The organism is Variovorax sp. MPBD4-3, assembly GCF_058809745.1.
In genome coordinates, this window is the sequence record NZ_JBXASW010000026.1 from 1 (window position 1) to 55,879 (window position 55,879).

The following is a 55,879-nucleotide window of genomic DNA, read 5'->3' on the forward strand; positions in this document are numbered from 1 at the left end:
CTCCCGCCCTCCCGCTGGCGAGCCGCCGCAACCTGCTGGCGGCCGCCGGACTCGCCCTTGCACTGCCGAAGCTGGCGGGTGCACAGGCGCCCGCGCCCGCCGCGGCGCCTGCATCGAACACAGCCGCCGCCTGCCATCCGGCAACAGACTGGGCCGCCTTCGCTGCGCGCCACATCCAGCCCGACGGCCGGGTGATCGACTTCAACACCGCGCAGCAGCAGTCCACGTCCGAAGGGCAGTCTTACGCGCTGTTCTTCGCGCTCGTGCACAACGACCGCGACATCTTCGCCCGCGTGCTGGCCTGGACCGAGGCCAACCTCGCCGGCGGCAGCCTCGCCAAGCAGCTGCCGGCCTGGCAATGGGGCCGCAAGCCCGAAGGCGGCTGGGGCGTGCTCGACCCGAATGCGGCGTCGGACTCCGACCTCTGGATCGCCTATGCGCTGATGGAGGCCGGCCGCCTCTGGAACGACAACCGCTACCGCACGCTCGGGCGCAGCCTGCTCGCGCTGGCGGTGCGCGACGACGTGATCTCGCTGCCCGGGCTCGGCCGCATGCTGCTGCCCTGGCCCAAGTCGGTAGCGAGCGGGCCGCTCTGGCGGCTCAACCCGAGCTACATGCCGCTGCAGCTGCTGCGCTATTTCCAGCAGGCCGACCCGAGCGGCCCGTGGCACGAAGTCACCGACAACACGCTGCGCATGTTCGGCAGCGTCACGCCCAAGGGTTTCGCGCCCGACTGGTGCGCCTGGTCGCAGGATGCGCGCGCCTTCGTGGCCGACCCGCAGAAGGGCGTCATCGGCAGCTACGACGCCATTCGCGTCTACCTCTGGGCGGGCATGCTGTCCGACAAGGACCCGGCCCGCAAGATGCTGCTGGCGCAACTGCGCGGCCCGCGGCTGCTGCTGGCCGACAAGCAGCCGGTGCCCGAGTACGTCGACACCGTGACCGGTGCGGTGCGCGGCATGGCGCCGCTGGGCTTTGCCGGCGCGATGCTGCCCTACCTCAAGGCGCTGGACGAAACCGAGGCGCTGGCCACGCAGGTTGCCCGCGTACCGGGCGGCCGTGCCGCCTTGCCGGCCGCGGCGACCTCCGGCGCGGCCGCCGCGGCGCCCCTGCCCTACTACGAGCAGGTGCTGCTGCTGTTCGGCCAGGCCTGGCTCGACGGCCGCTATGAATTCGGCCGCAACGGCCAACTGCAAACATCATGGAGAACGCTATGCCGTCCCAATCGACCGGCGTGAAGCCGAAGCGTCCCCCCTCCTTCCGCACCCAGCAATGGCTGGCCTGCATCGGCATGCTCGCGGCGCTCGGCACCGGCGGCCAGGCCTTCGCGCAGGCCGACGCCAGCGCCGCCCTCATCGAGCAAGGCAACTACTGGCAGGCCCAGGGCCGCGCCGACCTGGCCGAAGAGAGCTGGAAGAAACTGCTGAGCGTCAACCCGCAATCCGCCGACGCGATGTACGGCATGGCGCAGGTCGAGCTGTCGCGCAACAACGCCGAGCAGGTGCGCACCTGGACCAACCGCCTGCGCGCCGCGCATCCCAACGATCCCCGCGTCGCGCGCCTGCAGCAGCAGGCCCAGCAGCCCGGCCAGCAGGGCGGCACCTTGCAGCGCGCCCGCGCCGCCGCGCGTGCCGGACGCTCCGCCGAGGCGGTGGAGCTGTACCGCAGCCTGTTCGACAACCGGCCGCCGCCGGAGGCCGTGGCCCTGGAGTACTACCAGGCGCTGGCCAGCACGCCGCAAGGCATCGAAGAAGGCCGCAAGGGCCTCGAGCAGCTGGTGAAGGACCACCCGGAAAACGCCAACTACCGGCTCGCGCTCGCGCAGCAGAAGACCTACAGCGAACCGACGCGCCGCGCGGGCATCCGCGAACTGGTCGAGCTGGCCAAGCAGCCCGCCGTGGCCACCGCCGCGCGCGCCGCTTGGCGGCAGGCGCTGATCTGGCTCGACGCGCGCGCGCCCGACATTCCGCTCTACCAGGACTACCTCAGCAACAACCAGGCCGATGCCGCCGTGTCCGCGCGGCTTGAAACGCTCACCACCGCCAGGACCGCCGCGGCGAATGCGCCCGACGTGCCGGTGGGCGAAGGCTTCAAGGCGCTGGAACGCGGCGACCCGGCCACGGCCGAACAGCGCTTCCAGCAGGCGCTTCGCACCAAGGCCGACGACACCGAGGCGCTCGGCGGCCTGGGCTTGGTGCGGATGCGCCAGGAGCGCTTTGCCGAAGCGCAGGAGCTGCTGGAGCGCGCCGTGCGCGGCGGCGCCACCAAGTGGAACTCGGCGCTGCAAAGCGCCAACTACTGGGTGCTGGTCGGGCAGGCGCGCGCCGCCCAGGGCAAGAACGACCTGCGCGGTGCGCAGTCGCTGTATGAACGCGCCGTGCGCATCGACCCGCGCGAACCCGTGGGCCAGAACGCATTGGCCGACCTGCGCGCCGCCGCCGGCGACTTCGCGCAGGCCGAGCAGGGCTACAAGCGCGTGCTCGAGAGCAGGCCGCAGAACACGCAGGCGCTGCGCGGGCTGATTTCGGTGTACGGGCAGACCGGCCGCCCCGACGAGGCGCTGGCGCTGTCGCGCCGCCTCACGCCCGAGCAGGCCACGCAGTTGGGCGGCCTGCGCGACATCCAGGTCGAGCAGGCGCGCAACCGCGCCCGCCAGCAGGCGGATGCCGGCGACGCGGCCGGCGCCCAGCGCACGCTTGAAGACGCGATGCTCGCGGCGCCCGACAGCCCCTGGGTGCGGCTCGACCTCGCGAACATCTACCGCAAGCAGGGTATGGTCTCCGAAGCCCGCGGCGTGATGGAAGGGCTGCTGATGTCGCAGCCCGACATGCCCGACGCGCTGTATGCCAGCGCCCTGCTCGCCTCCGAAACCGGCGATTCGGCCGCCGGCATCCAGTACCTCGAACGCATCCCCGCCGGCTCGCGCACCCGCGACATGGCGACGCTGCAACGCCGCCTGTGGGCGCAGTCGCAGGCCGCCCGTGCGCAGGCACTCGCGCGGCAAGGCCAGGTCGACGCCGCGCGCGGCGTGCTCGCCCAGGCCGAATCGGCGCTGAGCGCGGACATGCCGGCCGAACTGTGGGGCCAGCTCGCAGGCGCCTACGCCGAAATCGGCGACGCGCCGCGCGCACTGGCCATGAGCCGCCAGCTGCTCGCACGCTCGCCTACGCCGAGCATCGGCGACCGGCTGCTGTATGCGTCGGTGCTGCTCAAGACGAAGCAGGACATCGAACTGTCCGCCGTGCTGCGCCAGCTTGCCGGCGTCAACATGACGGCCAGCCAGCGCAACGACTTCGACAGCCTGCGCATCGCCTTTGCGCTGCGCCAGACCGACGCGCTGCGCGAAGCCGGCAACCTCGAGGCCGCCTACAACGCGATGGCCCCGGTGCTGGCCGAGCGCCCGAACGACCCGCAGGCGATGGCCGCGCTGGCCCGCCTGTATTCGGCGGCGCGCGACGAAGGCCAGGCGCTGGCGCTGTACCAGCGCATCCTGCAGCGCAACCCCACCGACCTCGACACGCTGCTGGCCGCCGCCGCCAGTGCCAGCGCGCAGCGCGAGCACGGCGAGGCCGAGAACTACGTGATGGCCGCGCTGAAGCAGGCACCCGACCAGTCGCGCGTGCTGGCCGCCGCCGGCCGCGTCTACCGCAACGCAGGCGAAAGCCGCAAGGCCGAGCAGTACCTGCGCGCCGCGGTCGAAGCCGAACGGCAGGTCGCCTCGACCGGCTTCGCGGGAGCGGGCGGAGCGCCTTCGCAGATGCCGCCCGCCAACCCGTTCGCAGGCATGACCGGCGGCGCGCCGAGCGCGGCCGCGCCGGCCGGCTATCCGGCCGCCGGCGGCAATCCCTTCGCGCAGGCACGCTCGCAACCCGTCTCCTACCCGGTCGCGGCGAATGCGGCTTACCCCGCCTACCCTGCGGCGGGCTACCCTGCCGGTGCCTATCCCGCCGCCTACCCGGCAGCCCCCATGGCGGCGGCGCCTGGCGCGCTGCCCTGGGGCGCCGCGCCAGCCGCCACCTCGAACACCAAGGGCCGCGCCGCCACCACGCGCACCGCGCGCAACAGCAAGGCTGCCAACAACACGCCGCAGGCTTCCGCCTACATGGCGCAGCCGGGCGGGCAGCAGGTCTACATTCCGCAGGCGCAGCCTGCCGGCTATCCGCAGCAGCAGGCCGGCTATCCCGCGCCGGGCTATCCGCCGGCCGCCTATCCGTCGGCCAACGCGGCCTATGCGCAAGCCAACACGCCGCTGCCACGCAGCGAGCCGAGCTGGAACGCGCCGCTGCGCGCGGCACCGGCGCCGGCCAACTCGCTGCAGTCGGAACTGCAGGACCTGGAAGCACAGCGCGCGGTGAGCCTCACCGCGGGCACGGTGTACCGCAGCCGCGCGGGCGAAGCGGGCCTGAGCCAGCTCTCCGACTTCCAGCTGCCGATCCAGGCACGCTTCCCGGTGGGCGAAGGCAAGATCGTCGTCGGCGTCACGCCGACGGTGGTCGACGCCGGCACGCCCTCTTCCGCCTACTCCACCGCCAGCCGCTTCGGCGGCGGCCCCACGGCCTTCTACAACTCGATCGCCAGCCAGACCACGCCGGGCCAGCAGAACGCCGCGGGCGTCGGCCTGAACGTGGGCTACGAGGGCAAGAACTTCGAGGGCGGCATCGGCACCACGCCGCTGGGCTTCCCGACCACCAACGTGGTCGGCAACGCGACCTTCAAGGGCAGCTTCGGCGACTCCTGGACCTACAAGGCCGACATCTCCCGCCGCGCGGTGACCGACAGCGTGCTGTCCTTCGCCGGCGCGAAGGACGGGCGCACCGGCGAACGCTGGGGCGGCGTTGTTGCCACCGGCGTGCGCGGCGACATCGGCTACGACGACGGCACCTACGGCATCTACAGCTACCTGGCGGCGCACAGCCTCACCGGCAAGAACGTGGCGAGCAACTCGCGCGTGGAAACCGGCGGCGGCGCCTACCTGCACCTGTTGGACAGCCCCAGCTCCAAGCTCACGCTGGGCATGAACATCGGGCTGATGGGCTACCAGAAGAACCTGAGCTACTACACCTTCGGGCAAGGCGGCTACTTCAGCCCACAGAGCTTCGTGAGCGTGGCCTTCCCGGTCGACTGGACCGGCCGCGCCAACCGGTTCTCGTGGCGCGTGAACGCCTCGCTGGGCGTGCAGTCGTTCACCCAGAAATCGTCGCCCTACTTCCCCACCGACCCCTCGCGCAACACCGATGCGCAGCGCGTGGCGGACGCGGCCCTGGCGCTGGGGCTGAGCAGCTCGGCATACAACGGCATTTATCCGAGCAGTTCGAAGACCGGCCTGGCCTACAACTTCGGCGCGGTGCTGGAGTACCAGCTGGCGCCGAAGATGTTCCTGGGCGGCGCGCTGGGCTTCAACAACGCGCAGAACTACCGCCAGTTCACCGGCAGCATGTACCTGCGCTATGTGTTCGGCGGCTCCAGCAACCTGGGCGTGCCGAGCCTCGGCGGCGGAACCTCGCTGAGCCCGATGGTCTCGCCCTACACGCCGCTGCTGTAAGAGGAAGAAAGCCCGCGGCTCAGGCCGTGGGCGGTTCCGCGAGCGGCGCGGGCACCGGTTCGTCGGGGGTCGTGTCGCGGCCCCACAGGGGCGCGCTCTCGTAGGCGGCGACCCATTTCACGATGTCCTTGGCGGCCATCGGCATGGCGATGCCGTAGCCCTGGGCCAGCGTGCAGCCCATGGCGAGCAGCGCTTCGCCCTGCTTCACGGTTTCCACGCCCTCGGCCACCGCCGTGAGCCCCAGCGCATGCAGCAGCGCCAGGATGCCCTGCACGATGGCCCGGTCCTGCGCGTTGTCGAGCATGCCGCGCACGAAGGACTGGTCGATCTTCACGGCCGACACCGGCAGCTGGCGCAGGTAGGTCAGCGACGAATAGCCGGTGCCGAAGTCGTCGATGGTCACGCCCACGCCCAGCGCCTTGCAGGCCTCCACGAACAGCGCCACGTTGGCGAACTGGCTGATCGCCGTGGTCTCGAGGATCTCCAGTTCGAGCATGCCCGCGCCCAGCTTGGGAAACTGCGAGAGATGGCGCGCGAGGCGGTCGACGAAGTCCCAGCGCATCATGTGGCGCGGCGCCACGTTCACGCTGACCGACACCTGCAGGCCCGCCAGGCGCCACTGGTGCGCCTGCCACAAGGCCGTGGCGATGGCCCAGTCGCCGACCTGCTCGACCAGCGCGTCGTCTTCGATGAGCGGCACGAACTGGATCGGCGGCAGCAGGCCGCGCTCGGGGTGCTGCCAGCGGATGAGCGCCTCGACGCCGACGACCTCGCCCCGGCGCATGTCGACCTTCGGCTGGTAGACCAGGAAGAACTCGCCCTGCAGCAGCCCCTCTTGAATGCGCTGGCGCTCGCGCACCACCTGCTCGTCGGCACGCGCCTGTGGGGCGTCGAAATAGTGCACCTTGCCGTCGGCCGCGCGCTTGGCGAAGAAGGCCGCGTGCTGCGCCTGGCGCAAGGCGATCTCGGGGGGTGGCCCGTTGCTGTCGAGCATCATCGCGCCGATGCTGGCGTCGATGCTCGCCGTCTGGTCGCGCCAGGTCCAGGGTTCGGCCAGCGCGTTCTGGATGCGTTCGAGCACCTGCGCGCATTGCGAGGTGCCCAGGCCGGCGAACACGGCGGCGAACTCGTCGCCGCCCACCCGGGCCATGACGCTCTCGCGCGGCAGCTGGGCCTTGATGCGGCGCGCGACCTCTTCGAGCGCCGCATTGCCGGCAATCATGCCGAGGCGGTCGTTGAGTTCCGCGAAGCGATCGACGTCGAGATAGCACACGGCCGCGAGACGCTTGCCCGCACGTGCCCAATCGTCCATCAGGGGACGCAGCACTTCATCTGGCGGAAGGCGTGCCGAGCCGTCGTAATGCGACGGCAGAGAGACGGGAGGTTGCTTGATCGACAAAAGACTGTGGCTCCGGAAAGTCGCGGGCTATTGTTCTCCCAATTCTGGCTATTCGGCGCGTTGGAGCGCGGATTTGTGACAGCCGCTGTGTGCGCACAACACATGTGCATGCAAAAAAGGGCTTTATCTTCGCGCCTAACCGCAATAAGCACCCGCCACGCGGCCGCCCGGCTCCACCTGGATGTTGAGCCGCGTGGCGTCCTGGGCCGGATCGGGGGATTCGGCGGGCGGCACGGTTCGGGCCATCCGGGCACCTGCACGCTGGCGCATTTCCTCGACCAGCAACGGCGACACGCGCAGTCCGAGGCCGAAGCGCGCGGCGGCGGCCTGGCAGGTCTCGGGCGGCGGCGCGAAGCCCGGCGGCTCGGGAACGTCGGAGGTCAGCGGCCTGTCGGCCGGCGGTGACTGGCATCCGGCGAGCGCGAACACAAGGGTGGCCAGGGCGAGGCACCTGCCGTTCGTCATATGCATTGATTGATTTCCTCCAGGAACTCCGGGAATCGGGGCGCGGGCTGTTCTGCGGCAGAGGTTAAGCCAGCGGGCAGCAAGGCATCAACTAATTCGCATGGCCGTCGCCGGGCCTTGGCCGCCAGGCGTATGCTGGATGCGACGCGCCAATCGACAGCCGCCGCCCGCACACCCCATGACACAGCCTCCGTCCACCGTTTTCCTGATCGACGTCGACAACACCCTGCTCGACAATGACCGCGTCATCGCCGACCTGCACGCCCACCTCGAGGAAAACTTCGGCGCCGAAAGCTCCGCGCGCTACTGGGACGCCCTCGAGGCCCTGCGCACCGAGCTCGGCTACGTCGACTACCTGGGCGCGCTGCAGCGCTATAGGGCCGAAGAAAGCCGACGCGGCATGAGCGACTCGCGGCTGCTGCTGATGTCTGGCTTCCTGATCGACTACCCGTTCGCCGACCGCCTCTACCCGGGCGCGCTCGACGCGCTGAAACACCTGCGCCGGCATGGCCCCACGGTGATACTGTCCGACGGCGACGTGGTGTTCCAGCCGCGCAAGGTACAGCGCTCGGGCCTGTGGGACGCCACCGACGGCCGCGTGCTGATCTACGTGCACAAGGAAGAAATGCTCGACGCCGTCGCGCAAAGCCACCCTGCCGGGCACTACGTGATGATCGACGACAAGCTGCGCATTCTCTCGGCCATGAAAGCCGTCTGGGGGAACCGTCTGACGACGGTCTTCGTGCGGCAGGGGCACTATGCGCTGGATGCGCAGGCCATCGCCGCCTACGCTCCTGCCGACATCACCATCGAACGCATCGGCGACCTGATCAACTTCGACTTTCCATCGACATGAGCCAAGCCACCAATCCCCTCGCGGGCCAGCCCGCACCGCTCGACCTGCTGGTCAATGTGCCGCGCCTGATCTCGGCCTACTACACCGGCCGGCCCGACCCGTCCGTGCCGGCCCAGCGCGTGGCCTTCGGCACCTCTGGCCATCGCGGTTCGTCGTTCGACAACGCGTTCAACGAATGGCACGTGCTGGCCATCAGCCAGGCGATATGCGACTACCGCAGGCAGAAAGGCATCGACGGCCCGCTGTTCCTGGGCATCGACACGCATGCGCTGTCGACGCCGGCTTTCAACAGCGCGGTGGAAGTGCTGGCGGCCAACGGCGTCGAGCTGATGATCTCCAAGGACGACGAGTACACGCCCACGCCGGCCGTATCGCACGCCATCCTGGTCTACAACCGCGGGCGCACCGCGGGGCTCGCCGACGGCATCGTCATCACGCCCTCGCACAACCCGCCGGAGAGCGGCGGCTTCAAGTACAACCCGCCCAACGGCGGCCCGGCCGGCACCGACATCACCTCGGCCGTCGAGGCCGCGGCCAACACGATGCTGGCGAACAACCTCGAAGGCGTGAAGCGCCTGCCGCTCGCGCAGGCCCTGCGCGCCGACACCACGCACCGGCACGACTACCTCAACACCTACGTCGAAGACCTGGCGCAGGTGCTCGACATGGATGCCATCCGCGGCGTGGACATCGACCTGGGCGTCGATCCGCTGGGCGGCGCGGGCGTGCACTACTGGCCGGCGATCGCCGAGCGCTACAAGTTGTCCCGCCTGAACGTGCTGAGCCAGGAGGTCGACCCCACCTTCCGCTTCATGTCGCTCGACTGGGACGGCCGCATCCGCATGGATCCGTCCTCGCCCGACGCGATGCACAAGCTGATCGCGCTGAAAGACCGCTTCGGCATCGCCTTTGCCTGCGACACCGACCATGACCGCCACGGCGTCGTCGCCGGCAGCACCGGGTTGATGCAGCCGAACAGCTACCTCGCGGTGATGATCGACTACCTCTACACGCACCGCCCGCAATGGCCCGCCCAGGCCGCCGTCGGCAAGACGGTGGTGAGCAGCCAGATGATCGACCGCGTCGCCGCGCGGCTGGGCCGCAAGCTGTACGAGGTGCCGGTGGGCTTCAAGTGGTTCGTCGACGGGCTGGTCGATGCGTCGCTGGCCTTCGGCGGCGAGGAAAGCGCGGGCGCGACCTTCCTGCGCAAGGACGGCTCGGTATGGACTACCGACAAGGACGGCATGGTGCCCGCCCTGCTCTCCGCCGAGATCGCCGCGCGCACCGGACGAGACCCCGGCGAACGCTATGCCGAACTGACGCAGGCGCTGGGCCAGCCGGTGTCCGACCGAGTGGATGCGGCGGCCACGGTCGAGCAGAAGAAGCGGCTGTCCAGCCTCTCGCCCGCGCAGATCAAGTCGACCGAACTGGCGGGCGACAAGATCGTCGACGTGCTCAGCCACGCTCCCGGCAACGGCGCAGCCATCGGCGGCGTGAAGGTGGTGACCGCGAACGGCTGGTTCGCGGCCCGGCCTTCGGGCACGGAGAACATCTACAAGATCTACGGCGAGAGCTTCAAGGGCACGGAGCACCTCGCGCGCATTCTCGAAGAAGCGCAGCAGGTGGTCGACGGAGCGCTGTCGGGGGGCTGAGGGCGTGCAGACGCTGGTGCTGCGGCTGAACCCCGGCGACGACCTGCGCGCGTCGCTCGATCTCGCGCTGAAGCAAGGCGGCGGCGAGGCGGCGTTTGTCGTCTCCGGCATCGGCAGCCTGAGCGGCGCGAGCATCCGCTTCGCGGGCGCGGCGAATGCCACCCGCATCGAGGGCGACCTGGAAATTCTCACGCTGGCGGGCAGCCTGTCGCCGGACGGCTCGCACCTGCACGTCAGCGTGTCGGACGCCGTGGGACGTGTCTTCGGCGGACATGCCGCGCCGGGCTGCACGGTGCGCACGACCGCCGAGATACTGGTCGCGTGGCTGCCGCAATGGCACTTCGCGCGCACGCACGATCCGGCCACGGGCTACGCCGAACTCGCGCCACGCCCCAAGGCCTGAACACCGGGTTCAACCGGCGAGTTCTTCCACCCGCAGCGTCGTCACCGCGCCCGCCACGGCCGCGTGCTCCTGCAGCGCGTGCACCGCGAGGTCCACGGTGCCCTGCGCCACCGGGCCGGTCAACACCAGCACCTGCGGGCCCTGGCCAGGCCGTTCGGCTGCCAGCGCCACCTGCCGCACCGGCACCTTCTGCTCGCCCAAGCAAGCCGTGACCGCCTGGATCTGGCTGGCCGCCCGCACCGGCACGCGCAGGTAGTGCAAGGTGTCGACGGCCGCGCGCGGCAGCACCTGCAGGGCATTCGTCGCATGCGCATGGAAGCCCAGGTGCGGCACGTGCTGCGCGGCAGCGACGCCGTCGAGCCGTGCCACGTCCACCAGGTCGGCGATCACGGCCGATGCGGTCTGCTCGGAGCCCGCGCCGGCGCCGTAGTACATCGTGAGGCCGGCCGCGTCGCTCTTGACCATGACAGCGTTCATCGAGCCCTTCACATGCGCCATCAGGTGGTCCGCGGGAACGAGCGCGGGCTGCACGCGCAGCTCGACGCCGGCCGCACGCCGGCGCGCGACACCCAGCAGCTTGATGCGAAAACCGAGCTGCTCGGCGCAGGCCACGTCGATGCCCTGCAGGCCACTGATGCCCTCGACCTGCGCATCGGCAAACCGCAGCGGCATGCCGAAGGCGTTGGCGGCGAGCAGCGCGAGCTTGTGGGCGGCGTCGATGCCCTCGATGTCGAAGGTCGGGTCGGCCTCCGCATAGCCCAGCGCCTGCGCCTGCGCGAGCGCGGCGGCAAAGTCCAGGCCCTCGTCGCGCATCTTGCTCAGGATGAAGTTGGTGGTGCCGTTGATGATGCCGGCCACCCACTCGATGCGATTGGCCGCCAACCCCTCGCGCAGCGCCTTGACGATCGGGATGCTCACGGCCACCGCGCCTTCGTAGGCCACCACCACGCCCTGCTCGCGCGCGGCCGCGAAGATGCGGGCGCCGTGCACCGCCAGCAGCGCCTTGTTGGCGGTGACCACGTGCTTGCCGTGTGCGATGGCGGCCAGCACCCATTCGAGCGCCGGACCGGTGCCGCCGGCCACTTCGACGACCACGTCGACTTCAGGATGCGTGGCGACCTGCATCGGGTCGGCCGTGAGGGGAACGCTCCCTCCCACGATGCCCGCGGCGCGATCGAGATTGCGCGCCGCGACGATCACCAGCTCGATCGCCCGGCCGGCGCGGGCCGCGATCTCCGCCTGGTTGCGGGCCAGCACCCGGAAGGTGCCCGAGCCCACGGTGCCGATGCCGATCATCCCCACGCGCAGGGTACGGGTGACGGCCGGGCGGCTGTCGTGCAGGGGCTCGAGGGATTCAACGGGATCGCGGTACATGGACATCTCCAGACGAAAAAACAAAACCCAGCTGCCAGAGCTGGGTTGATTCGTTCGGGGGAGAGAGAGCGATACACCAGGTGGCTGCCGGAACGGCCACCTGCGCGTGCTCAGGTGGCCGCGGTGGTAATGGTGGTAATCATTCGAGCAACAACCATCGCCTGCGCGGAGGCAGGCGGCATCATGCGAGCCATCAGGGCTGCGCTGGATGCGGGGATGAAGTTATGGCTCGGCATGAAGGGCCGGAGTGTACCGCAGCCCGACGGCGCCCGGCTCAGGAAGCGGCCGACAGGCGCTTTTCGAGCCACACGCTGTAGCGCGAGAGCCCGAAACACAGCACCCAATACACGGCCGCAATGAACAGGTAGCCCTCGAGGTAGAAAGGCCGCCAGGTCGGGTCGCCGCCCAGCGCCAGGCCCAGCGCGCCGGTCAGCTCGAACAGCCCGACCACGGTGACCAGCGAGGTGTCTTTCAATGTGCCGACCACGCTGTTGGTCAGCGCCGGCACCACCAGCCGCAGCGCCTGCGGCAGCACGATGTCGCGCTGCACCGGCCAGCGCCCGAAACCCAGCGCCATCGCGACTTCGGTCTGCCCGCGCGGCACCGCCTGCAGGCCGCCGCGGATGATCTCGGCCAGATACGCTGCGACGAACAGCGTGAGGCCCGCGAGCACGCGCACCAGCACGTCGGGCTGCCAGCCCGCCGGCCACAGCAGCGGCAGCAGGAACGACGCCATGAACAGCACCGAGATCAGCGGCACGCCGCGCACCAGTTCGATGTAGCTCGCGCTCAGCGTGCGCACCACCGGCCAGCCCGAACGGCGACCCAACGCCAGCAGCAGCGCGAGCGGAAATGCCAGCGCCAGCCCGACCACCGCCAGCCCGATGGTCAGCGGCAGCCCGCCCCAGCGGCTGGTCGGCACGCCGCTGAGCCCCAGCACGCCGCCCCGCATGAGCAGCACGAAGAGCAGCAGCGCGACCAGCCACAGCGGCGCCAGCCACCAGCGCCAGCTGCGCGGCCAGGCACTGAGCACGGTCACCGCCGACAGCACGACCACCGCGATCGCCGGGCGCCATTGCTCTTCATACGGAAAGCGCCCGAACAGCATCGGCCGCCACTTCTCGGCCACCACGCCCCAGCAGGCGCCGTGCTGCACCGCGCGGCAGGCTTCGGAGTCGGGCCGGAACACCGCATGCACGATGCCCCATTCGACGACATGGAAGCCGCCCCACGCCAGCAGCGCGAGCAGCAGCACCGTTGCCAGAGCGCGCAGCGGCGAACCCCAGAGTTCGCTGCGCCACGCGATGGGCCCCTGCGCGGCGTTCCTCATCGCCAGCCTCGCAATGCGACGCGCGCGTTGTAGCGGTTCATGCCGAAGGAAATCAGCAGCGACAGCAGCAGGTAGACCGCCATGATGATCGCGATGCACTCGAAGGCCCGGCCGTTCGAGCCGATGGTGGTGTTGGCCACCGACACCAGCTCCGGATAACCCACGGCCACCGCGAGCGACGAGTTCTTGGTCAGGCTCAGCAGCTGGTTGGTCAGCGAAGGCACGATCACCCGCAGCGCCTGCGGCAGGATCACGATGCGCAGTTGCTGCCCCGAAGACAGGCCCAGCGCCTGCCCCGCCAGCACCTGCCCCTGCGGAACCGAGAGGATGCCGGCACGCACGATTTCCGCCACGAAGGCCGCCGAATAGAAGGTCAGCCCGGCGACGATGGTCACGTATTCCGGGCTCAGCGCGGCACCGCCGCTCACGCCGAAGTCGCCGCGCTCCGGCCACTCGAAATGCGTCGGCCACCAGCCGCCTTCGGCCGCCACCGGCCAGGGCATGCTGAGGCCACCCTTGCTGAGCCACACGCCGGGCAGCAGATGCACGGGCTCGGTCGGGTCGGGCAGCAGGTTCGCCATCGCGAAGGCCAGCATCAGCAGCTGCACCAGCAGCGGAACGTTGCGCAGCAGTTCCACGTACGCGGTGCAGATGCCGCGCAGCAGCACATGCGGCGCAAGCCGGCCGATGCCGATCAGCGTGCCGAGCACCACCGAGAGAATGGCCGCCGGCACCGCCGCGCGCACCGTGTTGATCAGCCCCGCGAGAAAGGCGCGCCAGAACGGCTGGCTCGCGTCGAAGTCAAGCCAGCCCTCGCTGATGGAAAAGCCCGCGGGCTCGGTCAGGAAGTCGAAGCCCGAACGAACGCCGCGCGCGCGGAGCACCTCGAGCGCGTGGTGCACCACCCAGACGGCACCGGCCGCCACGGCCAGCACCAGCGCAGCCTGCACCGCCCAGGCCAGCCAGACGCCGCGGCGCGACGTCCCGCCCTTCATCGAACCGGAGGTGCGTAGATCAGGCCGCCCTTGCTCCAGAGGTTGTTGGAGCCGCGCGGCAGCTTCAGAACCGACTTCGGCCCGACGTTGCGCTCGAACATCTCGCCGTAGTTGCCCACGGCCTTGATGGCGCGGAACGACCAGTCCTTGTCCAGGCCCAGCAGCTTGCCGAGGTCTTCACCGGTGCCGACCAGGCGCTGCTGCGCCGGGTCCTTGCTGTTGGCCTTGAGCTCGTCGGCATTGGCCTGGGTGACGCCGGCCTCCTCGGCTTCGATGAGCGCGTTGGGCACCCACTTGGCGATGGCGAACCACTCGTCGTCGCCGCGGCGCACCAGCGGCGCCAGCGGTTCCTTGGAGATCAGCTCGGGCAGGATGATGTAGTCGTCGGGGTTGGGCGCTTCCTTGTTGCGCAGTCCGGCCAGCGCCGAGGCGTCGGTCGTGAAGGCCTGGCAGCGGCCGGAGAAGAAGGCCTTGAACGAGGCCTCGAAGCTCTCGAACACCACCGTCTTGACCGGGATGCCCTGCGCGCGGAAGTAGTCCGACACGTTCTTCTCGTTGGTGGTGCCCGACTGCGTGCAGATGGTTGCGTTCTTGAGCTGCTTGGCGCTCGTCACCTTGAGCTTCTTCGGCACCAGGAAGCCCTGGCCGTCGTAGTAGGTGATGGTGGTGAAGTTGAAGCCCAGCGAGGCGTCGCGCGTGAGCGTCCAGGTCGTGTTGCGCGCGAGGATGTCGATCTCGCCGGCCTGCAGGGCCGAGAAGCGCTGCTGCGAATTGAGCGGCACGAAGTCGACCTTCTTGCCGTCGCCGAGCACGGCCGCGGCGATGGCGCGGCAGGTGTCCACGTCCAGGCCCGACCAGTTGCCCTGCGTGTCCGGCGCCGAAAAGCCGGCCACCCCGTTGGTCACGCCGCACTTGACGGTGCCGCGCTGCTTGACCGCGTCGAGCGTCTTGCCTGCGAAGGCCGGCGCGGCGGCCGCGAAAGCGATGACGGAGGCGGCGGCAAGCAGCGCCGGGCGGAATCGATTGTTCATTGGTGTTCTCCTCAACAGTAAGCAAAAGGCAGTGTACGGGGCGTCGCCGGACTCTGCCAAAGAACTCCGGGTTGGATCCATATGTGTCCGGAAGCGACGCAGGTTCACTACCATACGGCCCTCGAATCACTTCATCTGGAACCTACTCAAATGGTCAAATCCGACGATACCGGCAAGTTCATCCTGCGCGTTTCGCTTGGCGTCCTGATCCTGCTGCACGGCATTGCCAAGCTGCAAGGCGGCGTCGGCTTCATCTCGGGCATGCTGGCCCAGCACGGGCTTCCCGGCGCGCTGGCCTACCTGGTCTACATCGGTGAAGTGGTTGCGCCGGTGCTGTTGATCATCGGCCTGTACACGCGCCCTGCCGCCTGGATCGTGGCCATCAACATGCTGGTGGCCTTTGCGCTGGTCCACATGAAGGATCTGACCTCGCTCGGCAAGCAAGGCGGCTGGGCGCTGGAACTGCAGGGCATGTTCCTGTTTGCGGCACTCGCCGTCGCCTTCATGGGCGGCGGCCGTTTCGCCCTGAGCAGCAAGTACAACTAGGCTTCAATCGTCGTCATTGGCATCGAGGCCTGGAAACAGGACCTCGGTGTAGCCGAAGCGCGAGAAATCGCGCACCCGCATCGGGTACAGCTTGCCCAGCAGGTGGTCGACTTCGTGCTGGACCACGCGCGCGTGGAAGCCGGTGGCAACGCGATCGATCGGGTCTCCATACGGATCGAACCCGGTGTAGCGGATATTGGCGAAGCGCGGCACCACGCCGCGCAGGCCCGGCACCGAGAGACAACCTTCCCAGCCTTCTTCTTCCTCGTCGTTCAGGGGCGTGATGACGGGGTTGAGCAGCACCGTGCGAGGCACCGGAGGCGCGTCGGGATAGCGCGGGTTGACCACATCGGTACCGAAGATCACGAGCTGCTGGTCGACGCCGATCTGCGGCGCCGCAAGACCCGCGCCGTTGACGGCATGCATGGTCTCGAACATGTCGCGCACAAGCATGTGCAGTTCGTCGGTATCGAAGGCGGCGACCGGCTGCGCGATGCGCAGCAGCCGGGGGTCGCCCATTTTCAGGATTTCGCGGATGGCCATGGCGGGATTATCGCGACAGCCCCGCGACCTTCGCGCGCCACGGGATCAATCAAGGAGGCGTGGTGCCCTTCTGGTCCGGTGAAGTCCAGAGACGCGCATTGGGGTTTCGCCCGGGAGCCGAGGGAGCCACTGCAGGCGGCGCCACGCCCGGACGCCCGCCACCCCAAACTGGCGGCGGCAGTCGCCCGCCTCCGGGATAACCCGGACGCACCGCAGGATAGGCAGGCCGGTTGTAGTACGGACGGTCGCGGTAATACGGCCGGCGGCTTTCGTAGTAGCCGCCACCGTTGATGTAGACAGGCGCCGGCGCCACGACCACAGGCGCGGGCTCGCTGTAGTAAGGCCCCGACGAATACCCCGACGAATAGCCGCCCCCGTAGTAGGGATCGCCCGGCACGCCCACACAGCCGGTCAGCAGCGCAACGCCGCCAAGCGCAATGCAGGCACCAAGAACACGATTTTTTTGCATGAGGGACTCCTTGTGGCCTTTCAGTTTTCTTTCAACGCCAGGTTGTAGCCCCTGTTGACTGCGCTCCGATGAAGTCGGGTAACGACCGGTAAGGAGAACCTGAAGCCGGGTCTCAATCCGCCGCGCCGCGGGCCAGGATTTCCAGCATGCGCGCCTCGTCGATCACCTCGACCCCGATCTCCCGTGCCTTGTCGAGCTTGCTGCCCGCTTCTTCGCCCGCAACCAGGTAGTGGGTCTTCTTGCTGACGGAGCCGGCCACCTTTGCACCGGCTGCTTCCAATTTATCCTTCGCGTCGTCCCGGCTCAGCGTAGGAAGGGTACCGGTGATGACGAAGGTCAGGCCCGCCAACGGCTTGGGCGCGCGGGCCGCGGGCTCGCCCTCTTCCCACGTCAGGCCGCAGGCTCGCAGTTGCTCGACCACCTCGCGGTTGTGCGGCTGGTCGAAGAAGGTGCGCAGGCTCTGGGCGACCACCGGGCCCACGTCGTTCACCTCGAGCAGTTGCTCCTCGGTCGCGTCCATGATGCCGTCGAGCTTGCCGAAGTGCTTGGCCAAGTCCTTGGCCGTGCTCTCGCCCACATGGCGGATGCCCAGCCCGAACAGGAAGCGCGGCAGCGTGGTCTTCTTCGATGCCTCCAGCGCATCGACCAGGTTCTTGGCCGACTTCTCGGCCATGCGGTCCAGCCCGGCCAGCGTGGTGAAGCCGAGCTTGTAGAGGTCGGGCAAGGTGCGGATCAGGTTCGCGTCGACCAGTTGCTCCACCAGCTTGTCGCCCAGCCCGTCGATGTCGACCGCGCGCCGCGCCGCGAAATGCAGGATGGCTTCCTTGCGCTGCGCCGCGCAGAACAGGCCGCCGGTGCAGCGGTAGTCGACCTCGCCTTCCTCGCGCACCGCCTCCGAACCGCACACCGGGCACTTGTGCGGCATCGTGAACAGCGGGCCGCGCTGATCGTCGGGCTTGGCAAGGCTCTCGGGCACCACGCCGACCACTTCGGGAATCACGTCGCCGGCGCGGCGCACGATGACGGTGTCGCCCACCCGCACGTCCTTGCGGCGGGCCTCGTCCTCGTTGTGCAGCGTGGCGTTGGTCACTGTCACGCCGCCGACGAACACCGGCGCCAGCTTGGCCACCGGCGTCAGCTTGCCGGTGCGCCCGACCTGGATCTCGATGCCGAGCACCTCGGTCAACTGCTCCTGCGCGGGGTACTTGTGGGCCACGGCCCAGCGCGGCTCGCGCGTGACGAAGCCCAACTGGCGCTGCAGCTCGATGCTATCGACCTTGTAGACCACGCCGTCGATGTCGTAGGGCAAGGCGTCACGCTGGCGGCCGATGTTCTCGTGGAAGGCGATCAGTTCGATGGCGCCCGTGGCCCGTGCCGTCTGCCGGGCGACCGGGAAGCCCCAGGCCCTGAACTGGGCCAGCCAGTCGAACTGGGTCGGGCAATCGGGTCCGCCTTCGCTCGCCGGCGTGACCTCGCCCAGCCCGTAGGCAAAGAAGCTCAGCGGCCGCGCCGCGGCAATGGCCGGGTCGAGCTGGCGCACCGCGCCGGCAGCCGCATTGCGCGGGTTGACGAAGACCTTCTCGTTTTTCTGCCCTGCCGCGATCTTCTCGCGCTGGCGCTCGTTGAGCGCGTCGAAATCGGCGCGCTTCATGTAGACCTCGCCGCGCACCTCGACCACCGGCGGCGCCTTGCCCTCGAGGCGCAGCGGAATCTCGCGCACCGTGCGGATGTTCTGCGTCACGTCTTCGCCGACCTCGCCGTCGCCGCGCGTGGCGGCCTGCACCAGCACGCCGTTCTCGTAGCGCAGGTTCATGGCCAGGCCGTCGAACTTCAGTTCGCACACGTACGCCACCTGGGGCCCGTCCTCGGCCAGGCCGAGTTCCTTGCGCACGCGCGCATCGAAGGCGCTGGCGCCCGCGGGGGTGATATCGGTCTCTGTGCGGATCGACAGCATCGGCACCTTGTGGCGAACCTTGGTGAAGCCGTCGAGCACCTTGCCGCCCACGCGCTGCGTGGGCGAGTCGGCCGTGCGCAGGTCGGGGTACTCGGCCTCGATGGCCTGCAGGCGCTGGAACAGCTTGTCGTACTCGGCGTCCGGCAGTTCGGGCGCGTCGAGCACGTAGTAGAGGTGGGCGTGCCGGTGGAGCTGTTCGCTCAGTGCGGCGGCTTCGCGTGCCGCTTCGTCGCGCGATGTCATGGGTGTCTCCGGAAAGTCCGAATTAGCTGAAGAGGCGGCGCGCCAGCGGCGATCCCGCCGCGAGGTCGCGCCCGTCGAGCGTGTCGTAGAGCTGCTCGAGGTCGTTGCCGATCACGTCCATCGTCTCGTCGCGCAGCAGCTGGCCGTCGCTGTCGGTCACCACGCCGTCCATCTCGCGCGCGAGCGTGGCGGCGGCTTCGCGCATGCGGCGGAACGGCTCTTCGGCGCGATCGACCTGCGGCACGTCCAGGCTCAGGCTCAGTTCGCGGATGGCCGACTGGGCCGGGTCGTCGGCCAGCGCGGCCTGCGTGTCGAAGGCCAGCCCGAGGATCGGCGGCAGCCCCACTTCACTCGTCGGCAGAACCATGCGCCCCGGAATGATGCCGGGCACGAAGCCCAGCCGCGCCGCGTTCTGCTGCACATAGCCGGGGCTCCAGGCGGCGTGCAGCGCGCGCAGCACGAAGCCCAGTTGCGCGTCGTGCGCGCTGGCGAACTGGTCGAGTTCGCGGGCGCGCGCCACTTCGTCGAGCATCTCGGGAAACTCGGGCGAACCGTTGACTGCGTCGGCAAAGGCCTGCGCCTTGACCACGAATTCGGAGTATTCGATCTCGTTGAGCGCGCCCGTTCGGTTGGCCAGTTGCACCCCGACCTGGAACGCGCTGTAGCGCTGCCCGGGCACCGGTGGCTCCCATTGGCCGCTGAGTTCGTTGAGCCCCTCGATGGCCACCGGCTTGCTGCCCGCGCGCCGCGTGGGCGGCATGGCGGCAATGGCGGCATCGCCGGAAGCCAGGCCGTCGAGCGAGATCGGCGCGATCACGTCGATCAGCGGGTCGAGCCCGCCGCGGCGCTCGCCGGTCGGCACGGGCACGCCGCTGGGCGCCGGAAGGTCGGGGTCGAACAGGGGTTCGTGGCGGTCGCTGCCCGGCACCTGGTTGGGGTCGACGTGCAGCGTCGGCTCCAGGCCGTCGGCCGAGCCGGACATCGCGCGCTCGGCGTCGGCCAGCGCGACGTCGACCGCGTCGGGCTGGCGCGGCGCGTTGCGGCGCGACATCAGCGTGTTGTAGGCAACGACGGCCGCGAGGACGAGGCCGCCGAGGATGGTCAGGGCGAGAGTGAGGCTGCTCATCGGTGTGCCGCCCGGCTCAGCCTGCCGCCACCATGGAGGCGGCGGCCTCCATGTCGACCGCCACGATGCGCGACACGCCCTGCTCTTGCATCGTCACGCCGATCAACTGCTCGGCCATTTCCATGGCGATCTTGTTGTGGCTGATGAACAGGAACTGGGTTTCACGGCTCATGGCGGAGACGAGTTTTGCATAGCGCTCGGTGTTGGCGTCGTCCAGCGGCGCGTCCACTTCGTCCAGCAGGCAGAAAGGCGCCGGGTTCAGCTGGAAGATGGCGAACACCAGCGCGATGGCCGTGAGCGCCTTCTCGCCGCCCGAGAGCAGGTGGATGGTCTGGTTCTTCTTGCCGGGAGGCTGCGCCATCACCTGCACGCCCGAGTCGAGGATCTCGTCGCCGGTCATCATGAGCTTGGCGTTGCCGCCGCCGAACAGCTCGGGGAACATGCGGCTGAAGTGCTCGTTGACGATCTTGAAAGTGCCGCCGAGCAGGTCGCGCGTTTCGGCGTCGATCTTGCGGATGGCGTCTTCGAGCGTGCCGATGGCCTCGTTCAGGTCGGTCGACTGGGCGTCGAGGAAGGTCTTGCGCTCGCTGGCGACAGCCAGTTCGTCGAGCGCGGCCAGGTTCACGGCGCCGAGCGCGACCACTTCGCGGTTGAGGCGGTCGATTTCGCTCTGCAGGCCGGTGAGCTTGACCTTGTCGGTCTCGATCGACTGCTCGATGGCTTCGAGGTCGGCACCGGCATCGTCCAGCAGCTGCTGGTATTGCTCGACGCCCAGGCGCGCGGCCTGTTCCTTGAGCTGGAACTCGGTGATGCGCTGGCGCAGCGGCTCGAGTTCGCGCTCGAGCTGCAGGCGGCGCTCGTCGCTGGCGCGCAGCTTGAGCGTGAGGTCGTCGTACTGGCTGCGCGCCGAGCCCAGGGCCGCTTCGCGTTCGAGCTTGAGCGACAGCGCGTCCTGCAGGCCGGCTTGCGCGGCGGCGTCGGACAGGCGGCTCAGTTCGGCGCGGGCGCGCTCGTCCTCGTCGGTCAACGCCACGACCTGCTGCGCCGCGGTTTCGATGGAACGGTTGAGTTCGGCCCGGCGTGCCTCGAGCGTGCGTTGCGAGAAGGTGGCCTCCTGCGCCTGTCGCTCGAGGCTGCGGTGCTGTTCGCGGCTGGCGTTCAGCGCACGGCCGGCCTCGATCACGCGTTCGTCCAGCTCGGCGTGGCGCTCCTGGCTGTCGGCCAGCTGCATGTCGAGCTCTTCGAAGCGCCCTTCGGCGGCGATGCGGCGTTCCTGCAGTTCCTCGAGCTGCGCATCGACTTCGCCGAGGTCGGCGGCCAGCTGCTGGCTGCGGGCGCGGGTCTGCTCGGCCAGCTGCGTCATGCGCAGTGTCTCGACCTGCAGTTCGTGCGCGCGCGACTGGGTCTCGGCGGCTTCGCGCCGCGCGGTCACGAGGCGCTGCGCGGCGTCGGCATAGGCCGCTTCGGCGCGGACCAGCGCGGTGCGCGCTTCTTCGTTGATGAGCGTCTGGGCGCGCAGCTGGCGCTCCAGGTTTTCCATTTCCTGCTGGCGGGCCAGCAGGCCGGCCTGTTCGGAATCAGGCGCGTAGAAATTGACGCTGTGCGAAGACACGGCGTGGCCGCTCTTCACGTAGATCACTTCGCCGGCCTGCAGCGTCGCGCGCTGGGCCAGCGCTTCCTCGAAGCTCTCGGCGGTGTAGCAGCCGTGCAGCCAGTCGGTCAGCAGGGCCTGCTGGCCGGCGTCGTTCAGGCGCAGCAGGCTCGAAAGGCGAGGCAGCGCGGCAGCGGCTTCCGGCACGCCCGCGGCCGGCGGGCTGTAGAAGGCGAGCTTGGCGGGCGGCGCGTCGTTGCCGAAGGCGCGCACCATGTCCAGGCGGCTGACTTCGAGCGCACCCAGGCGCTCGCGCAGCGCGGCTTCGAGCGCGCTTTCCCAGCCCTGTTCGATGTGGATGCGGCTCCACAGGCCTTGCAGCCCGTCGAGGCCGTGCCTGGCGAGCCAGGGGGCGAGCTTGCCGTCGGTCTTGACCTTCTCCTGCAGCGCGCGAAGCGCATCGAGGCGGGCCGAGAACTCGGCATGGCGGGCGCCCTCCGTGTTGACCGCCTGCTGCCTGGCACGGCGGTCGTCGTCGAGCTGCGGCACCGATTCCTGCAGTTCCTGCAGGCGCGCGTCGGCCTCGCTCGCGGCTTCCTGCGCGGCGGCATGCTGCTCCTGCATGTCGAGCAGCCGGGCCTCGTCGGGCGCGGCCAGCGCGTTCTGGTCGGCGCGAAGGCGTTCGCTGCGCTGTGTGAGCTGGCGGCTCTGCTCTTCAATGTTTCGCTGGTCGGCGGCCAGCACCTGGATCTGCTGCTGCACCTGAGAGACGGTCGTGCGCTGGGCGTTGGCCTGGTCTTGCGCGCGCTGCACGGCTTCTTCGAGCTCGGGCATGCGCGCGTCGTGTTCTTCCAGCTGGGCAGCGAGCAGGATGGCCTGCTCCTCCGCATCGACACCCGCGCCGGCCAGCGTTTCGATCTCGGCCTCGGCCTCTTCGCGGCGGCGGCCCCACTGGCCCATCTGCTCGCGCAGTTGCACCAGGCGCTGCTCGACGCGCTGGCGTCCTTCGACCACGAAGCGGATCTCGCCTTCGAGCCGGCCGACTTCGGCGCTGGCCTCGTAGAGCTTGCCCTGGGCCTGGTTGACCAGGTCGCCGGCGCCGTAGTGCGCCTGGCGCACGGTCTCCAGCTCGGACTCGATGCGGCGCAGGTCGGCGGTGCGCGACTCGAGGTCGTTGATCGCCTTCTCGGAATCGGCCTTGATCCTGGCCTGGTCGGCGTTGCTTTCGCTGCGCTTGAGGAACCACAGCTGGTGCTGCTTCTTCGTGGCGTCGCCCTGCAGCATGTTGTAGCGCGCGGCCACCTCGGCCTGCTTCTCGAGCTTCTCGAGGTTGGCGTTGAGTTCGCGCAGGATGTCTTCCACGCGCGTGAGGTTTTCGCGCGTGTCGCCCAGGCGGTTCTCGGTCTCGCGGCGGCGCTCCTTGTACTTGGAGACGCCGGCGGCCTCTTCGAGGAACAGGCGCAGTTCCTCGGGCTTGGATTCGATGATCCGGCTGATCGTGCCCTGGCCGATGATGGCGTAGGCGCGCGGGCCCAGGCCGGTGCCCAGGAACACGTCCTGCACGTCGCGGCGGCGCACCGGCTGGTTGTTGATGTAGTAGCTGCTGGTGCCGTCGCGCGTGAGCACGCGGCGCACCGCGATTTCGCCGAACTGGTTCCATTGGCCGCCGGCGCGGTGGTCGGCGTTGTCGAACACCAGCTCCACGCTCGAACGGCTGGCCTGCTTGCGGGTGGTCGTGCCGTTGAAGATCACGTCCTGCATCGACTCGCCGCGCAACTCCGACGCACGCGACTCGCCGAGCACCCAGCGCACCGCATCCATGATGTTCGACTTGCCGCACCCGTTGGGCCCGACCACGCCGACCAGTTGGCCCGGCAGCAGAAAGTTGGTGGGTTCGGCGAACGACTTGAAGCCCGAGAGCTTGATGGAATTAAGACGCACGACTTGTCGGCCTGCCTTGGTTATAGCGCCAAGGTATTGATTTGTAAGGAAAATTGCACGGGCCTGCAGCTTGCAGCAGGCCGCCGCCCCAGCCGTGGATGATAACGTCAGGGCATGAGCGATTCCCCGGTTTCAACCCTCGCGGCGCGCGGCGCCTGCCTGCTGGCGGGCGCGGCCGTCCTGTTCGGCGTGGCGGGCTGCGCGTCGGTCCGATCCACCGAGCGCGCCGAACCCTACGCCAGCCAGGAATGGATGCAGTCCGGCGCCAACCGCATTGCCAACCTGTCGCTGCGCGACAACCTCCAGTCGGTAAGGCGCGTGCAGTCCACCCTCTACAAGCGCAACCCGCGCGAATGGCGCAAGTCGGCGCCCAGCATGGAGGAAGCCACCCAGCGCGCCTGGGATGCCGTGCTCAAGGGCCCGCCCCTGCCCGAACTGAAGGGCGCCACCGGCATCGACGCGATCCGCATGGCCTTCGACACCGGGCCGCAGGGCTACCAGGGCGACCGCGTGGCGGCACTGGTGTTCGGCTGGGCAACCATGCTCAAGCAGGCCAACGGCGACACCTGGGACCAGACCATGATCGACGGCGTGAACGCCGAAAACAGCTTCCGGGCCGCGCGCAACTTCGAGATCTCGCTCTGGCTGATCTCCTCCAAGACCGGGCCCGACGGCCAGCCGCTGCTGCTGGCCACCGAGATCAGCGACCGCGGCCGCAACCTCGTGGCCGACCGCGAGCTGTCGAAGGTGGTGGCCCGGCTCGACCTGCTGGCCGCGCAGGCCGACGAGAAATACCGCCGGGCCGCGCTCGACTTCGGCCAGAACTGGATCATGGGCGTGGTCATGCCCTTCTTCACGCTCGTGCCCAAGTAGGCCGGCAGACGCGGAGCCGCAAGGCGGCGCCCCTAGAATGAAATCGCCCTTACCCCCTCAACCCTTCAGAGGCAGCAGCAGTACATGAGCTCCATCAATTTCATCGGCGGCGAAAAAGGCGGTGTCGGCAAGTCGGTCACGGCACGCGTGCTGGCCCAGTACTTCATCGACCACAGCCGCCCCTTCACCGGCTTCGACACCGACCGCTCGCACAGCTCGTTCACCCGCTTCTACGAAGGCTTCGCATCGCCGGTGGTGGTCGACAGCTTCGAGGGCCTGGACACCGTGGTGAACGGCTTCGAGACCAACCCGCAGCAAAGCGTGATCGTCGACCTCGCCGCGCAGACGCTGGCGCCGCTGTCGCGCTGGATCAAGGAGTCGGACCTGTTCGACGTGTTCGCCGAGATCGGCGTCACGGTCAACTTCTGGCACGTGCTGGACGACGGCAAGGATTCGACCGACCTGCTAGGCAGCCTGATCGACACTTTCGGCAACCGCCCCAACTACATCGTGGTGCAGAACTACGGGCGCGGCAGCGACTTCGGGATGCTGCTGGCCTCGCAGTCGCTCTCCAAGGCCACGGCCAACGGCGCGCGCGTGATCGCGCTGCCCCGCCTGCACGAGGCGAGCATGCGCAAGATCGATGCGCAGAACACCAGCTTCTGGAAGGCCGTGAACGACCGCGAAGGGCCGCATGCGCTGGGACTGCTGGAGCGGCAACGCGTGAAGTCGTGGCTGGCCACGGTCTACGCGGCTTTCGACACGCTGCCGCTCTGAGCCGGCGCGCTACGGCGCGACCGCCGCGCCCCCACCCAGGGCCTTGTAGAGCGTCATCGTCGCGTTGAACTGGTTCAGGCGGTTCAGCGCGAGCGATACCTCGGCGCTGCGGCGCCGGTCCTTGGCATCCAGAACCGGCTGCAGCGCGGTCGCTCCGGCCCTGTAACGCACCTCGGACAGTCTCTCCGCCCGCTGCGCCTCCTGCAGCGCCAGCGCCAGCTTGATGCTCTCCTCGCGCAGCTGCGTTCTCGACGACAGCGCGTTCTCGACCTCGGACAGCGCCGTGTAGAGCGACTGCCTGAACCCCACCACCGCTTCTTCATACTGCGTCTGCGACACGCCGACCGTCAGCCGCGCGGTGTTCCATTGCAGGAACGGCAGCGCCAGCCCGGCGCCCAGGGTGGCCACAGGGTTCCTCAGCAGATCGCCCAGCGCCGTGCTCGAAGTGCCGAGCGAGCCCGTCAGGCTCAGCGTGGGATAGAAGCCGGTGCGCGTGGCGTCGACATTCGCCAGCGCGCCGCGCAAGCGCAGCTCCGCCGCCTGCAGATCGGGCCGGCGGCCTAGCAGGCTGGCGGGCACGCCGGCATCGATGACGGGCAAGTCGGCATCCGGCAGCCGCGCGGGCTCGCCCGCCAGCGGCTCCGGCGGCAGGTCGAACAGGATCGCGAGCGCATTGCGCGCCTCCACGCGCTGCTGCAGCAGTTGCGTATGAGCCGCCTCCTGCGTCGCCAGGTTCTGCCCGGCCTGCGCCACGTCCAGCCCCGACACCGCGCCGGCCGCGTACTTGGTGCGCACCAGCGCCAGGATGCGCCGGCCGTCCTCGATGCCCGCTTCGCTCAGTGCAATGCGCTGGTTCAGGTAGCCGGTCTGCCAATAGAGGCCCGCCGTCGTCCCGACCAGCGCGAGCGCGGCGGCCCGGCGGTCGGCCACGGTGGCCTTCAACTCCCAGTCGGCGGCGCTGCGCAATGCCGCGAGGCGCCCCCACAGGTCGAGCTCGTAGCTCAGCGTGACCAGCGAACTGGAGGTCGAGCCCGCCCCGCCACCGCGCTGGAGGTCATGGCCGCGGCTCGTATTGAGCTGCCCCGCCACGCTCGGCGTGAGGTTGGTGTTGGCAAGGCCCGCCTGCATCTGCGCACGCTGCACGCGGATGCCCGCGGCGGCCAGGTCGTTGTTGGTGAGCAGTGCGTGGTCGATCAGCGCGTCCAGCTGCGGATCGCGGAAGGCCGTCCACCATCGCTCGGACGGCATCGCGGCGGCATTCGATGCATCGGCCGACGCCGCCTGCTGCCGCCACGCCGAAGGCACGCTCAACGGCTGCTGCTCGCGCGCCACCGGCTGGAACAGCGTGCATCCGCCCAGCGCCAATGCCGCGGCCGCAGCCACGGCGCACCGATGAAAAGAACGCGCGCTACTCACGAGCCAACGCCTCGATCGGGTCCAGCCGCGCGGCGTTGCGCGCCGGCAGGTAGCCGAACAGCACGCCGATCAGCGAAGCGCAAAGAAACGCCGACACCACGGCCCCCATCGAAAAGATCATTTGCCATTGCTTGACGAAGAGCGAAAACAGAAAGCTGATGCCGTACGACAGCGTCACGCCGATCAGCCCGCCCACCAGGCACACCAGCACCGCCTCGGTCAGGAACTGCTGCAGCACGTCGCTCTGGCGCGCGCCCACGGCCATGCGGATGCCGATCTCGCGGGTGCGCTCGGTCACCGACACCAGCATGATGTTCATCACGCCGATGCCGCCCACCACCAAAGAGATCACGGCAATGAGCGACAGCAGCAGCGTGAGCGACTGGCTCGTGCGCTCCGCTGTCTTCACGATGCTGTCCATGTTGAAGGTGAAGAAATCCTTGCTCCCGTGGCGCATGGTGAGCAGCTTGACCACGCTGTCCTCCGCCGCCTTGGTCGGCTGGTCGTCGCGGATGCGCACGGTGATGCTGTCGAAGTGCTGCTGCCCGAAGATCCGGCTCGCGCCCGTGCTGTAGGGCAACCAGATGTTGAGCGACTTGTTCTCGCCGAACATGTTCTTCTTCTCCTGCGACACGCCGATCACCGTGCACGGCAAGTTGCCCACCAGGATGATCTTGCCCAGCGGATCGGTGCCCTCCGGAAACAGCTTGCGCCGCGTGTTCTGGTCGATCACCGCCACCTGCGACTGGTGCCGCACGTCGCTGGCCGTGAAGGCCGCGCCGCTCGCCATCTGGATGTCGCGCACCCGGAAGAAGCTGTCGCTCACGCCGTTCACCATGCCGTTGATGTCCACGCTGCGGTAGCGCAGCCGCAGGCTTCGCGAGGTGGAAGGCGTCACGCTGTGCACGTAGGGCTGCGCCGCCAGCGCGTCGAGGTCGGACGGCGTCAGCGTGCGGATGCTCGAGGCCTTGTCGTCGCCGAAATCGTGCCCCGGGTACACGTCGAGCGTGTTGGTGCCGATGGCCCTGATGTCCGACAGCACGAAGCGCTTGGCGCCCTCCCCGATGGCCACGATCGACACCACCGAAGTGATGCCGATGATGATGCCCAGCATGGTCAGCGCCGTGCGCATGCGGTGCGCCATCATCGAGCGCCAGGCCATGCGGAAGGCTTCGGCGAATCGCGCCCAGCCGGTGCTGAAGCGCGCGATGCCCAGCCTGGGCCGGGTCATCGCGCCAGCTGGTGCCGCGGAGGCATCGGCCTGCGCCGTCTGCGCGGGCGCCGCGGCGGTGGGCACGTTCGGCCGGTCGCGCACGATCACGCCGTCGGCGATCTCGATGATGCGTTCGGTGCAGCTCGCCACCTGCATGTCGTGCGTCACGATGATGACGGTGTGGCCCTGCGCATGCAGCTCGCGCAGGATGGCGATCACCTCCTGGCCGCTCTTGCTGTCGAGCGCGCCGGTCGGCTCGTCGGCCAGGATCACCTGCCCGCCGTTCATGAGCGCGCGCGCGATGCTCACGCGCTGCTGCTGTCCGCCCGAGAGCTGGCTCGGCCGGTGCTCGGTGCGGTCGCCCAGGCCCAGCCGCGCCAGCAGCTGGCGCGCGCGGGTGTCGCGCGCCTCGCCGTCGGTGCCGGCGTACACCGCGGGCACCTCGACGTTGCCGGCGGCCGTCAGGTGCTGCATCAGGTGATAGCGCTGGAAGATGAAGCCGAAATGCTCGCGCCGCAGCTCGGCCAGCGCGTCGCTGTCGAGCGTGCCCACGTCCTTGCCCGACACCATGTAAGTGCCCGCGCTCGGCCGGTCGAGGCAGCCCAGGATGTTCATCAGCGTCGACTTGCCCGAGCCCGAGGCGCCGACGATGGCCAGCATTTCCCCGCTGCCGATGTCGAGGTTCACGTCCTTCAGCACCTGCACTTCCTGCTCGCCCGAGGGAAAGCTGCGGCCGATGCCGCGCAGGCTCAGCAGCGGCCGTTCGGCTTGCTGCGTCATTGAGACTTGCCCCGGGGGCCGCCGCCGTCGGGCTTGTCGGCCACGGCCGATGCGTCGCCGGTGATGACGTTGTCGCCCTCGTTCAGGCCTTCGAGCACCTGCGCCTGGAAGTTGTTGCTGATGCCCACGCGCACCATGCGCTTTTCAACGCTCTGGTCGGGCTTCAGCACGCGCACTTCCTGGCGGCCGTCCTTGTCGCGTGCGCCGAGCGCCGTCAGCGGCACCACCAGCGCCTGCTTGGCCTCGCCCAGCATGATCGCGACCTGCGCCGTCATGTCGACGCGCAGCGTGCGGTCGGGGTTGGGCACGTCGAACAGCGCGTTGAAGAACACCGCGTTGTTGATCTTCTCGGGCGACGGCTGCACCGCGCGCAGCGTGCCGTAGTAGCGCTTGTCGGGGTCGCCGAGGATGGTGAAGTACACCGGCTGGCCGGCCTTCACGCGCACCACGTCGGCTTCGGACACCTGGGCCTTGACCGTCATGGTCGACAGGTCGGCCAGCTTCATCAGTGTGGGCACCTGGAACGAGGCCACCACGGTCTGCCCCTCGAGCGTGCTGATGGACACCACGTCGCCGTCGATGGGCGCGACGATGCGCGTGTACGACAGGTTGGTCTGCGCCGAGGCCAGCGCCAGCCGCTGCTGGCGGATCTGCGCGTCGAGCGACACGCCGTCGGCACGCAGCGCGCGCAGCTCGGCGTCGGCGCTTTCCATGTCCTGCCTGGCGGCGGCGTCCTGGGCGAGCATTTCCTGCTGGCGCGCCCAGCTGAGCTGGGCCTGCCTGATGCGCACTTCCTTCGCGAGCTTCTGCGCCTGCAGGTTGTCGAGCTTGGCCTGCTCCTGCGCCAGCGTGTTCTGCGAGATGACCGGGTCGATTTCGGCGAGCCAGTCGCCCTTCTTCACCGTCTGCCCCAGCACCACCTTCAGCGACTTGAGCTGGCCGCTGACCTGCGCGCCCACTTCCACCTGCTTCAGCGCCTGCAGCACGCCGGTGGCGAGCACCGCGTTCTCGAGGTCGGTGCGCTGCACCGCGGCGGTGAGGTACTCGGGCTTCTTGGACGGACTGAGCCAGAACAGAGACAGCAGGCCAAGGACCGCAAGGGCCACGATGCCGTAGACGAGCTTGCGCGAGCGCCGCTTGGGAGTGTTTTGCATGCAACGAGGATGAAGTGAAACGCTCCCCCGGCCCGCGCGGGCCACGATGGCCGCGTGATGGACACACGGGGAGGCTGCTGCTGCATCCTAGCTGCGGTTCCTGAAGGCCCCCTAAAACCGGGGCCGCATCGGGGCATTGCGCCCGATGCGATGGATCTCAGCGTGCGCGGCGCGAACGCACCAGCAGCACGATCAGCAGCAGCGAAAGAACCGTGAAGGCAATGAACGACCAGTTCGCCAGCGTCAGGCCAAACAGCGTCCAGTCGATCTTGGAGCAGTCGCCGCCACCGCGGAAGATCATCGGCAGCGCGCGTTTCAGCGGGAAGGTCTCGATCATTCCGTAGAGGTCGCGCCCGCAGGACACGACTTCGGGCGGATACCACTGCAGCCAGCTTTGCGAGGCCGCCGTGTAGGCGCCGCCGACCGCAGCCACCAGCGCGAGCAGCCCACCCGTGAAGCGCAGGCCGACGTTTCGGAACACCCCGGCCAGGCCGGTGAACAGCGCCACCAGCACCAGCGCATACCGCTGCACGATGCACATGGGACAAGGCTCCAGCCCCACCACGTGTTGCAGATAGAGCCCGAAGGCCAGCATGAGAACGCAGGCCAGGCAGATCAGCCCATACGCGCGGCGCGGCGCGCCGAAGTACCAATCGATCAAGGAGATACCCAATCTTCTTCTACGAACACCCTGGCCTTGCGCGGGTTGGCGACGACGGTGTCGCCTTCCTTCAAGCCCAGGTCACGGAACTGTTGCGCAGGGAGTTGCGCCTCGATGATGGTTCCGGAGCCCGGATTATCAGGATTCGATTCGGTGGGCTCAAGTTCCAGCCGCGCGATGGGTCCCACGACGATGGCGCGCGCCAGCGTGGCGACGATGCCGGAGGCGCCGGGCACGTAGCGCGTCACATCGATGTCATGCGGGCGCACGTAGGCACGGGCCTTGGCATCGCGCGCGCCGCTGTGCTCGGGCGAATCCAGGCGCATGCCGTCGAGCTGCACCGCGCCGTTGTCGGCGCGGCCGTGGAACAGGTTCACGTCGCCCAGGAAGCCGTAGACGAAGGGGCTGGCTGGCTGGTCCCACACTTCCTGCGGCGAGCCGACCTGCTCGATCTGCCCCTTGTTGATGACCACCACGCGGTCGGCCACTTCGAGCGCTTCTTCCTGGTCGTGCGTGACGAAGATCGAGGTGACGTGCAGCTCGTCGTGCAGCCGGCGCAGCCAGCGGCGCAGCTCCTTGCGCACCTTGGCGTCGAGCGCGCCGAAGGGCTCGTCGAGCAGCAGCACCTTGGGCTCCACGGCCAGCGCGCGGGCCAGCGCAATGCGCTGGCGCTGGCCGCCCGACAGCTGCGACGGGTAGCGGTCGGCCAGCCAGTCGAGCTGCACCAGCTTGAGCAGGTCGGTCACCTTGGCCTTGATCTGCGCGTCGCTCGGGCGCTCCTTGCGCGGCTTCACGCGCAGGCCGAAGGCCACGTTCTCGAACACGGTCATGTGGCGGAACAGCGCGTAGTGCTGGAACACGAAGCCCACCTGACGCTCGCGCACGTGCACGTCGGTGGTGTCTTCGCCCGAAAAGAGGATGCTGCCGGTGTCGGCCGTCTCCAGCCCCGCGATGATGCGCAGCAGCGTGGTCTTGCCGCAGCCGGAGGGGCCGAGCAGCGCGACGAGTTCGCCCGACTCGACGTCGAGGTTCACGTCGCGCAGCGCGCGGAAGTCGCCGAACTGCTTGCTGATGTTGCGGATTTCGATGCTCATGATTTCTTCTTTCTCAGGCTCAGGCCGCCGTGGTTTCAGGGGGCCGTTCCGGGGGCAGCTCGGCAATGGCTTTCATCTCGCGCTCGTGGCGCCATTCGATGACCGACTTGATCACCAGCGTGACCAGCGCCAGGATGGCCAGCAGCGAGGCCACGGCGAACGCGGCCACCGACTGGTATTCGTTGTAGAGCACCTCCACGTGCAGCGGCATGGTGTTGGTCTGGCCGCGGATGTGGCCCGACACCACCGACACCGCGCCGAACTCGCCCATGGCGCGCGCGTTGCAGAGAATCACGCCGTACAGCAGGCCCCACTTGATGTTGGGCAGCGTCACGCGCCAGAAGGTCTGCCAGCCGGTCGCGCCCAGCACGATGGCGGCCTGCTCCTCGTCGGTGCCCTGCGCCTGCATCAGTGGAATGAGCTCGCGCGCGATGAACGGGAAGGTCACGAACACGGTGGCCAGCACGATGCCGGGCACGGCGAAGATGATCTTGATGTCGTGCTCGGCGAGCCACGGGCCGAGCCAGCCCTGGGCACCGAACACAAGCACGTAGATCAGGCCCGCCACCACCGGCGACACCGCGAACGGCAGGTCGATCAGCGTGGTGAGAAAGGCCTTGCCCCGGAACTCGAACTTGGCCACGGCCCAGGCGGCGGCCACGCCGAACACGAGGTTCATAGGCACGGCGATGGCGGCCGTGATCAGCGTGAGGCGGATCGCGCTCCAGGCGTCGGGCTCCTTCAGCGCATCGAGGTACGCATTGACGCCCTTGCGCAGGGCCTCTGTCGCCACGGCGGCCAGCGGCAGCACGAGGAACAGGAACATGAAGCCGAGCGCAATGCCGATCAGCGTCCAGCGCACCCAGGCGGATTCGGTGGTGCCGGCCTGCGCGCGGCGAATGACTTTGGAAGGTGCGCTCATGTCAGGCTCCTGCCCTGCGACGCTGCCAGGCTTGCAGGCCATTGATGACCAGCAGCAGCACGAAGGAAATGACGAGCATCACCAGCGCGACCGCCGTGGCACCCGCGTAGTCGTACTGCTCCAGCTTGCCGATGATGATGAGCGGCGTGATCTCCGAGATCATCGGCATGTTGCCGGCGATGAAGATCACCGAGCCGTACTCGCCGATGGCGCGTGCGAAGGCCATTGCAAAGCCCGTGAGCAGCGCCGGCGCGATCGACGGGAAGATCACCTTGGTGAAGGTCTGCAGCCGCGTCGCGCCGAGCGAGGTGGCGGCTTCTTCGAGTTCTTTCTCGGCGTCTTCGAGCACCGGCTGCACCGTGCGCACCACGAAAGGCAGCCCGATGAAGATCAGCGCGATCACGATGCCCGCGGGCGTGAACGCCAGCTTGATGCCGTGCGGCTCCAGCAGTTGCCCGATCCAGCCGTTGCCCGCGAGCAGCGCGGTCAGCGAAATGCCGGCCACCGCCGTCGGCAGCGCGAACGGCAGGTCGACCAGCGCATCGACGATGCGCTTGCCCGGGAACTTGTAGCGCACCAGCACCCAGGCCACCAGCAGGCCGAACACCGCATTCACGATGGCGGCGAACAGCGAGGCGCCGAAGGTCAGCCGGTACGAGGCCATCACGCGCGGCGCGGTCACGGCCACCCAGAACTGGTCCCAGGTCAGCGTGAAGGTCTTGAAGACCAGCGCCGACAGCGGGATCAACACGATCAGGCTCAGATAGAGAATCGAGAAGCCGAGCGTGATGTGGAAACCCGGCAGCACGCGCTTGGCGCCCCCTGCCCGGTTGGCACGCGAAAAAGGCGCTCCCGCGGACGGGAGCGCCGAAGGAACAGCGCCGCTCATTTACTTCGCGCCAGGGGTGTAGAGCTTGTCGAACTGGCCGCCGTCGTTGAAGTGCACCTTCTGCGCTTCGCCGAGGCTGCCGAACAGTTCCTGCACCGTGAACAGCTGCAGCGGCTTGAAGGTCGAGGCGTACTTCTTGAGCACGGTCTGCGAGCGCGGACGCAGCGCATGCTTGGCGGCGATTTCCTGTGCTTCTTCGGAGTAGAGCCAGTCGAGGTAGGCCTTGGCGAGTTCGCCGGTGCCCTTCTTGTTGACGGTGCGCTCGACCACGGCCACCGGGTTCTCGGCCACGATGCTGATCGACGGGTAGACCGAATCGACCTTGCCGGTGCCGAACTCGCGGTCGATCGACACCACTTCCGATTCGAAGGTGATCAGCGCGTCGCCGATGTTGCGTTGCAGGAAGGCGGTGGTGGCGTCGCGGCCGCCGCGCGCCAGCACCGGCACGTTCTTGAACAGCTTGCCGACGAATTCGGCGGCCTGGGCGTCGGTGCCGCCCTTCTTCTTGATGTATCCCCAGGCCGCCAGGTAGGCGTAGCGGCCGTTGCCGCCGGTCTTGGGGTTGACGATCACCACCTGCACGCCCGGCTTGACCAGGTCGTCCCAGTCCTTGATGCCCTTGGGATTGCCGTTGCGCACCAGGAACAGCATGGTCGACGTGGTCGGCGATGCGTTCTCGGGGAATTTCTTGTTCCAGTCCTTGGCGACCACGCCGGCGTTGGCCAGGAAGTCGATGTCGGTCGAGGTGTTCATGGTCACCACGTCGGCATCGAGGCCGTCGGCCACCGCGCGGGCCTGCGCGCTGGAGCCGCCGTGCGACTGGTCGATCTTGACGTCCTTGCCGGCCGCCTTCTTGTAGTGCGCCACGAAGGCCGCGTTGTAGTCCTTGTAGAACTCGCGGGCCACGTCGTACGAGGCGTTCAGCAGCGACGTGCCCTGTGCGAAGGCGCTGCTGCCGGCGAGTGCGGAGGACGCCAGCGCGAGCACGGCGACGAAGGTCTTTATTCTGGAAGTCATGTGGTTGCCAAAGTTTCTGAAAATTCACGGCCCGCCGACCAGGCGGCGGGCTCGTCGGTCAAGGACTGGAGCAAGGCGAGGCCCAGCGGCCAGTCCCCGTGTCCCGAGTCGATGTTGATGTGGCCCGCATTCTGCATGCGGACGAACTCGCTTCCCCAGGCGCGCGAATATGCACCAGCCAGGCGAATCGGGCAAAAAGGGTCATTGCTGCTGGCCACCACGATGCTGCGGTACGGCAGCGCCGCATACGGCACGGGCGCAAAGTCGGACAGCACCGCCCGGCGCTCGGGGTCGGCCGGAGCCACCAGCAGCGCACCCTGGATGCGGGCCGCGGCCTCTGGCGGCAGGTGGGCCGTGGCGATGCAGCCCAGGCTGTGCGCGGCGATCACCACCGGGCCGGGCTGCTCCAGCACCAGCTTGGCGAGCGCCGGCACCCAGGCATCGCGCTTGGGCGAGGCCCAGTCGTCCTGCACCACCCGCGCCGCGCCCGGAATGCGCTCTTCCCACAGGCTCTGCCAGTGGCCGGGCCCGGAGTCGCGCCAACCGGGCACGATGACGACACGAGTCTGCATGACGACGCTGCCCTGTCCCGCTTACTTGTTGGGCTGCGGCGTGATGCGCAGGTAAGGCTTGACGGCCTTGAAGCCCTTGGGGAAGCGCTCGGCGAGTTCGGCCGGGTCCTGGATGCTCGGCACGATGACGACGTCGTCGCCGTCCTTCCAGTTCACGGGCGTGGCTACCTTGTGGCTGTCGGTGAGCTGCAGCGAGTCGATCACGCGCAGGATCTCGTCGAAATTGCGGCCGGTCGACGCCGGGTAGGTGATGGTCGTGCGGATGATCTTCTTCGGATCGATGATGTAGACGCTGCGCACCGTGGCCGTGGTCGAGGCGTTCGGGTGGATCAGGTCGTACAGGTCGGCCACCTTGCGGTCGGCGTCCGCGATGATGGGGAAGTTGACCGTGGTGTTCTGCGTTTCGTTGATGTCGCCGATCCATTCCTTGTGCCTGGTGGCCGGGTCGACGCTCAGCGCGATGGGCTTGACGCCGCGCTTGGCGAACTCGCCCGACAGCGCCGCCGTCTTGCCCAGCTCGGTGGTGCACACCGGCGTGAAGTCTGCCGGGTGCGAGAAGAACACGACCCACGAATCGCCGGCCCACTGGTAGAAGTCGATGGGGCCTTCGCTGGAGTCCTGGGTGAAATTGGGGGCGGTGTCGCCGAGTCGCAGAGTTGCCATGATCGCTCCTGGATTGGATGGGAGCCTCGGATTGTGCGAACCATCGCTTCAATGACAAACGAATATCTGCTTGTTTGGATATGACGTTTTTCGCATAACGAGCGCTCAGAACATCCGCATGTCGACGCTCTGCAGGTGCTCCGTCAGGAAGTCGATCAGCCGCCGCACCGCCGGAACCAGCGCCCGCCGTGCCGGAAACACCATGTGCGCCACCACCGGCGACGGCCCCCAGTCCGGCAGCACTCGCACCAGCCGGCCGGCGTCCACGTCGGCCCGGCACATGTAGTCGGGCAGCATGGTCGCGCCCACGCCGCCCAGTGCGCCGAACTGCAGCGTTGCCAGGTCGTCCGCCACATAGCGCGGAACGTGGGAATGCACCCAGCTCTGGCCGTCGGGGCCTTCCAGACGCCAGTCGCTGCGCCCTTCCCCGTTGACCGACATGGCCGCGGTCGGCAGTTTCGCCAGGTCGGCCGGCGTGTTGACCGGGCCGTGGAGCGCCAGCAGCTCCGGGCTGGCGATCAGCACGCCGCGGCTGTAGCCGAAGGTCTTGGCCACCAGCACGGTGCTGTCCTCGATGACGGGGCGCACGCGCAGCGCGATGTCGATGCCCTCCTCGATCAGGTCGACCGGCCGGTTGATCACGCGCATGTCGATGCGCACCGCCGGATAGCGCGCCATGAAGACGGGCATCAGCTGCGCGAGCCCGCTGTGCGCGATGGTCACGGGGCAGCTCAGCCGCACCAGGCCGCTGGGCTCGGTCTGCACCTGCGCCACCGCCTCGGCGGCCGCCTGCGCCGCGTCGCGCATGGCGGAGGCGTGGCGCAGGTAGATCTCGCCGGCGGGCGTGAGCGACAGCCGCCGCGTGCTGCGCTGCATCAGCTGCACGCCCAGCCGCTCTTCCAGGTCGGCCACGCGGCGCGACAGGCGCGACTTGGGAATGCCCAGCGCCCGGCTGGCAGCGGCAAAGCCGCCCCGCTCGGCCACTTCGGCGAAGAAAACCATGTCGTTGAGGTCTTGCATGCCGCTCATTGTCCTGCAAACAGAACGAACTAGGCTAATTTTGGCTACTTATCGGCCACTGCATCCAAAAATAGAATTCTCACATCGCCGGCCAACTTGAGTGCCGACAGCCCCAAGAAAGTGATTGACTGATCATGAAGCTGCTCCACATCGACTCCAGCATCCTCGCCGCAAACTCCACCTCGCGCCTGCTCTCGGCCGAGACCGTGGCCGCATGGCGCGCCGCCCACCCCGACACCACCGTCGAATACCTCGACCTCGCCGTCGACGCCCCGGCTCACTTCAGCGCCGACTCGCTCGGCATCAAGATCGGCGTGCAGGCCCAGCCGACCGAAGCGCAAAAGCGTGAAAACGAGCTGTCCGAAAAGCTCGTGAGCCAGTTCCTGGCCGCGGACGTGGTCGTCATCGGCACGCCCTTCTACAACTTCTCGATCCCGACGCAACTCAAGGCCTGGATCGACCGCCTGGGGCAAGTCGGCCGCACCTTCAAGTACACCGAGAAGGGCCCCGTCGGCCTGGCCGGCGGCAAGACCGTCATCGTGGCCTCTTCGCGCGGCGGCGTCTATTCGACCAGCGAAGGCGGCCAGGCCATGGAACACCAGGAAAGCTACCTGAAGGCGGTCTTCGGCTTCTTCGGCATCACCGACGTGCGCATCGTGCGTGCCGAAGGCGTGGCCATGGGCGACGAAGCCAAGGCCAGCGCGCTGGCCTCGGCCCGCGCCGACATCCTGGTGGCGACCGGTGAGGCCGCCAACCAGAAGGACGTGGCGCAAGTCGCCTGACCCTGCCCCGCCATGAAAAAAAGCCGCCTTCACGGGCGGCTTTTTCGTTGGCGCGCGACGCGCTCAGGCCGAGTGGGTCTTGACCCAGGCCACGTACTTGTCCATCCAGCCCTGCAGGAACTTCTTCGAGCCTTCGTTGCCGATGTGGCCCTTGTCGTCGAACAGGTCGTCCTTGGCCTGCAGGAACACTTCGGGCGCGCCCATCGTCGGCACGTCGAGGTAGGCCAGGATGTTGCGCAGATGCTGCTGCGCCAGCGCGGTGCCGATGGCGCCGACCGACACACCCACCACGCCCGCCGGCTTGCCGGCCCATGCGCTCTGGCCGTAGGGGCGCGAGGCATGGTCGATGGCGTTCTTCAGCACGCCGGGAATCGAGCGGTTGTATTCAGGGGTGACGAACAGCAGGCCCTGGGCCGCGGCGATCTCGGTCTTCAGGCGCTTGACCGAGGGCGCCTGGTTGCCGTCGTCGTCCTGGTTGTAGGCCGGCAGGTCGTCGATGCGCAGATGCTCGAAGGTGAGCTCGGGCGGAGCGAGATGCGCCAGCGCGAGGGCCAGCTTCTGGTTGTACGAATCCTTGCGAAGGCTGCCGACGAGAACGGCGATGCGGATCTGGGCCATGGATGGAACTCCTGTGAAATGAGGGCGTCGTTTGACGAAGGCGATTATGCGAACCGCCCAAGACCTTTTCCAGAAAAGTTCTTGGCTTGGCGCGTACCCGCCTGAAGCAGCCCGGCGCAATCCCGGGCATCATCGCCATCGATCTTTTTGGTTCGACTGATTCAGGAGCGACACGCGATGAGATTTCTGGTGGTGGGTGCCGGCGCACTCGGTGGTTACTTCGGCGGCCGTCTGCTGGAAGCAGGACGCGACGTCACCTTCCTGCTGCGGCCGCGCCGCGCAGCGCAGCTCGCGAAGACCGGGCTGGTGGTGCAGAGCCAATTCGGCAACCTGCAGCTTCCCGCGCCCAGGCACGTGCTGGCGGACGGCATCGACGGGCCCTACGACGTGGTCATCGCCGGCAGCAAGGCCTACGACCTCGAATCAACGATGGATTCGTTCGCTCCGGCGGTGGGGCCGAACACCGTGATTCTTCCGTTGCTCAACGGCATGAAGCACATCGACAGCCTCGTCGCGCGCTTCGGCGAAGACAAGGTGCTGGGCGGCCTGTGCATGATCTCCGCCACGCTGGACGACGAAGGCCGCGTGCTGCACCTCAACGACACGCACGGCCTGAGCTACGGCGAGCGCGCCGGTGGCCGTTCGGCGCGCATCGACGCCATCGCGGCGCAGTTCGCGGGCGCCAGGTTCGACGGCAACGCCAGCGAGACCATCTTGCAGGACATGTGGGAGAAATGGGTCTTCATCGCTTCGGCGGCGGGCCTCACCAGCTTGATGCGCGCGTCCATCGGCGACATCATGGCGGCGGGCGGGGAAGACGTGGCGCTGTCGATCTTCGGCGAATGCTGCGCCATCGCCGAACACAACGGCTTCGCGCCGCGCCCGGCGGCAGTGCAGCGCGGCCGGGCCATCATGACCGCCGCCGGCTCGCCGATGACGGCATCGATGTACAAGGACATCGTGCGCGGCGCGCAAGTGGAAGCCGACCACATCGTCGGCGACCTGCTGGGCCGCGCGGCGCCGGGCCATGCGGCGGCGCCTTCGGTGCTGCGCACGGCTTACGTCCATCTCAAGGCCTACGAAGCCCAGCGCGCCCGTGCGGGGGGCTGAGCGCCTTACATCCGATGCGGGCCCAAGTGGCGCAAACCGCCAAAAACCAATCGCAAGTATCTATTCATTAATTAATTCACTCAGACGAATTTCCAAGCGAAGGATAGAATAATTTATCTATTCACATTGGTATTCAATGCCCCCTACCCCCGCGACCCTTGCCGAGACTGCGCTTGCATTCATCCGATCGCAGGGCGCCGCCTCCAGCGCCGACATTCAGGCGCGGCTTCGCGTAAGCCAGCCGACAGTCTCGAGAACGCTGGCACCTCTTTTGCGCGACGCCAGCATCCTGAAGGTGGGTGCCGCGCGCTCGCAGATGTATGTCGCACCCCGGCATGTCGAGCGCGTCGGCGCGGAAGTCCCGGTCATCAAGGTCGACGCGAATGGCGATGCCGCACCGTTCGGCCGCATCGTGCCGTTGCAAGGTGGCCGCTGCTGGATGGATGAGGAAGAAGGGCCGAGCGCGCTGCATGACGGGCTGCCATGGTTCCTGGCCGACATGCGGCCCCAGGGATTCATAGGCCGCGCCTTTGCACACGGCCACCCGGAACTCGGCCTGCCCGCCAACCCAGACCACTGGCGCGATGACGACGTGCTTCAAGCGCTGGCGCTCTGCGGCGAGGATCTGCCGGGCAACCTGGTCGTCGGCGGGGAGTCGTTCCGACGATTCCAGTCGATTGCCGCGCGGCCAGCGCCACAGGTGTCCCCCACCGACTACCCCGCCATGGCGGACAGCGCCATGCAAGGCACATTGCCGGGCTCATCGGCCGGCGGCGAACAGCCCAAGTTCTGCACCGTGCGCGACGGGCGGCAAGTGATCGTCAAGTTCTCCCCATCCGGCGCTTCGCCGGCGGACAGGCGTTCGCGCGACCTGCTCGTGTGCGAGCACCTGGCGCTGCGCACGCTACAAGAGGCCGGCGTGGCGGCGGCCACCACTCGCCTGTTCATCGAGGCGGGCCGCGTCTTCCTGGAAGTCGAGCGCTTCGACCGGACCGCTCGGGGCCGGATCGCAATGGTTTCGCTGATGGCATACGACGCGCAGCACATCGGAAAGATCGACAACTGGGCCGCCACTGCGAATCGCATGGTTTCGCGCGGGCTGTTGCGCGCAGACGATGCCCAAACGCTGCGCTTCCTTGAGGCCTTTGGCCGGCTCATCGGCAACACCGATCGACACTACGGCAACATCTCGCTGCTCATAGAGAACGGCGCTTGGCGGCTGGCGCCCGCATACGACGTGTTGCCGACGCTCTATGCACCCACCAGCGGCGAACTGCCGCCGCGCGACCTGGCGGCCGGCGACCTGGCACCGACCGTCGAGACGCTGGGGGAATGGCAGGCGGCACGCCAGCTTGCCAGCGTGTTCTGGCGGACGGTCGACGCGGACGAGCGAATCACGGCGCCATTCCGCGCCATCGCCCGGAAAAACGCGCAGGCTATTCCGACTTGAGAATGGTCTCGCCCTTCAACATCCCCATGTCGCGGGTGTTGAAGCGGTGGCGCTTCCAGCCCGCCCAGGTGCGCCGGAAGTTGGCAATCGAGATGCCGTAGTACAGCACCTTGAACATGCGCAGCGCGTTCCACATCGGCGTGCCGTTGTAGATGTCGCCGGCCAGCAGCGACATCAACGCCTCCTTCACCCGGAACGGGTTGCCGGGGTGCATGAACATGTCTCGGATGGTCGGGTTGGTCACGCGGTAGATGAACCACGAATACTCGCTCGGGCCCTTGCGCATCATGGCCTCGAAGCCCCGGCGCGCCGCCGCCAGTTGGGCCGGCTGGTCGAGCGCGGTCGCCACCAGCTTGGCGCCGTCGAAGGCGCTGTGCATGGCCAGGTACACGCCAGACGAGAACATCGGGTCGATGAAGGTGAAGGCGTCTCCCAGCATCAGGTAGCGGTCGCCGGTGGCGTGCGTGCTGGAGTAGGAGAAATTGCCCGTGGCATGCACCGCGTCGTCGACCAGCGTGGCGTGCTGAAGCCGCTCCTGCAGCGCCGGGCACAGCGCGATGGTGTCGTAGAAGAAGTCCTTCAGCGGCTTGTCGCGTGTCTTCAGGTAGTACGGCCAGCAGACCGCGCCCACGCTGGTGGTGCCGTCGGCCAGCGGAATGAACCAGAACCAGCCGTGCGGAAACCAGCAGATGCTGATGTTGCCTTCCTTCTTGCCCTCGAGCCGCTCGGCGTTGGTGAAGTGCCCGAACACGGCCGTGCTGTTGTGGTCGGGGTTCTTCTCCTTGCAGCGGAATTTGTTGGCCAGCAGGGTGTCGCGCCCGGTGGCGTCGACCACGAAGCGGGCGCGCCAGCTGCGCTTCGCGCCGTCGTCCATCTCGGCCTTGACGGTGGCGCCGTCGGCATCGAAGGCCACGTCGCGCACCTTGCAGCCCTCGATCGTCTGCGCACCGCGCGTCGCCGCGTTGCGGAACAGCAGCTCATCGAGTTCGGAGCGGCGCACCTGCCAGGCGGAGTCGAGCGACTTGTCCCAGCCCTCGGCAAATTCGACATAGCTGCGGTGCTCGTGCTCGGGCGAGACGAACTCGATGCCGAACTTGGGCATGCCGATCTTGTCGACCTGGTCGCGCACGCCGAGCTTCTCGAACAGCTCGACATTCCCGGGCAACAGCGATTCGCCGATGTGGAAGCGCGGGTGATGCGCCTTCTCGAGCAGCACCACCTTGCGGCCCTGCTGGGCCAGCAACGCGGCAATGGTCGATCCGGCGGGGCCACCGCCGACGACCATCACGTCGCAGGATTCGTCGGCCGCCGAAGACGCGGGCAAAGGAGCTTGAGGCAGGGACATGCGGTGGCAAGCATCACGAGTGTTAACAATCTCCAAGCATAGCGCGCCATTCGTAAACCGGGCAAAGATCGCAAAGTCTGCTAAGCAGCCTGCGACACGGCGCAGCACACTGCGGCGATGCATCTCCTTCGCCATCTGCGCTCCTTCGGCCTCGCGGCCGCCTGTCTCTCGGCCGCGCTCGCGCAGGCCGCCGGCTTCAGCACCCTCGAGATACCCGCCGACCGCGAGGGCCCGGCAATGCGCGGCGCCGTGTGGACACCCTGCGCCGCGCCGGCCGGCGACATCCAGCTCGGCCGGACCACGATCCGCGGCGTGCGGGATTGCCCGCTCGTGCCCGGCGCCCAGCTCCCGCTGATCGTGCTGTCGCACGGGTATGGGGGCTCTTTCCTCGGCCACCACGACACCGCCCAGGCGCTGGCCGACGCGGGCTTCGTGGTCGCCGCCATCAGCCATTCGGAAGACAACTTCCAGATTCGCGGCAGCCCGGACGACAGGATCTCGGCCCTGGCGACGAGAACGACCGACATCAAGCGGCTGATCGACCACATGCTCAGGCAATGGCCCTCGCATGACCGGATCGCGTCCGACCGGATCGGCTTCTACGGCTTTTCCAGGGGCGGCTACACGGGCCTCGTGCTCGCCGGCGCACGTCCCGATTTCGAGCGCCTCCCGCCCCTGCCCTCATCGCCCTGCGCCAAAGACCTGCAAAGCCCGGCATGCGCGCTGATGCGCCGGAGATTCCAGGAACTGCTCGCGTCGCCGCTGGCCCACGACGCCCGCATCAAGGCCGCTGTGATCGCCGACCCGCTCAGCATGGTCTTCGACGCCGATGACCTGAAGGACGTGAAGATCCCGATCCTGCTCTGGGCCTCGGCCTACGGCGGCGACGGCGTCACGCCCGACAGCGTGGCGGCGGTCCGCCGCAACCTGCCCGTGGCGCCCGAATGGCGCGTGGCCGAGAAAGCCGAGCACTTCGGCTTCCTTGCGCCGTGCCCGCCAGCGCAGATCGAAGCGAAGTCCGAGATCTGCCGCGATGCGCCCGGCTTCGATCGCACGGCTTTTCATGCGGCCTTCAACGCCGAGGTGACGGCTTTCTTCACCCGCCACCTCGCGCCGACGCCCTGACGAACCTACCCTGCCCGCCGCTGCCCCGCCAGCCGCCGCACCACAGCCACCAGCCGATCGATCTCGTCGAAGGTGTTGTAGAACGCCAGCGACGGCCGCACCGTGGTCTCGACGCCGAAGCGCCGCAGGATCGGCTGCGCGCAGTGGTGGCCGGTGCGCACCGCGATTCCTTCGTCGTTCAGCGCATGGCCCGCTTCCTCGGTGGCGTACCCGTCGAGCACGAAGGACATCACGCTGGCCTTGTCGGCCGCCGTGCCGATCAGCCGCACGCCAGGGATCGCGCCGAGCTGCGCCATGCCGTACACCAGCAGGTCATGCTCGTAGCGAGCGATGTTCTCGATGCCGACCTTGTTGACGTAGTCGATCGCCGCGCCCAGGCCCACCGCGTCGGCGATGTTGCCGGTGCCGGCCTCGAACTTGTTCGGGATCGGCTGGAACACGGTCTTCTCGAAGGTCACGTCGGCAATCATGTTGCCGCCGCCCTGCCACGGAGGCATGTCTTCGAGCACTTCACGCTTGCCCCAGACCACGCCGATGCCGGTCGGACCGAACACCTTGTGGCCGGAGAAGACGAAGAAATCGGCGCCGATGTCCTGCACGTCCACGCGCATGTGCGATACCGACTGCGCGCCGTCGACCAGCGCCCTGGCACCCGCGCGGTGCGCCAGTTCAACGATCTCCTTCACAGGCACCACCGTGCCCAGCGCATTCGACACCTGCGTGACGGCCACGATCTTCGTGCGGTCGTTGAGCAGCTTGCGGTATTCGTCGAGCAGCACCTGGCCCGTGTCGTCCACCGGAATCACCCGCAGCTTCGCGCCCTTGGCCGCGGCTAGCTGCTGCCAAGGCACGATGTTGGCGTGATGTTCGAGGTTCGACACGATGATCTCGTCGCCCTCGCCCACGTGCTGCCCGCCCCAGCTCTTGGCCACGAGGTTGATGGCCTCGGTGGTGCCGCGCACGAAGATCACCTCTTCGACTTCCGGCGCGTTGATGAACTTGCGAACGCGTTCGCGCGCACCTTCATAGGCGTCGGTTGCGCGCGCGGCCAGCTCATGGGCTGCACGATGGATGTTCGAGTTCTCGTGCTCGTAGAAATACGCGATGCGGTCGATGACAGACTGCGGCTTGTGCGTGGTGGCCGCGTTGTCGAACCACACGAGCTGCTTGCCGTTCACCCGCTCCTGCAGGATCGGAAAGTCTCGCCGCACGGCATGGACGTCGAACGGCGGATGCTGGCCGCTGCCCGCCAGTGGCACGGCGTCAGGGCCGCGCGGATCGGGCTTGGCCGGCGTGACGAAGCCGTTGGGCAGGCGCACCGCATCGACGAAATAGAACTGTGCGTCGCGGCCGGCGGGCGCCATCGACGGGCTCGGCGGCGAAACCGGCGCAGCCGGTTGCGGCATTTCAAGGCCAGCGAACGGATCGTGAATCGCAATGCCCTGCGTGGCGCCAGGGGACGGATGCCCGAAGCTGTTGCCCACGAAGTAGAACGGCGACGCTGCCGGCTGCGGTGCCGAAGGCGCATTCACCTGCTGCGGCACGCCCAGCACCGAGCCGCCCGAGCGCGGCTCGAAAGCCGGCGCCACCGACAGCACGCTGTCCGGCACGCCGTTGCCCGCCACCGCATGCGGCAGCAAGGCAGGCGCGCGATTGGCAAGCGACGGCAACTGCGTGGGCGATGCCGGCACCAGGTTGGCGCCCGGAATATGCCCCTGCGGAATCGGGGTGCCCGGCACGCTCGGCCCGAAGCCCGCGGGGCTCACCAGCGGCGAGCCCGGCGGCGCGACGTTGGCGGGAAACTGCGCGCCCGGCACCTCGGAGAACATGGCGCTGGCCATGCGCGCGAGGATGGCCGGGTCGAACGGCGCCTCGCCCGGAATCGATGGAGTGCTGCTCACAGCGGCTTACTTGTAGGTGTCGGGATAGTCGTGGTACTTGCCGATCTCGACGTCGTCGAGCACCGCCAGCGCGTCGGTGGTCAACACCGCGAGCGAGCAGTACAGAGAGATCAGGTAAGACGCGATCGCATGGTTGTTGATGCCCATGAAGCGCACCGACAGCCCCGGACCCTGCTCGCCAGACAGCCCCGGCTGGAAGAGGCCCACCACGCCCTGGCGCTTGTCGCCCACGCGCAGCAGCAGGATCTTGCTCTTGCCGTCGGCCACCGGCACCTTGTTCGACGGAATCAGCGGAATGCCGCGCCAGGTGATGAACTGCGAACCGAACAGGCTCACCGTCGGCGGCGGCGTACCGCGGCGCGTGGCTTCGCGCCCGAAGGCGGCAATGGCCAGCGGGTGCGTGAGGAAGAAGGCGGGCTCCTTCCACACTTTGGTCAGCAGTTCGTCGAGGTCGTCGGGCGTGGGTGCGCCGGTCAGCGGGAAGATGCGCTGCTCTTCCGTCACCTGGGCCAGCAGGCCGTAGTCGGGGTTGTTGATGAGCTCGCTCTCCTGGTTCTCCTTGATCGTCTCGATCGTCAGGCGCAGCTGCTCCTTGATCTGGTCGTGCGGACTGCTGTAGAGGTCGGAGATGCGGGTGTGCACGTCGAGCACGGTGCTCACGGCATTGAGGTAGTGCTCGCGCGGGTTCTCTTCGTAGTCCACGAAGGTGCGCGGCAGCTGGTTTTCTTCTTCGCGCGAGGTGCAGGTGACCTTGATCGACTCGGGGTTCTTGACCTTGTTGACGCGGTAGATGCCCGCCTCCACCGGCACCCATTGCAGCAGGTGCGTCAGCCAGCGCGGGCTGATGGTCTCGAGCTGAGGTACCGTCTTGGTGGCATTGGCTAGCTGTCTTGCGGCGTTGTCGCCAAGGGCGGTCGTACCACCAACTGTTGCGCTCATGGATCAGGGCTCCGTGGGTTGAGGAAAAAGTGGACGCCAGTGTCCGGCGCCCACGGGTTTTCCCTCAACAGGCTATAGCCGCCAAGTTGATCCTTCGCGCAAGGCGCGACTGCTCCAGCTGCTCGCAGCGCATGAGCAGGCCGACCATGTTGATGCCCAGCGCGGTGGCCAGCTTCTGCGCGGTGACGATCGACGGAATGACGCGCCCGCGTTCGATCTCGCCCACGTAGGAGCGGTTCAGATCGGAACGCTCCGCGAGTTCCTCCTGCGACCAGCCCTTGCCCTCGCGCAACTGGCGAATGGTGACGCCGAAGTCTTCGACGAATGCTTTCATGCTGCACCACCTGCCTTGGGCGCATTCTGCAGGCTGGCCTGCGTGACGCTGGCGCCCGCGGGCACGTCGTCGGTGATCCACACATTGCCGCCGATGACGGCGCCCTTGCCGAGCGTGACGCGCCCGAGGATGGTTGCGCCCGCGTAGATGACCACGTCGTCTTCCACCACCGGATGCCTTGGAAGACCCTTCTGCAGGTTGCCTTCGGCGTCCGTCGGAAAGCGCTTGGCACCGAGCGTGACCGCCTGGTAGAGCCGCACCCGCTTGCCGATGACCGCCGTCTCGCCGATCACCACGCCCGTGCCGTGGTCGATGAAGAAACCCGCGTCGATTTGCGCACCGGGATGGATGTCGATGCCGGTCTGCCCGTGCGCGAGTTCGGCCACGATGCGCGCCAGCAGCGGCAGCCCGAGCTTGTAGAGCTCGTGCGCGAGGCGATGGTGAATCATCGCCAGCACGCCCGGATAGCACAGCAGCACCTCGTCGACGCTGCGCGCCGCTGGGTCGCCCTGGTAGGCGGCGAGCACGTCGCTGTCGAGCAGGCGGCGCAGGCCCGGCAAGGCGGTGGCGAAGCGGCGTATGGCGTCGGTTGCAGAGTCGTCGATATCGCTGGCGGGACGCGGCTCGTGGCGCGCGTTGAAGTTCAGCTCCAGCCGCGCCTGCACCAGCAGCGCCTGCAGGGCGGCGTCGAGCGTGTGGCCGACGTAGAAATCCTCGCTCTCATGGCGCAGGTCCGGCGGGCCGAGCCGCATCGGAAAGAGCGCGCCCTTCAGCGACTCGACGATCTGCGCCAGTGCGTCGCGCGACGGAAACTCGCGTGCGCCTGGCTCGCGCGAGCGGCGCTGCGAATCGCGCCATTCGTCGCGCACGCCGTGCAACGCGCGAACGATGTCGCTCACTTCGAAATGGGCCATGTGCAATGTTCTCCCGTGGATGTCTGTCTGTTCGACGCGAGATCAGTCCTGCACCCACGGCAGGCCGTGGAAGCGCCAGCCGTCGGAGCCGCCGCGATGCTGCTGCGAGTCGATCTCGCCCTCGAAGCCTTCGAGCACGTTGAACACCCGCGTGAAGCCCGCCTTGGCCGCTGCTTCGGCTGCCAGCGCCGATCGCTTGCCGCTGCGGCACAGCAGCAGCACCACGGCGTCCTTGCCGCCGTCCTTTGCCAGCTTGGCTTCGAGTTCGCGCACGAAGCGCGGATTGCGCGTGAGCGCCGTGCCCGTGGCCCAGGCTACGTGCAGGCTGTCGGGCACATGGCCGACGAACTTGCGCTCCTCGCCGGAGCGCACGTCGACCAGCACCGCCTGGCCACCACGGACCAGTTCCCAGGCCACCGGCGGCGTCACGCCTCCGGCATAGGGCCAATTGCTTTCGGCGGCCTTGGCGCGCGCCTGTTCAAGTGCCTCGGGCAAGGCGACGAGTTCTTCTTCAACTTCCACTGGCATGCGATGAGGCTCCTGTTGTGCGGTGCATTCGCCCTGATGGCGATAACCACCACTGTAGAAGCCAGGGGCCGAAGCTCAAACAACCGAAAAGTCGGTTCTTAACAACCAGCCGTTGTATAGGCTGGTGCGCACGATCACTGAACGATGCAGCGTCGAAAAACAAGTCATGGCCTTTCACGATCAGCCCGCGTCTTCTTCAGCAAGATTTCTGCCTCGCCAGGCGGGATCCGTCCTTCGGCCTCCATTCGCTTGAGCCTGCGCTCATCAGCGCGATTCAACGCGTCCTTGAGAAGAGCCATCTTGCGTTCTCCGCACGGATGGCATTCGTAGAAGCCCAGGGGACTCGCCGTAGATTTCATCTTGGAATCGAACTCTGCGGTGCTGATCCGCCCGGTGGGCTCGATTCCCATCGCGAGGATTTTTCCGTTCTTGAACGTCACAAGCGCTTGCCCTTCACAGCCCGTGGTATCCATCTTCTCCGGGTCGTAGGCCTTCCACGAAATCCTGTGCATATACCTCAGGGCATATAGAACGTCTTCCTCTGTAAGGACGACATCGTCGCAATCCAGAAAGTCCTTGTTTTCCCAAGCGCTTCGGTGTGAAGGATGCGTGACCTCCACCTTCCTGACATAGCCAATGGGGTATCGCCGGTCCGCGGCCTGCGCCGACAAAGAAATTACAGCCACAGCCAGCGCCGCAGCAGTCATGAAAAGTCTTGAGTTGGTCATGGTGCTGGTACCGAGAGATTCCAATCTGCGCCCTGTGCCTCAGTTGGATTTTTTCTGCTGACCACAGGATGACGAAAGACTTCATCCGCAGCAATTTGCATCGAATTTTGAAGCACTCTGACAAGCCACGAAAGCGATTGATTTTGAGCAGCAGTCGGCGTTTCGAATACAGCGTACTTGGCCCGCACCTTTTCGGGAGGCCACGTCAACTCTGTGGGAAGCAGCCTCACACTCGCCGGCAGCCTCGCCCTCCCAACCATCTCGATCCCGATAGCCTCCATATTGCTCGGATACCGGTCCGCAGGCGCCTTGAGCATCTCGATGCGATGCATCTCCGCCGGCCCTACCTTGGGAGGAAAGTCGGACATCTTGCACGTCGGCATCACCAGGCACCTCGCCTTCAACGGCCCCACATGATTCGTCCGCTGATAGATCGCAGCCGTCTGATAGATCGTCCCATCCTTGTCGATGAGAAAGTGCGCGCCGTTGGCACCCGGCTGCCTGTAGCTGTCCAATGAAGACGCCGAAGTATCGGCGTCCGTCTGGTGCACCACGATTCCGGTGATGGCTCCGGTTCTCTTTCCTCTCTCGATCCTGGTGCTGCGAGCGTGCCTGACTCGCGCGTGACTGATCATTCCATGCTCATCGATTTCCACACGCATGCGGTGACTCCCTGAAGATTTCCGTTTGTTTTTTCGACTCTTCGCGAGATGCAGCCGCACGCCGGTTCAGGGCATGGACCGCGATCTCGCGGCGCATGCTATGGCGGCCCCTTCAAGGCTGATGTGTGGTTTTCAAAGATTCATCGGATTCCTGACATTCAGCACATTCGATGTCGACACGCCTGTAAATCGCCCAAAGCGATTGCAAACAATCACCCCAGAAACGAAAAAACCCGGCGCCATGACAGCGCCGGGTTGTCGCAGATGCCCGAGGGTCCGTCAGAGCTTCGCGATCGAAACCTCGGTCGACTTCACGAGCGCGACCACGTCGGAGCCCACCTTCAATTGCAGCTCGTCGACCGAGCGCGTGGTGATGACCGAGGTGACGATGCCCCAGGCGGTCTCGACATCGACCTCGGAGACGACATCGCCGCGGATGATTTCGCGGACCTTGCCCTTGAACTGGTTGCGTACGTTGATGGCTTGAATGGACATGATGGGTTCTCTTTCGGGTTGAGGAAATTCGTTGAGGAAAAGCACAAAAAAAGATGAGATGAGGTGGCTGCCGTCAGACGATCTCGGCCACCTCTTCGAACGCCAGCCGGGGGCCGCGCTCGAAGGTGCCGGCGTGGTCGGCCACGCCGAGGTTCACCAGGAAGTTGGCCTTGTAGCGGCCATCGGGGAAGAAGGCCTTCTCGACCAGCTCCGCGTTGAAGCCCGACTGCGGCCCCGCGTCGAGGCCCAACGCGCGCGCCGCCAGGATCAGGTAGGCGCCCTGCAGGCTGCTGTTGCGAAAGGCAGTGGCTTGCGCGGCCTCGGCGCTCTTCTCGAAGAGCGGCTTGGCGTCGTAGGCCGGGAACTGCGCGGGCAGGTGCTCGTAGAAGCGCGTGTCGTGCGCCACGATCACCGTCACGCCGGCGGCCAGCGTCTGCGCGGTGTTGCCAGCAGACACCGCCGGCTTCAGCTTCGCCTTGCCCTCCTCGCTGCGCACGAACACGTAGCGCGCCGGCTGGGCGTTGAAGGCGGTCGGGCCCCACTTCACGAGGTCGTAGAGCTTGTGGATCAGCTCGTCGGTCACCGGCACCGGCTTGAACGCGTGCACGGTGCGGGCCTTGCGGAACAGCTGGTCCAGCGCGGCTTCGGGGATGGATTGCAGTGCGGTCATTGCTTCAAAAAGTCTTTCAGTTCGATGCGGCGGCAAGGGCCTGGTCGAGGTCGGCGATCAGGTCGTCGATGTGCTCGATGCCCACCGACAGGCGCACGGTGTCTTCCGTCACGCCGGCCCTGGCCAGCTCTTCGGGGGACAGTTGCCGGTGCGTGGTCGAGGCCGGGTGTGTGGCCAGCGAGCGCACGTCGCCGATGTTCACCAGGCGCGTGAAGAGCTTCAGCGCATCGAGGAACTTCGCGCCGCCCTCGCGGCCCGCGCCTATGCCGAAGGTCAGCACGCCGCTGGAGCGGCCGCCGAAGTACTTCTTCGCCAACAGGTAGTCGGGGTGGTCTTCGAGCGCCGCGTAGTTCACCCAGTTCACGGCCTTGCTCTGCTTCAGGTGTTGCGCCACCGCAAGTGCGTTGCTGCTGATCCGGTCCATGCGCAGCGCCAGCGTCTCGATCCCCTGCAGGATCAGGAAGGCGTTGAACGGCGAGATGGCCGCGCCGGTATTGCGCAGCGGCACCACGCGCGCACGGCCGATGTACGCCGCCGGGCCCAGCGCCTCGGTGTAGACCACGCCGTGGTAGCTCACGTCGGGCTCGTTCAGCCGCCTGAAGCGTTGCTTGTGCTCGGCCCACGGGAACTTGCCCGAATCGACGATGGCACCGCCGATGCTGGTGCCGTGGCCGCCCAGGTACTTGGTGAGCGAATGCACCACGATGTCGGCGCCGTGCTCGATGGGGCGGCTCAGGTACGGCGACGGGACGGTGTTGTCGACGATCAGCGGCACGCCGTGGCGGTGCGCGATCTCGGCAATGGCCGCGATGTCGGTCACGTTGCCAGCCGGATTGCCCAGCGATTCGACGAAAACCGCCTTGGTCCTGTCGTCGAACAGCTTCTCGAAGCTGGACGGATCACGATGGTCCGCGAAGCGCGTGGTGATGCCGAACTGCGGCAGCGTGTGGGCGAACAGGTTGTAGGTGCCGCCATACAGCGCCGTGCTGCTGATGATGTTGTCGCCCGCCTCCGCGATGGTCTGGATCGCGTAGGTCACGGCCGCCTGGCCCGAGGCCAGGGCAAGCGCGGCAATGCCGCCTTCGAGCGCCGCCACGCGCTGCTCCAGCACGTCCTGCGTCGGGTTGTTGATGCGGGTGTAGATGTTGCCCGGCACCTTCAGGTCGAACAGGTCCGCGCCGTGCTGCGCGCTGTCGAAGGCATACGCCACCGTCTGGTAGATGGGAGGCGCGACCGCGCGCGTGGTCGGTTCGGGCGAATAGCCGGCGTGCACCGACAGGGTTTCGAATTTCCAGTTCTGCGACATGCGACTACCTTTCAGGATGGGCTGATGGATGAAGAAGCTCAGATCGCCCAGCGCAATGCGTGCGCCGGTGTCGTGAGCCAGCTGGCGTCGGTGCTCTCGGGCGCGGTGTCTTCCGGCTTCTGCAGCACCCTGTCGAGGATTCGTTTCTCGATTGCGGCGAAGGCCGGGTCGCCCTGCGAGCGCGGACGGGCCAGCGCGATGTTCTCGTCGAGCGCGATGCGGCCGTCCTCGATGAGGATCACGCGGTCGGCCAGCGCCACGGCTTCCTGCACGTCGTGCGTCACCAGCAGCGCGGTGAAGCGGTGGCGCTGCCACAGGTTCTCGATGAGCCGGTGCATCTCGATGCGCGTCAATGCATCCAGCGCGCCCAGCGGCTCGTCGAGCAGCAGCAGGCGCGGGTGGTGCACCAGCGCGCGCGCCAGTGCCACGCGCTGCCGCTGGCCGCCCGAAAGGCGCGCCGGCCATTCGTTCTCGCGGTCGGCCAGGCCGACCTGCGCGAGCACCTCCTTGCCGCGCGCCTTGGCATCGTTCGACAGGCCCAGCGTCACGTTGTCGAGCACGCGGCGCCACGGCAGGAGGCGCGCCTCCTGGAACATGATGCGGGTGTCGTCGTGCAGGCCGTGCACCTGCTTGCCGTCGGTGTAGAGCCCACCGGAGGTCGGCTCCTCCAGCCCGGCGATGAGCCGCAGCAGCGTGCTCTTGCCGCAGCCGCTGCGTCCGACGATGGCGATGAACTGGCCGGGCTCGATGGCGAGCCGGGTGTTGCGCAGCACCTCGCGCGCGCCGTAGCGCTTGTGCAGGCCGCGCGCTTCCAGGCGCACGCCGCCGGGAATCGCCGGCGAGGGGGCCTGGGGTTGGATGTCTTTCAGGACGGCACTCATGGGCTTCAGGCTCCGGGTTTGAACAGCGCCACATTCAGCGCATCGATTTTTCTGGGCAGCAGCTTCTCGGCGAAGAAGGCATCGGCGATGCGCTGCTGTTCGGTCAGGCCCTCGGCCACGACCGGGCGCACCGCGTAGCTGCGGCGGGCGTTGGCCTGCTCGATGGTCGCGCCGTCCAGGCCCCACACGGGCGACAGCAGCGCCGCCGCGTCCTTCGGGTTCTGCTTGACCCATTTGCCGGTCTTTTCCAGCTCTGCGTAGACCACGCGCAGCACGTCGGGCCGCGCCTTAGCGAACTTGGTGCTGGCAAGGTAGTAGCGCTGGTAAGACGCGATGCCCGCGCCGTCGGCCAGCACGCGCACCTTCGACTGGCGTTGCGCTGCGGCCAGGAACGGGTCCCACACCACCCATGCGTCGATGGCGCCCTTCTCGAAAGCGGCACGGCCGTCGGCGGGCGTGAGGTAGGCGGGCTCGATGTCCCTGAACGACAGGCCGGCCTTGTCGAGCGCGGCGATCAGCAGGTAGTGCGCGCCGGCTGCCTTCGCGAAGCCGACCTTCCTGCCCTTGAGATCGGCCACGGTCCTGATCGGCGAGTCTTCGCGCACCACGATGGCCTGCGCGGCGGGCGACGGCGCCTCCTGCGCGATGAAAGTCAGCTCGGCGCCGGCTGCCTGTGCGAACACCGGCACGGTGTCGGCCACGTCGGCGCTGATTTCGAGGTTGTCGAGGTTCAGCGCCTCCAGCAGCGGCAGGCCGCTGGTGAACTCGTGCCAGCTCAGCGTGGCGTTGAGCGGTGCGAGTTGCTTTTCGAGCACGCCCTGTGCCTTCAGCACGGCGATCAGCGTGGAAGACTTCTGGTAGCCCAGCCGCACGGTCACGGGCCGCGCGGCCAAGCCCTGCGCGAGCACCGCGCCCGAGCCCAGCGCGGCCAGGGTCGCAATGGCCGTGCGGCGCGAGATGTCGGATGAATGCATCGTCATGCCCCTGCCCTCACTTCGCCTTGCGCTGGTAGCCGGGATGCCACCGCAGCCACCATTGCTCCAGTCCGCGTGCGAACAGGTCGGCCAGCTTGCCGAGCAGCGCGTACAGCAGGATGCCCACCAGCACGATGTCGGTCTGCAGGAACTCGCGGGCGTTCATCGTGAGGTAGCCGATGCCGGCCTGCGCCGAGATGGTTTCGGCCACGATCAGGATCACCCACATCAGCCCCAGCGAGAAGCGCAGCCCCACGAGGATGGACGACAGCGCGCCCGGCAGGATCACCTCGCGGTACAGCTGCCAGCGCGACAGGCCGTAGGTGCGGCCCATCTCGATCAGCTGCGGATCGACGTTGCGGATGCCGTGGAAGGTGTTCAGGTAGATCGGGAAGAACACCGACACCGAGATCAAAAACAGCTTGGCCGATTCGTCGATGCCGAACCACAGGATCACCAGCGGAATCAACGCCAGCGCGGGAATGTTGCGCACCATCTGGATCGTCGAGTCGAGCAGCGTCTCGGCGAACTTCACCGAACCGGTGAGCAGGCCCAGCGCCAGCCCCGCCCCGCCACCGATGGCCAGCCCCGCCAGCGCACGACCGGCACTGACCTTCACATGCGTCCACAGCTCGCCCGACACCGTGAGGTTCCACGCGGCCTTGACCACATCGACCGGTGCCGGCAGCACGCGCGTGCTGAGCCAGCCCAGCGACGACGCGATCTGCCAGAACACGATGAGCCCCACGGGCACGAGCCACGGCACCAGCCGCTTCGCGACATTGACCGCGAAGGACTTGAGCACGCTGCCTTCGCTTTCGGCCGGCGCGACGGCCGGCAGTTCCTGAACTTGTTCGGTCATGGCATGCGGTCCTTCAACTCTGGGAAACGAGGCGCGATGGCGCGTCGAGATTGGCGACGACCTCGCCGAACGGGCCGCTGAGCGAGCCGCCCGCCAGCTGCGTCTTCGCCTTGCGCGATAGCAGCGGGAACACCAGCTCGGCGAAGCGGTAGGCCTCCTCCAGGTGCGGGTAGCCCGAGAGAATGAACTTGTCGAGGCCGAGCGCCGCGTATTCCTCGATGCGCGCGGCGACGGTCTTCGCATCGCCCACCAGCGCGGTGCCTGCTCCGCCGCGCACCAGGCCCACGCCGGCCCAGAGGTTCGGCGCGATCTCCAGGTCGGCGCGCGAGCGCTTCGCGCCGCCCGCATGCAGCGCGGCCATGCGGCGCTGGCCTTCGGAGTCCATGCGCGCAAAAGCGGCCTGTGCGCGGACCACGGTCTCGTCGTCCACGCGGCTGATGAGTTCCTCCGCGGCTTTCCAGGCGGCGTCTTCGGTCTCGCGCACGATCACGTGCAGGCGAATGCCGAACTCCACCTTGCGGCCCTTGCGCTCGGCGCGGGCGCGCACGTCGGCAATCTTCTTCGCGACTTCCGCGGGCGGCTCGCCCCAGGTGAGGTAGGCATCGACCTGCTCCGCCGCAAGCTCGTGCGCCGCGGCCGACGAACCGCCGAACCACACGGGCGGATACGGCTTCTGCACCGGCGGGTACAGCAGCTTGGCGCCCTTCACGCTCAGGTGTTGGCCTTCGTAGTCGAAGGACTGCCCGTCATGGCTGCGCGCGATGATCTCGCGCCAGATGCGGATGAATTCGGCCGACTGCTCGTAGCGCGCGGCATGGTCGAGATAGACGCCGTCGCCCTCCAGCTCGGCCTGGTCGCCGCCCGTCACCAGGTTCACCAGCAGGCGGCCGCCGGAGAGCCGGTCGAAGGTCGCGGCCATGCGCGCGGCCAGGCTGGGCTGGTGCAGGCCCGGGCGCACCGCCACCAGGAACTTGAGCTTGCTGGTCGCGCCGATCAGGCTCGACGCGATGACCCACGGGTCTTCGCACGAACGGCCCGTGGGAATGAGCACGCCCTCGTAGCCGAGGTTGTCGGCCGCGCCGGCAATCTGCTGCAGGTAGGCCAGGTCGATGGGGCGCGCGCCTTCGCTCGTGCCCAGGTAGCGGCTGTCGCCGTGCGTGGGGAGGAACCAGAAGATCTGCATCACGCGACTCCGGCGCCGGCTGCTTCGAGCACGTTGATCTTCTTGGGGATCAGCTTCAGCGCGAAGAAGGTGTCGGCGATCTGTTGCTGCTCGGCGAGGATGGCCTTGGTGATGGCTGCGGTGCCGTAGTCCACGCGGCCCACGGAGAGATCGGCCACCGGTCTCGGCAGGCCCCAGAGCGTGGCCAGCTCGCCCGCATAGTCGCCCTTGTTGGCTGCGCCCCAGACGTCGATCTTGTTGATCTCCTCGACCGCGATGGCCAGCACGTCGGCGTTCCTGGCCACGTAGTCGAGCGACGAGAAGTAGTACCCGCGGTTGCCCACCACGCCGGTGGCGTCCGCCAGGATGCGCGCGTCGAGCGACTTCTCGGCCGCGGCCAGGAACGGGTCCCAGATGACCCAGGCGTCGACCGAGCCCTTCTCGAAGGCGGCGCGCGCATCGGCCGGCGGCAGGTAGACCAGGTTCAGGTCGGTGTACGGCAGGCCGTGCTTCTCGAACAGCTTGACGATGAAGTAGTGGACGTTCGAGCCCTTGTTGAGCGCGATCTTCTTGCCCTTCAGG

At 67.8% G+C, this 55,879-nt stretch carries 51 protein-coding genes (1 of these 51 cut by a window edge); 12 read left to right on the forward strand and 39 right to left on the reverse strand.

The window, feature by feature from the left end:
* Positions 1-32 precede the first annotated feature (32 nt).
* A complete protein-coding gene (gene bcsZ / locus AC1RVW_RS16535; protein ID WP_493201229.1) occupies positions 33-1,238 on the forward strand; it encodes a cellulose synthase complex periplasmic endoglucanase BcsZ in 1,206 nt (401 codons plus the stop codon).
* On the forward strand, positions 1,214-5,542 hold the full coding sequence (locus AC1RVW_RS16540; RefSeq protein WP_493201162.1) for a cellulose synthase subunit BcsC-related outer membrane protein: 4,329 nt from the start codon (positions 1,214-1,216) through the stop codon (positions 5,540-5,542). Before bcsZ ends, AC1RVW_RS16540 begins: the two co-directional genes overlap by 25 nt.
* Positions 5,543-5,561: 19 nt before the next feature.
* Here AC1RVW_RS16540 and AC1RVW_RS16545 read toward each other — a convergent pair whose 3' ends face one another.
* The gene (locus AC1RVW_RS16545) at positions 5,562-6,869 is read right to left on the reverse strand and encodes a putative bifunctional diguanylate cyclase/phosphodiesterase (protein WP_253819934.1); all 1,308 of its coding nucleotides are present in this window, start codon (positions 6,867-6,869) and stop codon (positions 5,562-5,564) included.
* A 207-nt stretch (positions 6,870-7,076) separates the two neighbouring features.
* Positions 7,077-7,412, reverse strand: coding sequence for a hypothetical protein (locus AC1RVW_RS16550; protein ID WP_106934408.1), 336 nt, complete (start codon positions 7,410-7,412; stop codon positions 7,077-7,079).
* Between the two features lie 172 nt (positions 7,413-7,584).
* On the opposite strand from AC1RVW_RS16550, the gene AC1RVW_RS16555 reads away from it, so the two are divergent.
* Genes AC1RVW_RS16555 through AC1RVW_RS16565 form a run of 3 tightly spaced genes read left to right on the forward strand, consistent with a single transcriptional unit; the run spans position 7,585 to position 10,317 of the window.
* Positions 7,585-8,262, forward strand: coding sequence for an HAD family hydrolase (locus AC1RVW_RS16555; RefSeq protein ID WP_493201164.1), 678 nt, complete (start codon positions 7,585-7,587; stop codon positions 8,260-8,262).
* Positions 8,259-9,914 carry a phosphoglucomutase (alpha-D-glucose-1,6-bisphosphate-dependent) gene (pgm, locus tag AC1RVW_RS16560; RefSeq protein WP_493201166.1) on the forward strand — a complete coding sequence of 552 codons (1,656 nt, stop codon included), beginning with the start codon at positions 8,259-8,261 and terminating at the stop codon, positions 9,912-9,914. The genes AC1RVW_RS16555 and pgm overlap by 4 nt, the downstream gene beginning before the upstream one ends.
* Before the next feature lie 4 nt (positions 9,915-9,918).
* Positions 9,919-10,317, forward strand: a complete 399-nt coding sequence (locus AC1RVW_RS16565) for a PPC domain-containing DNA-binding protein (RefSeq protein WP_493201168.1) — start codon at positions 9,919-9,921, stop codon at positions 10,315-10,317.
* Between the two features lie 9 nt (positions 10,318-10,326).
* On the opposite strand, the gene AC1RVW_RS16570 is transcribed toward AC1RVW_RS16565, so the two are convergent.
* From AC1RVW_RS16570 to AC1RVW_RS16585, 4 genes are all read right to left on the reverse strand, one after another.
* A complete protein-coding gene (locus AC1RVW_RS16570) occupies positions 10,327-11,691 on the reverse strand; it encodes a homoserine dehydrogenase (protein ID WP_493201170.1) in 1,365 nt (454 codons plus the stop codon).
* 274 nt (positions 11,692-11,965) lie between these two features.
* Positions 11,966-13,021 carry an amino acid ABC transporter permease gene (locus AC1RVW_RS16575; protein WP_493201172.1) on the reverse strand — a complete coding sequence of 352 codons (1,056 nt, stop codon included), beginning with the start codon at positions 13,019-13,021 and terminating at the stop codon, positions 11,966-11,968.
* Positions 13,018-14,016 (reverse strand): amino acid ABC transporter permease, encoded by a 999-nt coding sequence (locus AC1RVW_RS16580; RefSeq protein ID WP_493201174.1) that lies wholly within the window; start codon positions 14,014-14,016, stop codon positions 13,018-13,020. Before AC1RVW_RS16580 ends, AC1RVW_RS16575 begins: the two co-directional genes overlap by 4 nt.
* Complete coding sequence (locus AC1RVW_RS16585; RefSeq protein WP_081269414.1) at positions 14,013-15,047, reverse strand: amino acid ABC transporter substrate-binding protein; 1,035 nt, start codon at positions 15,045-15,047, stop codon at positions 14,013-14,015. Before AC1RVW_RS16585 ends, AC1RVW_RS16580 begins: the two co-directional genes overlap by 4 nt.
* A 150-nt stretch (positions 15,048-15,197) precedes the next feature.
* Between AC1RVW_RS16585 and AC1RVW_RS16590 the strand changes: the two genes are divergently transcribed.
* A complete protein-coding gene (locus AC1RVW_RS16590) occupies positions 15,198-15,593 on the forward strand; it encodes a DoxX family protein (protein WP_081269413.1) in 396 nt (131 codons plus the stop codon).
* Between the two features lie 3 nt (positions 15,594-15,596).
* Here AC1RVW_RS16590 and def read toward each other — a convergent pair whose 3' ends face one another.
* The 5 genes from def to smc all read right to left on the reverse strand — a co-directional run bounded on the left by def (position 15,597) and on the right by smc (position 23,460).
* The gene (def, locus tag AC1RVW_RS16595) at positions 15,597-16,136 is read right to left on the reverse strand and encodes a peptide deformylase (protein WP_081269412.1); all 540 of its coding nucleotides are present in this window, start codon (positions 16,134-16,136) and stop codon (positions 15,597-15,599) included.
* Between the two features lie 49 nt (positions 16,137-16,185).
* On the reverse strand, positions 16,186-16,605 hold the full coding sequence (locus tag AC1RVW_RS16600) for a hypothetical protein (RefSeq protein ID WP_493201177.1): 420 nt from the start codon (positions 16,603-16,605) through the stop codon (positions 16,186-16,188).
* A 112-nt stretch (positions 16,606-16,717) separates the two neighbouring features.
* Complete coding sequence (gene ligA, locus AC1RVW_RS16605) at positions 16,718-18,802, reverse strand: NAD-dependent DNA ligase LigA (RefSeq protein WP_081269410.1); 2,085 nt, start codon at positions 18,800-18,802, stop codon at positions 16,718-16,720.
* Between the two features lie 22 nt (positions 18,803-18,824).
* Positions 18,825-19,928 carry a cell division protein ZipA C-terminal FtsZ-binding domain-containing protein gene (locus AC1RVW_RS16610; protein ID WP_081269409.1) on the reverse strand — a complete coding sequence of 368 codons (1,104 nt, stop codon included), beginning with the start codon at positions 19,926-19,928 and terminating at the stop codon, positions 18,825-18,827.
* A gap of 16 nt (positions 19,929-19,944) precedes the next feature.
* Positions 19,945-23,460 carry a chromosome segregation protein SMC gene (smc, locus tag AC1RVW_RS16615; RefSeq protein WP_493201180.1) on the reverse strand — a complete coding sequence of 1,172 codons (3,516 nt, stop codon included), beginning with the start codon at positions 23,458-23,460 and terminating at the stop codon, positions 19,945-19,947.
* 114 nt (positions 23,461-23,574) lie between these two features.
* Here smc and AC1RVW_RS16620 point away from each other — a divergent pair, with 114 nt between their 5' ends.
* Positions 23,575-24,333: a hypothetical protein gene (locus tag AC1RVW_RS16620; RefSeq protein WP_081269407.1), complete on the forward strand. Its 759-nt coding sequence runs from the start codon at positions 23,575-23,577 to the stop codon at positions 24,331-24,333.
* A gap of 84 nt (positions 24,334-24,417) precedes the next feature.
* Positions 24,418-25,110: a P-loop NTPase family protein gene (locus AC1RVW_RS16625; RefSeq protein WP_081269406.1), complete on the forward strand. Its 693-nt coding sequence runs from the start codon at positions 24,418-24,420 to the stop codon at positions 25,108-25,110.
* Between the two features lie 9 nt (positions 25,111-25,119).
* Here the strand turns inward: AC1RVW_RS16625 and AC1RVW_RS16630 are convergent, their stop codons facing one another.
* The 11 genes from AC1RVW_RS16630 to AC1RVW_RS16680 form a co-directional block, all read right to left on the reverse strand.
* Positions 25,120-26,526 carry an efflux transporter outer membrane subunit gene (locus tag AC1RVW_RS16630; RefSeq protein WP_493201181.1) on the reverse strand — a complete coding sequence of 469 codons (1,407 nt, stop codon included), beginning with the start codon at positions 26,524-26,526 and terminating at the stop codon, positions 25,120-25,122.
* Entirely contained in the window at positions 26,519-28,519 is a 2,001-nt protein-coding gene (gene macB, locus AC1RVW_RS16635) for a macrolide ABC transporter ATP-binding protein/permease MacB (protein ID WP_493201183.1), read from the reverse strand. The genes AC1RVW_RS16630 and macB overlap by 8 nt, the downstream gene beginning before the upstream one ends.
* The gene (gene macA, locus AC1RVW_RS16640) at positions 28,516-29,673 is read right to left on the reverse strand and encodes a macrolide transporter subunit MacA (RefSeq protein WP_493201184.1); all 1,158 of its coding nucleotides are present in this window, start codon (positions 29,671-29,673) and stop codon (positions 28,516-28,518) included. The genes macB and macA overlap by 4 nt, the downstream gene beginning before the upstream one ends.
* A gap of 157 nt (positions 29,674-29,830) precedes the next feature.
* Complete coding sequence (locus AC1RVW_RS16645; RefSeq protein WP_081269402.1) at positions 29,831-30,334, reverse strand: disulfide bond formation protein B; 504 nt, start codon at positions 30,332-30,334, stop codon at positions 29,831-29,833.
* On the reverse strand, positions 30,331-31,428 hold the full coding sequence (locus AC1RVW_RS16650) for a sulfate/molybdate ABC transporter ATP-binding protein (protein WP_285410656.1): 1,098 nt from the start codon (positions 31,426-31,428) through the stop codon (positions 30,331-30,333). Before AC1RVW_RS16650 ends, AC1RVW_RS16645 begins: the two co-directional genes overlap by 4 nt.
* 19 nt (positions 31,429-31,447) lie before the next feature.
* Positions 31,448-32,350 carry a sulfate ABC transporter permease subunit CysW gene (cysW, locus tag AC1RVW_RS16655; RefSeq protein WP_081269546.1) on the reverse strand — a complete coding sequence of 301 codons (903 nt, stop codon included), beginning with the start codon at positions 32,348-32,350 and terminating at the stop codon, positions 31,448-31,450.
* Between the two features lies 1 nt (position 32,351).
* Positions 32,352-33,239 (reverse strand): sulfate ABC transporter permease subunit CysT, encoded by an 888-nt coding sequence (cysT, locus tag AC1RVW_RS16660; RefSeq protein ID WP_106934391.1) that lies wholly within the window; start codon positions 33,237-33,239, stop codon positions 32,352-32,354.
* Entirely contained in the window at positions 33,240-34,256 is a 1,017-nt protein-coding gene (locus AC1RVW_RS16665; protein WP_493201186.1) for a sulfate ABC transporter substrate-binding protein, read from the reverse strand.
* Positions 34,253-34,828, reverse strand: a complete 576-nt coding sequence (locus tag AC1RVW_RS16670; protein ID WP_081269398.1) for an RBBP9/YdeN family alpha/beta hydrolase — start codon at positions 34,826-34,828, stop codon at positions 34,253-34,255. Before AC1RVW_RS16670 ends, AC1RVW_RS16665 begins: the two co-directional genes overlap by 4 nt.
* A gap of 21 nt (positions 34,829-34,849) precedes the next feature.
* Positions 34,850-35,491, reverse strand: a complete 642-nt coding sequence (locus tag AC1RVW_RS16675; protein ID WP_081269397.1) for a peroxiredoxin — start codon at positions 35,489-35,491, stop codon at positions 34,850-34,852.
* A gap of 105 nt (positions 35,492-35,596) precedes the next feature.
* Positions 35,597-36,511: a LysR family transcriptional regulator gene (locus AC1RVW_RS16680; RefSeq protein ID WP_081269545.1), complete on the reverse strand. Its 915-nt coding sequence runs from the start codon at positions 36,509-36,511 to the stop codon at positions 35,597-35,599.
* 134 nt (positions 36,512-36,645) lie between these two features.
* On the opposite strand from AC1RVW_RS16680, the gene AC1RVW_RS16685 reads away from it, so the two are divergent.
* Positions 36,646-37,293 (forward strand): FMN-dependent NADH-azoreductase, encoded by a 648-nt coding sequence (locus AC1RVW_RS16685; RefSeq protein WP_081269396.1) that lies wholly within the window; start codon positions 36,646-36,648, stop codon positions 37,291-37,293.
* A 63-nt stretch (positions 37,294-37,356) separates the two neighbouring features.
* Here AC1RVW_RS16685 and AC1RVW_RS16690 read toward each other — a convergent pair whose 3' ends face one another.
* Complete coding sequence (locus AC1RVW_RS16690; protein WP_106934387.1) at positions 37,357-37,911, reverse strand: NADPH-dependent FMN reductase; 555 nt, start codon at positions 37,909-37,911, stop codon at positions 37,357-37,359.
* A 177-nt stretch (positions 37,912-38,088) separates the two neighbouring features.
* Between AC1RVW_RS16690 and panE the strand changes: the two genes are divergently transcribed.
* Together panE and yjjJ are read left to right on the forward strand one after the other, a co-directional pair.
* On the forward strand, positions 38,089-39,021 hold the full coding sequence (gene panE / locus AC1RVW_RS16695) for a 2-dehydropantoate 2-reductase (RefSeq protein WP_106934386.1): 933 nt from the start codon (positions 38,089-38,091) through the stop codon (positions 39,019-39,021).
* 136 nt (positions 39,022-39,157) lie between these two features.
* Positions 39,158-40,471, forward strand: coding sequence for a type II toxin-antitoxin system HipA family toxin YjjJ (yjjJ, locus tag AC1RVW_RS16700; protein WP_493201187.1), 1,314 nt, complete (start codon positions 39,158-39,160; stop codon positions 40,469-40,471).
* On the opposite strand, the gene AC1RVW_RS16705 is transcribed toward yjjJ, so the two are convergent.
* Positions 40,458-41,816 (reverse strand): NAD(P)/FAD-dependent oxidoreductase, encoded by a 1,359-nt coding sequence (locus AC1RVW_RS16705; RefSeq protein WP_205367071.1) that lies wholly within the window; start codon positions 41,814-41,816, stop codon positions 40,458-40,460. The two genes, yjjJ and AC1RVW_RS16705, sit on opposite strands and share 14 nt — an antisense overlap.
* 117 nt (positions 41,817-41,933) lie before the next feature.
* Between AC1RVW_RS16705 and AC1RVW_RS16710 the strand changes: the two genes are divergently transcribed.
* Positions 41,934-42,941, forward strand: a complete 1,008-nt coding sequence (locus AC1RVW_RS16710; RefSeq protein WP_106934383.1) for an alpha/beta hydrolase family protein — start codon at positions 41,934-41,936, stop codon at positions 42,939-42,941.
* Positions 42,942-42,946: 5 nt separating this feature from the next.
* Here the strand turns inward: AC1RVW_RS16710 and AC1RVW_RS16715 are convergent, their stop codons facing one another.
* From AC1RVW_RS16715 to AC1RVW_RS16785, 15 genes are all read right to left on the reverse strand, one after another.
* A complete protein-coding gene (locus AC1RVW_RS16715; protein WP_493201231.1) occupies positions 42,947-44,782 on the reverse strand; it encodes a family 2A encapsulin nanocompartment cargo protein cysteine desulfurase in 1,836 nt (611 codons plus the stop codon).
* A 66-nt stretch (positions 44,783-44,848) separates the two neighbouring features.
* Positions 44,849-45,781, reverse strand: a complete 933-nt coding sequence (locus AC1RVW_RS16720; protein ID WP_106934382.1) for a family 2A encapsulin nanocompartment shell protein — start codon at positions 45,779-45,781, stop codon at positions 44,849-44,851.
* Positions 45,782-45,845: 64 nt separating this feature from the next.
* Complete coding sequence (locus AC1RVW_RS16725; RefSeq protein ID WP_081269389.1) at positions 45,846-46,115, reverse strand: helix-turn-helix domain-containing protein; 270 nt, start codon at positions 46,113-46,115, stop codon at positions 45,846-45,848.
* Positions 46,112-47,029, reverse strand: a complete 918-nt coding sequence (epsC, locus tag AC1RVW_RS16730) for a serine O-acetyltransferase EpsC (RefSeq protein ID WP_106934381.1) — start codon at positions 47,027-47,029, stop codon at positions 46,112-46,114. Before epsC ends, AC1RVW_RS16725 begins: the two co-directional genes overlap by 4 nt.
* A 42-nt stretch (positions 47,030-47,071) precedes the next feature.
* Positions 47,072-47,557, reverse strand: a complete 486-nt coding sequence (locus tag AC1RVW_RS16735; protein ID WP_285410674.1) for a rhodanese-like domain-containing protein — start codon at positions 47,555-47,557, stop codon at positions 47,072-47,074.
* 164 nt (positions 47,558-47,721) lie between these two features.
* Positions 47,722-48,264: a hypothetical protein gene (locus tag AC1RVW_RS16740; protein ID WP_493201189.1), complete on the reverse strand. Its 543-nt coding sequence runs from the start codon at positions 48,262-48,264 to the stop codon at positions 47,722-47,724.
* A 17-nt stretch (positions 48,265-48,281) separates the two neighbouring features.
* Positions 48,282-48,947 carry a peptidoglycan recognition protein family protein gene (locus tag AC1RVW_RS16745; protein ID WP_493201190.1) on the reverse strand — a complete coding sequence of 222 codons (666 nt, stop codon included), beginning with the start codon at positions 48,945-48,947 and terminating at the stop codon, positions 48,282-48,284.
* A gap of 279 nt (positions 48,948-49,226) precedes the next feature.
* Positions 49,227-49,442 carry a TOBE domain-containing protein gene (locus tag AC1RVW_RS16750; protein ID WP_007829250.1) on the reverse strand — a complete coding sequence of 72 codons (216 nt, stop codon included), beginning with the start codon at positions 49,440-49,442 and terminating at the stop codon, positions 49,227-49,229.
* A gap of 73 nt (positions 49,443-49,515) precedes the next feature.
* Positions 49,516-50,112 (reverse strand): malonic semialdehyde reductase, encoded by a 597-nt coding sequence (locus tag AC1RVW_RS16755; protein ID WP_493201192.1) that lies wholly within the window; start codon positions 50,110-50,112, stop codon positions 49,516-49,518.
* A gap of 16 nt (positions 50,113-50,128) precedes the next feature.
* Positions 50,129-51,418 carry an O-acetylhomoserine aminocarboxypropyltransferase/cysteine synthase family protein gene (locus tag AC1RVW_RS16760; RefSeq protein WP_081269383.1) on the reverse strand — a complete coding sequence of 430 codons (1,290 nt, stop codon included), beginning with the start codon at positions 51,416-51,418 and terminating at the stop codon, positions 50,129-50,131.
* 38 nt (positions 51,419-51,456) lie between these two features.
* Complete coding sequence (locus tag AC1RVW_RS16765; protein ID WP_081269382.1) at positions 51,457-52,299, reverse strand: ATP-binding cassette domain-containing protein; 843 nt, start codon at positions 52,297-52,299, stop codon at positions 51,457-51,459.
* Positions 52,300-52,304: 5 nt separating this feature from the next.
* Positions 52,305-53,279 (reverse strand): aliphatic sulfonate ABC transporter substrate-binding protein, encoded by a 975-nt coding sequence (locus AC1RVW_RS16770; RefSeq protein ID WP_493201195.1) that lies wholly within the window; start codon positions 53,277-53,279, stop codon positions 52,305-52,307.
* Between the two features lie 10 nt (positions 53,280-53,289).
* On the reverse strand, positions 53,290-54,135 hold the full coding sequence (gene ssuC / locus AC1RVW_RS16775) for an aliphatic sulfonate ABC transporter permease SsuC (protein ID WP_106934378.1): 846 nt from the start codon (positions 54,133-54,135) through the stop codon (positions 53,290-53,292).
* A 13-nt stretch (positions 54,136-54,148) separates the two neighbouring features.
* Positions 54,149-55,318, reverse strand: a complete 1,170-nt coding sequence (ssuD, locus tag AC1RVW_RS16780) for an FMNH2-dependent alkanesulfonate monooxygenase (RefSeq protein WP_493201197.1) — start codon at positions 55,316-55,318, stop codon at positions 54,149-54,151.
* Positions 55,318-55,879: the 3' portion of a sulfonate ABC transporter substrate-binding protein gene (locus tag AC1RVW_RS16785; protein ID WP_493201199.1), read on the reverse strand. 395 nt of this gene lie beyond the right edge of the window; the window shows 562 of its 957 coding nt (coding positions 396-957); the start codon falls outside the window, past its right edge; it ends in the stop codon at positions 55,318-55,320. The genes ssuD and AC1RVW_RS16785 overlap by 1 nt, the downstream gene beginning before the upstream one ends.

Excerpts from the sequence above, each read along its gene's own strand:
- AC1RVW_RS16540 (WP_493201162.1), top strand. The coding sequence starts at position 1,214 with ATGCCGTCCCAATCGACCGGCGTGAAGCCGAAGCGTCCCCCCTCCTTC.
- AC1RVW_RS16550 (WP_106934408.1), bottom strand. The coding sequence starts at position 7,412 with ATGCATATGACGAACGGCAGGTGCCTCGCCCTGGCCACCCTTGTGTTC.
- AC1RVW_RS16555 (WP_493201164.1), top strand. The coding sequence starts at position 7,585 with ATGACACAGCCTCCGTCCACCGTTTTCCTGATCGACGTCGACAACACC.
- pgm (WP_493201166.1), top strand. The coding sequence starts at position 8,259 with ATGAGCCAAGCCACCAATCCCCTCGCGGGCCAGCCCGCACCGCTCGAC.
- AC1RVW_RS16570 (WP_493201170.1), bottom strand. The coding sequence starts at position 11,691 with ATGTACCGCGATCCCGTTGAATCCCTCGAGCCCCTGCACGACAGCCGC.
- AC1RVW_RS16575 (WP_493201172.1), bottom strand. The coding sequence starts at position 13,021 with ATGAGGAACGCCGCGCAGGGGCCCATCGCGTGGCGCAGCGAACTCTGG.
- AC1RVW_RS16580 (WP_493201174.1), bottom strand. The coding sequence starts at position 14,016 with ATGAAGGGCGGGACGTCGCGCCGCGGCGTCTGGCTGGCCTGGGCGGTG.
- AC1RVW_RS16585 (WP_081269414.1), bottom strand. The coding sequence starts at position 15,047 with ATGAACAATCGATTCCGCCCGGCGCTGCTTGCCGCCGCCTCCGTCATC.
- AC1RVW_RS16590 (WP_081269413.1), top strand. The coding sequence starts at position 15,198 with ATGGTCAAATCCGACGATACCGGCAAGTTCATCCTGCGCGTTTCGCTT.
- def (WP_081269412.1), bottom strand. The coding sequence starts at position 16,136 with ATGGCCATCCGCGAAATCCTGAAAATGGGCGACCCCCGGCTGCTGCGC.
- AC1RVW_RS16600 (WP_493201177.1), bottom strand. The coding sequence starts at position 16,605 with ATGCAAAAAAATCGTGTTCTTGGTGCCTGCATTGCGCTTGGCGGCGTT.
- ligA (WP_081269410.1), bottom strand. The coding sequence starts at position 18,802 with ATGACATCGCGCGACGAAGCGGCACGCGAAGCCGCCGCACTGAGCGAA.
- AC1RVW_RS16610 (WP_081269409.1), bottom strand. The coding sequence starts at position 19,928 with ATGAGCAGCCTCACTCTCGCCCTGACCATCCTCGGCGGCCTCGTCCTC.
- AC1RVW_RS16620 (WP_081269407.1), top strand. The coding sequence starts at position 23,575 with ATGAGCGATTCCCCGGTTTCAACCCTCGCGGCGCGCGGCGCCTGCCTG.
- AC1RVW_RS16625 (WP_081269406.1), top strand. The coding sequence starts at position 24,418 with ATGAGCTCCATCAATTTCATCGGCGGCGAAAAAGGCGGTGTCGGCAAG.
- macB (WP_493201183.1), bottom strand. The coding sequence starts at position 28,519 with ATGACGCAGCAAGCCGAACGGCCGCTGCTGAGCCTGCGCGGCATCGGC.
- macA (WP_493201184.1), bottom strand. The coding sequence starts at position 29,673 with ATGCAAAACACTCCCAAGCGGCGCTCGCGCAAGCTCGTCTACGGCATC.
- AC1RVW_RS16650 (WP_285410656.1), bottom strand. The coding sequence starts at position 31,428 with ATGAGCATCGAAATCCGCAACATCAGCAAGCAGTTCGGCGACTTCCGC.
- cysW (WP_081269546.1), bottom strand. The coding sequence starts at position 32,350 with ATGAGCGCACCTTCCAAAGTCATTCGCCGCGCGCAGGCCGGCACCACC.
- cysT (WP_106934391.1), bottom strand. The coding sequence starts at position 33,239 with ATGAGCGGCGCTGTTCCTTCGGCGCTCCCGTCCGCGGGAGCGCCTTTT.
- AC1RVW_RS16665 (WP_493201186.1), bottom strand. The coding sequence starts at position 34,256 with ATGACTTCCAGAATAAAGACCTTCGTCGCCGTGCTCGCGCTGGCGTCC.
- AC1RVW_RS16670 (WP_081269398.1), bottom strand. The coding sequence starts at position 34,828 with ATGCAGACTCGTGTCGTCATCGTGCCCGGTTGGCGCGACTCCGGGCCC.
- AC1RVW_RS16675 (WP_081269397.1), bottom strand. The coding sequence starts at position 35,491 with ATGGCAACTCTGCGACTCGGCGACACCGCCCCCAATTTCACCCAGGAC.
- AC1RVW_RS16680 (WP_081269545.1), bottom strand. The coding sequence starts at position 36,511 with ATGCAAGACCTCAACGACATGGTTTTCTTCGCCGAAGTGGCCGAGCGG.
- AC1RVW_RS16685 (WP_081269396.1), top strand. The coding sequence starts at position 36,646 with ATGAAGCTGCTCCACATCGACTCCAGCATCCTCGCCGCAAACTCCACC.
- AC1RVW_RS16690 (WP_106934387.1), bottom strand. The coding sequence starts at position 37,911 with ATGGCCCAGATCCGCATCGCCGTTCTCGTCGGCAGCCTTCGCAAGGAT.
- panE (WP_106934386.1), top strand. The coding sequence starts at position 38,089 with ATGAGATTTCTGGTGGTGGGTGCCGGCGCACTCGGTGGTTACTTCGGC.
- yjjJ (WP_493201187.1), top strand. The coding sequence starts at position 39,158 with ATGCCCCCTACCCCCGCGACCCTTGCCGAGACTGCGCTTGCATTCATC.
- AC1RVW_RS16705 (WP_205367071.1), bottom strand. The coding sequence starts at position 41,816 with ATGTCCCTGCCTCAAGCTCCTTTGCCCGCGTCTTCGGCGGCCGACGAA.
- AC1RVW_RS16710 (WP_106934383.1), top strand. The coding sequence starts at position 41,934 with ATGCATCTCCTTCGCCATCTGCGCTCCTTCGGCCTCGCGGCCGCCTGT.
- AC1RVW_RS16715 (WP_493201231.1), bottom strand. The coding sequence starts at position 44,782 with ATGGCCAGCGCCATGTTCTCCGAGGTGCCGGGCGCGCAGTTTCCCGCC.
- AC1RVW_RS16720 (WP_106934382.1), bottom strand. The coding sequence starts at position 45,781 with ATGAGCGCAACAGTTGGTGGTACGACCGCCCTTGGCGACAACGCCGCA.
- AC1RVW_RS16725 (WP_081269389.1), bottom strand. The coding sequence starts at position 46,115 with ATGAAAGCATTCGTCGAAGACTTCGGCGTCACCATTCGCCAGTTGCGC.
- epsC (WP_106934381.1), bottom strand. The coding sequence starts at position 47,029 with ATGGCCCATTTCGAAGTGAGCGACATCGTTCGCGCGTTGCACGGCGTG.
- AC1RVW_RS16735 (WP_285410674.1), bottom strand. The coding sequence starts at position 47,557 with ATGCCAGTGGAAGTTGAAGAAGAACTCGTCGCCTTGCCCGAGGCACTT.
- AC1RVW_RS16740 (WP_493201189.1), bottom strand. The coding sequence starts at position 48,264 with ATGACTGCTGCGGCGCTGGCTGTGGCTGTAATTTCTTTGTCGGCGCAG.
- AC1RVW_RS16745 (WP_493201190.1), bottom strand. The coding sequence starts at position 48,947 with ATGCGTGTGGAAATCGATGAGCATGGAATGATCAGTCACGCGCGAGTC.
- AC1RVW_RS16750 (WP_007829250.1), bottom strand. The coding sequence starts at position 49,442 with ATGTCCATTCAAGCCATCAACGTACGCAACCAGTTCAAGGGCAAGGTC.
- AC1RVW_RS16755 (WP_493201192.1), bottom strand. The coding sequence starts at position 50,112 with ATGACCGCACTGCAATCCATCCCCGAAGCCGCGCTGGACCAGCTGTTC.
- AC1RVW_RS16760 (WP_081269383.1), bottom strand. The coding sequence starts at position 51,418 with ATGTCGCAGAACTGGAAATTCGAAACCCTGTCGGTGCACGCCGGCTAT.
- AC1RVW_RS16765 (WP_081269382.1), bottom strand. The coding sequence starts at position 52,299 with ATGAGTGCCGTCCTGAAAGACATCCAACCCCAGGCCCCCTCGCCGGCG.
- AC1RVW_RS16770 (WP_493201195.1), bottom strand. The coding sequence starts at position 53,279 with ATGACGATGCATTCATCCGACATCTCGCGCCGCACGGCCATTGCGACC.
- ssuC (WP_106934378.1), bottom strand. The coding sequence starts at position 54,135 with ATGACCGAACAAGTTCAGGAACTGCCGGCCGTCGCGCCGGCCGAAAGC.
- ssuD (WP_493201197.1), bottom strand. The coding sequence starts at position 55,318 with ATGCAGATCTTCTGGTTCCTCCCCACGCACGGCGACAGCCGCTACCTG.